Consider the following 57671-nt stretch of genomic DNA (forward strand, 5'->3'; position numbering starts at 1 on the left):
TTGGAAGTTTTGCTGACCATATGAATTTCCAACCATTTCAGGCTTAGATCCTTGACAAAGCAAAACAATCAAAGCAATACTACATGGAAGAGATACTATTCCTGCAATAATATTTAGAACTGGAATAAATGATAGTAAAAAAGGACCAACATACAAGAAAAGAAATGCCCAATGATAACCAGCATCACGTAAACGACGGACAATGATAGCTAAATTAGGTACAAAAGTTGCCAGAGCATAGAGAATTAAGATGAAAATAAAGATTACAGCGAATCCTGCTCCAGCCAAGATTGCTGATGGATCTGATTCATATCCATAAGTTGAGTCTTGAACTGCTGCTGAAAGAATACTTCCAAAAGCAGATGCCCAAAAAATGATAAATAGCGGTGCAGTAACAATAACATGGCATAAAACTACCCACCAATAGTCTGACCGGCTAGACCGGCTTGAAAAATCAGCATAGTGTGTCCAGAATTTTTTATATGCAGCAAACATAAAATTCTCCTCTATAATTTTTTATACCCATTATCTTATCACAAATGCATAAATAAATCAATATGACTTCCTAACTGAAGCTAAGCAGTCTACAAAGTATCAGTTGGCATCTTTAACGCAGCTATCAACGAACCGTTTCAATCCTCCAGGAATTCCAACCAATCAAACGAATGGCCCCCTGCTGGTCAGTTCGATAGATGGCTGTATTAAACTTCTTAAATCTTTGCAAAGTTTCCTGATGCGGATGTCGATAACGATTATTCTGGCCAGCTGATATCAAGGCCAGTTTCGGCTGAATTTGCTCTAAAAACTCTGGACTGGAAGAGCCTTTGGAGCCATGGTGTCCTGCTTTTAAGACATCTGCTTTCAGCTGAGGGAATCGCTGCAGCAGTTCAATTTCTCCCTGCCTTTCCAAATCACCTGTAAACAAAAATTTTGTCTGAAAGAACTCCCCGTAGAGTACAATTGAATCATCATTTCCACCGTCTCCTGTTCCGCTAGGATAGAGAACCTGCAAAACTGAGTCAAACACCGGAATCTCATCTCCTACTTCTACGACATGGACAGAAGTTTCTATCTGCTCCAGTTTTTGAACAAAATCAAGCTGAGTCAGACTTCCTTTAGAAACATAGATTTCCTTGATGGAAAAATGCTTAGCTACCTCCAGCATATCTCCCATGTGATCGGTATCGGTATGAGTCAGGACCAATACATCCAGACTAGCAACGCCACGACTTTTGAGATAGGGAATTAAGGTCTTTTCTGCATTGGATGAAGTCTGTCGCTCCTGCCAAGCCTCTTTCTTTCCTATCTCGACTCGTCCTCCTACATCAATCAAAACCGTCCTGCCTCGCCAGTCCCTGAGAAAAATGCTATCTCCCTGACCAATATCCACTACTGTGATCTCGTTTTGCAGCGGATGCCTTGTTAGAAAAAATAAGAGAAGAGTAAGCAAACTAAAAGATAAAAGCCAGCTTTTCTTTCTCCGAAAGTCATAGATTAAAGCCAAAACCAAAAGCAGAGCAAACAGTAACCAGAGGTTGGGCTTCCCAAAAATCAAAGGACGCGGAGTAAAATCAGCTACCCAACGAATCACATCTTCGAGTAACTCAAAGAAAAAATTGGCCTGAGAAATTTTTACAAGTGGTGACAAAATAAAAATGAGGGTTAACCCCGGTAGCATCAGCAGGTCAAAGAATAGTGAAAATAGAAAAGTTAAAATCACAGACCAAGGCTGAAATTCAGAAAAATAGTAGATTAGTATAGGCAAAATCCCCAATGAAATAGTCAGACTTTCCGCTAAAAGCTTACGAATCGGCGGTAACTTTTCAAAATCCATCATAGAAATCAAAAAGGCATAGGCGCAGGACAAGACACCGCCTGCTGTCAGAAGAAAATTGGGCATGATGATAAAGAGAACCATCAGTGTCAGAGCAAAGTTATCTAATCTGGTCAGTCCTTGCTGGGCCAACAACTTCTGAACTAAGCTTCTGACGACAGAAACAGAAAAGCCTGTCAGTCCAGCGTAGATAAATGAAAAAGGTAGCTGCAAGGCGTTTACTGTCTCCCTCTTCATCCCCAAACGTAGAAGAATCCTGCGAAAACCATCCAAAAAGAAACCTACCTGCATACCAGACAAGGCAAACAAGTGGATGATACCCAAGCTAGAATACAGATTGCTCATTTCCGCAAACTCCGTATCCAAGTCACCAAACAAGAGTCCAGTCATATAATGACTCATCGGGCTGGGAAAATTACTTCGAATATAGACCAGCGCTTTTCTCCGCCAAACAGACAGCCAATCCAGTGGATTTAAGCTGGAAAATGGTCTTAGTGACTGAATCTTATTGATTTTTAAGGTACGGTAAATCCCCTGACTCTTTAAATAAGCCTGATAGTCAAAGCCCGAAAAATTTCGTTGCTGCTGGGCGTGTTCAAACTCTGCTTCAACATCAAGGACGACCAAATCTGTCAGTTGCTGAAAATCTTCCTTTTCACTGGCTGATTTGATCTTGTAGAAGACCTGATAAAGCCGACCGTCCGTTCGCCCTCGAAAGGATAGGGAATCTCCATTGACTTTGATCGTATCCGGCAAAACTTGAACCAAGCTAGCTGAAGGAGGTTCCTGCCTAAAGGCCTGCTCTGCCATTTCCCGACGAAGCAAGAAAAAGAGGACAAAAAGGGACAGGAATGCCAAGGCAGCTAGACTTTTTTTGAGAGGATAGCTGAAAAAGAGACGAAGTAGAAGTACCCCCAACCCAAAATAAGCCAAGGAACTGCCAGAGTAGACTGCAAAATAGGCCCATACAAGGATGAAAGCTAGATAGATAGGGGGGAGGGGTAGCTTTTTAATCCACTGTGACATATTCTTTCAGCTTTTCTAAGGTCTTATCTCCAATACCTGACACCTTTTTCAGATCATCTACTGACTTGAAGCGGCCATTGCTTTCGCGGTAGGCAATGATGTCTGAAGCCCGCTTCTGCCCGATGCCTGAAATAGTCTGCAGTTCAGTCTCTGTCGCCGTATTTAGATTGACCTTGTCCGACTTTCCACCACTGGCACCAGCAGAATCAGAAGCTCCTGCTTGATACTGGCCGGTCTGTGTGACATCGGCTCCTTCTTCACCAATCTTTGCCACATAGATTACTGCTTCATCTGTTAATTTTTGTGCCTGATTAATGGACTTAGCCTCGGCGTCTGCTGTCAATCCGCCAGCTTTTTGGATGGCTTCATGGACTCTCGCTCCCGCTCTCAGCTCATAGACACCAGGATTCTTAACTGCGCCTTTAATATCCACAGTGACTTGCTCACTCTCCTCTTCATCCGCCTTGGCCTTAGAAAGAACTTTTTCACTCTCTTCATCAGCTGAGCTGGATGAGGAAGTTACCTCTTGACTCAAGGCGGCCACCTGATTTCGCGGCTGGTGATTTCCTTTGATGAGGAAAAAGCCACCTAGCACAGTACCAACTACTGCCAGACCGACAAAGAGTTTGTATTCTTTCAGCTTTTCAATGATTTCTTCAAGCATATTTTTCTCCTTTGTCTTTTTATTCGTAAAAGATTGCAAAAAAATAAAACAAGCCGAGAATATTTTCAGCTTGTCATATTTTAAAATCTTTATTTTGCAAGAAGTCGTATAGATAGAAAGGCCATTGACAAAAATAGAAGCTGCAATATCAGTCTGCTTTGCTTATCCTGTATATCCAAGCTTCTATCTTTTGAGCTCTGCTATGCAAAAAAGCCAGATTTGCTAAAAGAAAAGCCATCACAAGCACGCTTAGAATCAGAAGCAGCGGCCAAGAAACTGACTGCTGACATAGATAAAGGATAAAGACTAAGATGAGTATAGGAAAAGTCGTCAAAGCTGTGAAGCCGCCCGGTACCCAGCGACGAAAGCGAAACACTTGCATGATATGGCCCAGCAAATGGAGAGTATGACAGAAGCCAATAGCCAGAGCCAGCTCGGGAATGCGAAATAGAATCGCAAGCAACAAAAGGCTAAAGGCCAGCAGAAATTCCTCCGCAATCATCAGAGCTATACTTTCAGCAGAAAGATAACTTCCTCTTCTGGCAATGAACATCTCCTTTTGATAGTCTTGATGGTCTTGATTCTGAGAAATCCAAGGCCGAACCAGGATAATCTCATCAAACTCGTGCAGCATAAATAGTGATAAGGTTACAAAAGATAAAAAAGTAAGAGACATGGCATCCTCCTTATAAAACATACCAACATTATAACTCACTTGCATACAAAAATCAGCTCCCAAGCAAAATTGCTCAGCAAGCTGATTAGTATCTTATTTTCTATGCTTATCTGGATCCCAGACAAAGCTAGCAAAAAAGCTGAAAATGATGGTCAAAATTCCAATCAAAATAGCAGGAATAAAGACAAAGGCACGTAAAATCCGTAAGAAGATATTGCCTTTCTTTTGTGTCTGGTAAGGGGCTACTTCAGCATCCAGACGGTCAAACTCAGCATGAACACGGCGGGCCACTTCCTCAACTCCCTCATCATTCATCTTCTTAATGTCTGAAATATCAATGGGATTACCAAAATTCATATCCACACGCTCCCCAGCTGCCAAGCCTTTGAGGCTCATAGGACCAGCATAGACCACTGGCATGATACGGACTTTAGCCATCTTAGCAATCACTGCCACTCCTCCCTTGACATCCGTAGAATGGCGGCTGCCGCTTGGGAACATAATCAGAGAACGATTGCTCTTTTTCAGCATATTGACAGGATATTTGATAGCTGACGGACCAGGATTTTCCCGGTCGATAGGAAAAGCACCGCACATGCGAATCCACCAGCCGAACACCCGATTTTCAAAGAGCTGTTTCTTGGCCATGAAAATGAACTGCTTGGGCTTGGTCGCAAAAGCCATGTAAACTGGATCCCACCATGTTCGGTGAGGGGCCACCAAGATATAATTTTCATCTTTTGAAGGAATCTTTTCTTTATTGTGGTAATGTGCATTGCCGTTTAAGGTCCACAGGATAAAAATCACTAAACCTCGCAAATAAGTATAAAACATAAACTCTCCTTATTTCAAACCAAAATTATACTTGAAATTTATTACATCCTTTCCCATTATACCCTATCCCATTATAGTCTGCAATATTTTTCCAAACTTTGGCTGTAACAGCTGATTCTGATAGCCATTTCCATAAAAAAATGGTATCATTAATCTCATGAACAAGAAAGAATTAATTGGTTTAAACCAAACCCAAGTAGATGAAAAGATTTCGCAGGGCCTGACCAACGATTTTATAAGTGACACCAGTACTAGTAACTGGCAAATCGTTAAGCGGAATGTTTTCACCCTTTTTAATGCCCTTAACTTTGTTATTGCTCTAGCCTTGGTCTCTGTCCAAGCCTGGAGCAATCTGGTCTTCTTCGCTGTTATCAGCTTTAACGCCGTCACTGGTATTATTACGGAACTGCGAGCCAAACGCATGATTGACAAGCTAAATCTGGTCAGCCGAGAGCTGGTCACAGTCATCCGCGATGGCCAGGAAGTCAAGATTCAGCCAGAAGAAATTGTACTGGGTGATCTGATCAAGCTGTCAGCCGGCGAGCAAATTCCCAGTGACGCCCGTGTAGTAGAGGGTGTTGCCGAGGCCAATGAAGCCATGCTGACAGGGGAGAGTGACTTGGTTCTCAAGGAAGAAGGCGCTGAGCTGCTGTCTGGTAGCTTTCTGGCTAGTGGGCAGATCTATGCTGAGGTGCACCATGTCGGCGCAGATAACTATGCCAACAAGCTCATGACTGAGGCTAAAACACTCAAGCCTATCAACTCGCGCATTCTTTACAATCTTGGGAAAATTTCCCGCTTTACCGGAAAAATTATCATTCCTTTCGGAATGGCTCTCTTCTTTGAAGCCCTGATGATAAAGGGATTGCCTGTCAAAAACTCTGTCATTACCAGCTCGACAGCCCTTTTGGGTATGCTGCCTAAGGGAATCGCTCTGCTGACAGTCACGTCACTCCTGACAGCTGTCATCAAGCTAGGTATGCGCAAGGTCCTTGTTCAGGAAATGTATTCTGTTGAAACTCTGGCTCGGGTGGATACTCTCTGCCTGGACAAGACTGGGACAATTACTCAAGGTAAGATGACTGTTGAAGCCTTACATAGCCTTTCAGATAAGTTTTCTGATGAGACTGTCGGTCAAATCTTAGCAGCCTACATCCAAACCAGTGAGGATAATAACCCAACAGCCCAGGCTATCCGCAAGGGCTACGGCTACCTGGAGCACACCTATACTAGCGACAATGTCATCCCATTTTCTAGTGACCGAAAATGGGGGGCTATGCATTTATCAAGTGTCGGAACCATCTTTTTGGGGGCACCTGAAATGCTGCTGGACAGCAATCCTGCAGCGGTTGGAGAGGCTCAAAAACGCGGATCTCGGGTTTTGGTACTGGCTCACAGCGACCAAGTGCTAGACAAACACAGCATCCGTCTGCCTGAAGATATGACTGCTCTGGCTGTTCTGGAAATCACCGACCCTATTCGTGAGGGAGCAGCCGAGACACTGGACTACCTGCGCTCTCAGGATGTTGATCTGAAAATCATCTCTGGTGACAATCCAGTGACCGTTTCCCATATTGCGAGCCAGGCTGGATTTGCCAACTACGACAGCTACATCGACTGCTCTAAAATCAGCGATCAAGAACTGGTTGAGCAAGCAGAAGAGACTGCCATCTTTGGCCGTGTCTCTCCCCATCAGAAGAAGCTGCTCATCCAGACTCTTAAAGCCGCTGGTCGGACAACAGCCATGACGGGAGATGGTGTTAATGATATCTTGGCCTTACGTGAAGCAGACTGTTCCATCGTCATGGCCGAGGGAGACCCCGCAACTCGGCAAATTGCCAACTTGGTCCTTCTTAACTCCGACTTTAACGATGTCCCCGAGATTCTTTTTGAAGGTCGCCGGGTCGTTAACAATATCGGCCGGATTGCTCCGATTTTCTTCATCAAGACCATCTATTCCTTTATCCTAGCTATCATCTGTATCGCCAGTATCCTGCTCGGAAAACCTGAATACCTCTTGATTTTCCCATTCATCCCGATTCAGATCACCTTGATTGACCAGTTTGTCGAAGGTTTCCCACCCTTTGTCCTCACCTTTGAGCGCAATATTAAGCCGGTTGAAAAGCACTTCCTCAAACGCTCCCTGCAGCTTGCTCTGCCAAGCTCCCTCATGATTGTCTTCAGCGTGCTATTTGTCCGCATCTGGGGCAGCAGCCATGGCTGGAGCGACATAGAAATGTCCACCCTGACCTACTACTTGCTAGGCAGCATCAGCTTCTTGTCAGTCATTCGGGCCTGCCTGCCACTCAACCTATGGCGCAGCCTGCTTATTATCTTCTCTGTCTTTGGCTTCTATCTATCAGCCTTTGTCCTGCAGCACCTTTTGGAAATTGCAACGCTGACAGCCGCAACTTTACCAGTCTATCTGATTCTCATGGTCGTTTTCGGACTTGTCTTTGTGGCCTGCACCATCAAGCAGAAATACAGATTTGATTAAGAGCTAGCTAAAAAAGAATCAGCATTTAAGCTCATGGAAACATGCGAGGGTTCTCGCATGTTTTTTAATTGTGCAAAAACTTCCCATATCCCTTTGGAATCCTTGCTAAATCATGCTATAATTGACTTATGAACGAAGCAAAACTAAAAGACGGAGAACGCGTCAACCAGCTCTTTTCGACAGATGTCAAGATTATTCAAAATAGTGAGGTCTTCAGCTATTCGGTAGACAGCGTGCTGCTCTCCCGCTTTCCCAAGCTGCCCCAGCGAGGTCTGATTGTCGATCTTTGTGCTGGAAATGGCGCTGTTGGACTTTTTGCCAGCACTCGCACCAAGGCTCAGATTCTCGCAGTCGAGATCCAGGAACGTTTGGCAGACATGGCCGAGCGCTCCATCGAGCTCAATGATTTGACTCAGCAAATGCAGGTCATTCAGGACGATCTGAAAAACCTAGGACGCTATATTACTGGCAGCAGGGTTGATATGATTCTCTGCAATCCTCCATATTTCAAAGTGGACAAGCAATCCAATCTCAATGAAAGCCAGCACTACCTTTTAGCCCGCCATGAAATTTCAACCAATCTGGAAGAGATTTGCAAGATCGCCCAGCGAGTCCTCAAATCCAATGGTCGGTTGGCCATGGTTCATCGACCAGAACGCTTTTTAGATATTTTAGATACCATGCAAGCCCACAACCTGGCTCCCAAGCGCATCCAGTTTGTCTATCCAAAGTTGGGTAAAGAGGCCAATATGTTGCTTATCGAAGCTATTAAAGATGGTTCCCGCGACGGTCTAAAAATCCTGCCCCCTCTCTTTATTCACAATCAGGACGGCAGCTACACTCCGGAGATTCACGAGATTTACTATGGAAAATAAAGCCTATATGTACGTGCTTGAATGCGGGGACGGATCCCTCTACACGGGCTACACAACGGATGTTCAAGCCCGACTCAAAAAACATCAAGCTGGCAAAGGAGCCAAGTACACCCGCGCTCGGCTGCCTGTCGCCTTACTTTACCAAGAAGAACACCCTAATAAACCAGCCGCCATGTCGGCTGAAGCCCTCTTTAAAAAGAAAACTAGACAAGCCAAACTGGCTTACATCAAAGAAAGGACTCAAAATGCCTGAAATCCAGTTTAAAGGCGACTTTCATCATATCGAAATTTCCCCAGACAGCCAGCTTGATATCGGTCAAGATGTCGTCTTCCAATCTTTTACCAGCCTCAGTGTAGCCAGCAGAGCACAACTCAAACTAGGAAACCGGGTTTTCTTTAACGATCACTGCACTGTCCGCTGTCAGCACTCTATCGAAATCGGGAAAGACACTATGTTTGGCGACGGGGTCCGCATTTTTGACCATAATCATCAGTATTCTAATTATCACATTGAGAAGATTGATTTTACTGTTGCGCCGGTTAAGATTGGAGCAAACTGCTGGATTGGGGCCAATACTGTGATCCTCAAGGGTGTGACCATTGGCGATAATGTCATCATTGGAGCCAACAGCTTGATTTTCCAAGATATTCCCAGCAACTCTATCGCCATGAGCAAGGAAGAGCTTATCATTAAGGAGCGTCCACAGGGCAATTTCCACGCCTTTACGCTGACAGCTTCTGATACCTTGGAACAATTGGCCTATTTAGCAGAAAATCTGCCAGACTTGGAATTTCACATTGCTGCCAAAACCAATATTTCTCCTTACTTGGCCAGCTTTAAGGACTATCCCAATATCAACCTCTACACCAATATTCACCAAGATGACTTTATTGAAGATTTGCTCGATAGGGCGGATATTTACTTGGATATCAATCACTGGGGAGAAGTCGACCAAATTGTCCAAAGGGCTATCAGCAAGGGAAAGCCAGTTTTGGCTTTCAGCCAAACTGCCCACCAGCCTGAAGAAAATACTTTACTTTTTGAAGCGAACCAACCCCAGCAAATGGCTGATGAAATACGAAAATTCATGCAAGAAAAGGCTAGGACATAAACGTCCTAGCCTTTCTTTTGCAATCAATATGCATTATATTAACTTTATTCACCAGCAATTCCATTTGGAATGATAACTTCCTTGAGTAACTGCTCTTCTTCCTTGATACGGACATAGAGGGTGATACAGTAGAGCGGGAAGAGGATGAAAAGAGCAAAGTAAGCATGACTGAGCAGGGCCAAACCCACCAATTCTGGTACAACATTCAGAAAATAATTAGGATGTTTGACATTGCGAAAGAGCCAGTGGTCAACAAACTTATGATCCTTAACCAGCATGAGCTTGATGGTCCAAACTGGTCCCAAAAGCTTGGCAACAAGGTAGAGCATAAACATAGAAAAGAGCAACAAGACAGCCCCCAATAGGCTCACAAAGTCAAAAGCCGGCTTTTTCAGGAGCAACTCCAGAAAGCAAACTGCATAAAAAAGCATGTGTAGGTACTTCATGATAGTTGAGTTTTTCACCCCGTACTCCATGCCACCCTTGGCCAGAATATCCTGCTCATTCTGAGAGGATTTCCTCAAAAACACCAAACGAAAAAGCGACACAGCCGCAAAAATCACTATAATGATTGTCATAAGACCTCCTAAAATTTAATAATACATTTTATTATATAAGGAATTCCGCGACTAAGTCAAGACTGTTGTTTACAAAATCGACCAAGATATAAAAAAGCTGCGACTAGAATTTCTAAACAAGATCCCAGTCACAACCTCTATAAAATATTTATTTGAAGCAAGTTTCTCTCATCGGTCAGACATCACAGAATTTCAACATAGGTGCTGTATTTTTCCTTGACTTTCGGAGCGATATTGTCGTCCGTCACAACTGCACTGAGGTTGTCCAGCCGGTAAAAAGAGTAGAAAGAATAGCTGTCAAACTTGCTGTTATCGGCTACAATGTATTTGCTGATGGCATTGTTAAGGATAATCGCGTCGCCGTTGCCTTCCTCTTCATTGCTGGTCGTAACATTATGACCGTCAATGCCATTCGCTCCAATAAAGGCCTTAGAAACCTTGATTTCTTTCAAAAGATTATTGGCAAACTGACCGACAAAGGTTTGAGTCTTAGCCCGATAACGGCCGCCAATCAGAATTAAATCTAAGTTGGCTCTTTCTTTTAACTTTTCAAAAATTGGCAGCGAATTGGTGACAATGCTGATATTTTTGCCATCCAAATAGTCTCCGATAAAATCGGTTGTGGTGCCTGACCCAATAAAGACCGTATCCCCGTCAGCAATCAAATCCGCACATTTACGGGCAATCTGCTTCTTCTCCTCAACATTCAGCATTTGCTTTTCTGAATGGGAAATCTCGTTAAGAGCATTTTTGACCTTCTTATGGGCTCCGCCATGAACTCGGGTCAGCATGCCCTGCTTCTCCAAATCAATCAAATCCCGACGGATGGTCATATCCGTAACGCCCAGCATTTCTTTGAGGTTTTTAACAGCAACCACACCTGTTTGATCCAGTTCTTGCAGAATGATTCTATGTCTACTTTCTTTCATTTTACATTCTCCTTTTGCTCCTGAATTTCTTACAGACTCACCTTCACCTTATTATACAACAGTTCCAGCATATAAACAAAGATTTGTGAATTTTTTTATTTTAATTGACTGATATGTTGAATTTTGATATCGAAATTAGTTGAAATACTTTGAATCCTGTTCTATAGCAAAAACACCAGAAACAGTTCACAGCAGAAATAAGGAGGCTATAATTTACTTTGAAAAACAGGACTGCTTCAATCAGCATGATTAAGGAAACTACATTGGCTCATACTTATATTTCTGCAGAACTGAGAATAAGAAGATTTATTGAACAAACAAAAAGAGAGAACTTGCATTCTCTCTCGACGCTAAAATTGCCGCCAACTCTAATTAACAATCTGCCTTATTTATCACCCTTGTTGCGGATAACAAAGCCGGTTTTCTTCTCGCTAGAAGTATTGCGTGGCTTCTTGTGATCCTTGCGGTAGCGATTTTCTTTGTCAAAACGCTCGTCTTTGCGACCTTTCTTAAATTGATCGCGACGGCCACCTCGGTCACGGCGATTGTCATTACTGCGACGGTTGCTATTTCCGCCCCGACTGCCCTTGCCTTTTCCACCAAAGCCTCCGCCAGACGGTTTAAATGGCAATGGTTTTTCACGGGCAATTTCTACTTCAGGAAGGGCATCTGGATCCTGCACCGTCAAGCTGAGGATATACATAGCCAGCTCTTCTGGGCTGAATTCTGCTGCCAGCTTGCGGGCATCCTTGCCAAATTTCTCAAAGTTAGAACGGATGCTTTCATCAGCAAAATCGCGTTCAATCTTCTTAAGGGCAACTTTTTTCTTAGCTTGGAAAGCTTCTTCTGCAGTGGCAGGCTTGAGGCCTTTCATGCGCTTCTTGGTCAGATTTTCGATAATCTGCAGATAGCCCATTTCATTTGGCGCTACGAAAGTAATAGACTGACCTGACTTACCAGCACGACCGGTCCGACCAATCCGGTGAACATAGCTTTCTGGATCCTGCGGAATGTCGTAGTTGTAGACATGGGTCACACCAGAAATGTCCAATCCACGCGCGGCCACATCTGTCGCCACCAAGACATCCAAATTGCCGTTTTTAAAGTCGCGCAGAACGCGAAGACGCTTGCCTTGATCCAAATCACCATGGATACCCTCTGCTCGGAAACCGCGGATTTTCAGGCCACGAGTCAGCTCATCCACCCGGCGCTTGGTCCGGCCAAAGACGATAGACAGCTCAGGCTGCTCCACATCCATCAGGCGGGTCATGGTATCAAATTTTTCATTTTCTTTGACACGGATATAATACTGGTCTACCAGCTCTGTCGTCAGCTCTTTAGCAGCAATCTTGACATGCTCAGGTTCCTTCATAAACTTGACACCGATACGCTTGATAGCATCCGGCATAGTCGCTGAAAAGAGCAAGGTCTGACGCTCTTCTGGCACACGGGAAATGATAGACTCAATATCTTCCAAAAATCCCATGTTAAGCATTTCATCCGCTTCGTCCAAGATTAAGGTTTCAATCTGATTCAGCTTAAGCGCCTTGCGTTTGATCAAGTCCAAGAGACGGCCAGGTGTTCCTACGACGATATGAGCACCTGATTTGAGGGCCTTGATTTGCTTTTCGATGCTGGAGCCACCGTAGACAGAACGCACCTTGACCCCCTTGCTGCGGCCAAAACGGAAAAGCTCTTCCTGACTCTGCACAGCCAATTCACGGGTCGGAGCAATAATCAAAGCCTGCACAGCAGGATTATCTGTATCAATCTTCTCCAAAGTTGGGAAGCCAAAGGCTGCTGTCTTTCCTGTCCCTGTCTGGGCCTGACCAATAACATCCTTACCTGCCATAGCAAGTGGAATTGTCTGCTCTTGAATAGGGCTTGCTTCTACAAAGCCAGCTTTTTCAATCTCTGCTAGTAATTCAGCAGATAAATGTAATTCATTAAATTTCAATGTTCTTCTTCTTTCTAAAGGCGGTGCGAAGCCACCTTATAAGGCTTTTGATACTCAACTATCGAAACATACCAAGCACTTGTTGCTTGTTAAATCTCGATTTTCTGAGAGTATTCGCTCTTCTCTTCATAAATATGGTCTCTCAAGTCCAGGCACTAAAAAAGCGCCGACTCGGTCGCTAGTTCCCACTGAATAGAAAAACTATATTTCTGCAACTAATCTAGTATACCACAAAAGCACCTAAAAAGATAGGACTTGGCTGTAAAATATTTTATTAGAGATTCTTTTGTAAAAAATGAAAACTTGAAAATCATTTTCAAAAACATTATAATCTACAAAGAAGAAAGGAGACAGGTATGAATAAAATTTTACGAGTGATTTTCATTTTACTAATCTTAGCTATGCTGGGCGCGGCTATAATCCAGATATTCCAGCCCCAGCTATTGGGCAATGAGTCCATCTATGGTCTAGCTCCCTACTGGCAGCGGGAAATTGGTTTCTGGAATCTGGCTATTCTTCCTTTAATCATTGCCGCCAACATGAAGTATGATTGGTTCTATCTGCGTATGACCTTGCTAGCACTGATTCTGGGTGGGCTGGGCTTTGGAACCAACCATCTGCTAGGCTATCTGGAAAAGGCGAATCAAGCCAATCTACTGGGCTGGATTGAAAATTATCTGCTCGTCTTCTGCTGGATCATCGGCTGGGGAATGGAATATCGAAAAAGGCAAAAAAGTGATGAAGAGACCGTCTAGATAGGCAGTTTCCTCATCGCTTTTTTCTTCACTATAAGCACTTTTCTATATTAGCCAGCAGCTCCTCAGCAAATTGTCTAGTGGTCAAAGCTGCTACTCCTTCCAGCTGACTGGCAAAATCCACTGTCACTTTTTGCTCAAAGAGAGCCTTCTCAATAGCCTTAGTCAGGAGATGAGAGACCGCCGGCCAACCAATGTAATCAAAGAGCATGGCCCCCGATAAGAGAAGAGAACAAGGATTAGCCCTGTTTTGACCTGCTATATCTGGCGCCGTCCCGTGAGTAGCTTCAAAAATAGCATGACCAGTCTCGTAATTGATATTGGCCCCTGGCGCAATACCAATCCCGCCCACCTGAGCTGCCAAGGCATCGCTGGCATAGTCACCATTTAGATTGGTCAAGGCGACAACATCAAATTTCTCTGGATTGAGCAGAATCTGTTGCAGAAAATTATCCGCTATGACGTCCTGAATGACTAGTTTTCCAGAAGCCAGCTCGTCCACATACTCTCTTTGAGCTAGTTCATAGCCCCATTTCCGAAAACCGCCCTCTGTAAATTTCTGGATATTGCCCTTGTGAACCAGAGTGACACGCCTTAGTCCTTTGGCTAGTGCATAGTCAATAGCTGCCCGTATCAGCCGCTCACTGCCCTGCTTAGAAATAGGCTTGATCCCAATAGCAGAGCTTTCTGGGAAGCGAATCTTGTCAACCTGCATATCCCCCTGCAGGAAATCGATGACTTTTTGGACTTCAGCCGTTCCACTCTCCCACTCAATCCCTGCATATATGTCTTCTGTATTTTCCCGAAAAATCGTGATATCAGTCTTCTCTGGGTGCTTGAGCGGACTGGGAACTCCCTTGAAATAACGAACTGGTCGCAGACAAGCATAGAGATCCAATTCTTGTCTCAGGGCCACATTCAGCGAACGAATCCCTTCTCCGACTGGGGTTTCTAGTGGGCCCTTAATAGCCACTAGATGGCTCTTAATCGTTGTCAGTGTTTCATCCGGTAGCCAGTCACCCGTCAGGTCCGCCGCTTTTTTCCCAGCCAAAACTTCCTTCCAAACAACCTTTCTCTGCCCACCATAAGCCTTTTCCACTGCCTTATCAAAGACCAGCTGGGCATTTTCCCAGATATCCACTCCAATCCCGTCACCTTGGATGTAAGGAATAATCGGAGCATCCGGCACCTGCAATCGCCCTTTCTCAAACAAAATCTTATCTGCCATTTTATCTCCTTCCAATGGGAAGATACTCCAAACCTTGAGCACCAGTATAGTTAGAACGCGGCCGAATCAGCTTATTATTCTTACGCTGTTCCTGAATATGGGCAATCCAGCCAGCCACCCGACTCATGGCAAAAATCAGGGTATAGATACTGCTGTCAATGCCCAACACATGGTAAACAGTAGCCGAATAAAAATCGACATTCGGTATCAGATGCTTGGTATGCTTCATATAGGCTTCAATTTCCTCTGAAAGCTGATACCAGACCTCATCCTTAGTTCCTTTTGTCAAGTCCTTGGCCATTTGACGCAGGTATTTTTCACGCGGATCTTGGGTCTTGTAAACCCGGTGGCCAAAGCCCATAATCTTCTCGTGAGAGGCCAGCTTTCGGTCCAGGTAGGCTTGGCAATCCCCTTCCTCTCTGATCTCTCTCAGCATGTCAAAGACACATTCATTAGCGCCGCCATGAAGAGAGCCCTTGAGCGCTCCAACGGCTGCTGTCACGCAGGAATAAATATCGGTCAAGGTTGAGGCGCAGACTCGAGCTGCAAAAGTTGAAGCATTGAGCTCATGGTCGGCATGGAGCACCAAGGCACAGTTAAAGGCTTTGACTTCAAGCTCACTAACTTCTTCTCCTTTGAGCATATAAAGGAAATTAGCCGCAAAACCTAAATCCTCCCGCGGCTCTATCGGAGTCTGACCCGACCTCAGTCTGGCAAAAGCCGCAATAATGGTCGGCATCTTTGCCATAAGCTGGATGCTCTGCTCATAGGTTGCTTCTAGAGAAGCTTCCTCAGCATGGACATTATAAACACCCAGAAGACTGACCGTTGAGCGCAAGACACTCATGGGATGAAGATGCTTGCGGGACTGGATAAGAATGCACTGCTCCACCGCATCGCTAATGGCATAATTAGCTCGCAGATCTTCTTCAAAATGCTTGAGTTCAATCTGAGTCGGCAAATGCAAATGCCACAGCAGGTAAATCACCTCTTCAAAACTGGCATGGTGCTCTACCAATTCAGAAATATTGTAGCCTGCATAAGACAAAGAATCATCCACAATCTGGCTAATCCTGGTATCACAAGCAATGGTATCTTTCAAACCGTCCGTCTGACTCATGCTCACACCTCCTCTAATTTCTTTCTAACGACCATTGGCAAAATCCCCCCATTTTCATAGTAACGAATATCCGCCTCTGCATCAAAACGCAGCCGAGCTTGAAAAGCTATTTCTTCAGCGCCTTTCCGCGCTACCACGTCAACTAGCTGGCCAACTTGTGGGTTCTGTGGCAGATTGATGTCGAAAGTCTCCTTGCCTGTTAAGCCCAGACTAGCCGCATTTTGGCCCTCTAGATACTGCAGAGGAAGAATCCCCATCATGACCAGATTGGACCGGTGGATGCGTTCAAAACTCTCTGCCAGCACCACCTTGACGCCCAAAAGATTAGCCCCCTTAGCTGCCCAATCGCGGCTGGACCCCATACCATAGTCTTTGCCAGCTAGGACAATGGTATCAATTTGCTCTTTTTTGTAGCGCATGGCCGCTTCATAAATGGATAGCAACTCCCCTTTATAATCTGTGTAACCACCAATTTTTCCATCTGCCAGTTCATTTTTAATCCGAATATTGGCAAAAGTCCCCCGCATCATGACCTCATGATTGCCCCGACGGCTGCCATAGGAATTAAACTCTTGGTAATCCACTCCGTGTTCTAGCAAATAGGAAGCTGCAGGGCTGTTTCTGGCAATATTTCCTGCTGGGGAGATATGGTCTGTCGTCACCGTATCCCCAAATTTTGCCAGCACTGCAAGATTTTTCAGAGGCTGAATGGCTAAATCATCAGCCAAGCTATCAAAGTAAGGTGGATTTTGAATATAGGTCGAAGCCTGATTCCACTGATAATTTTGAGAAGAGGATGTCGGAATCTGATTCCATTTTTCATTGTCATCAAACACATGGGCATATTCTTTTTCAAAAAGCTGGCGTGTCACATATTTTTGAACATAGTCAGCAATCAAGTCATGCTCCGGCATCAAATCCATCAAATAAACTGGCTGCCCTTTTTGATCATAACCCAACGGCTCACTAGTCAGATCGATATTGGTATTTCCAGCCAGAGCATAGGCAACTACCAAGGGAGGACTAGCTAGGAAATTGGCCTTGACCAGTGGATTGATCCGTCCTTCAAAATTCCGATTTCCTGAAAGAACAGCACTAGCCAGCAAGTCAGTATCCGTAATCGCCTGAGCCACTTCCGGTCGGAGATTTCCTGAATTTCCAATACAAGTAGTGCAGCCATAGCCAACAACATTGAAACCAAGCTGATCCAGATAAGTTTGCAGACCACTCTTCTTGAGATAGCCTGTGACCACCTTGCTGCCCGGAGCCAAAGAAGTCTTGACAGTCTTTGAAACCCGTAAGCCTTTTTCTACTGCTTTCTTGGCCAAAAGCCCTGCCGCCATCAGGACATAGGGATTGGATGTATTGGTACAGCTAGTAATGGCTGCGATAGCCACATGGCCTGTCTTAATCGTCTCCTCATAATCAGAAAATTGAACCACTGCAGACTTTTCCAGCTCGCTCTCATCTAGACCAAAGCCTCGGACCCCCGCTTCTCTGACTAAACTAGCTTGAAACTCCTCTTTAGCAGTTGTTAATTCAATCAAATCCTGGGGTCGCTTGGGTCCTGAGATACTCGGCACAATGCTGGACAAATCAATTTCGACTACCTTGGTATAGTTCGGCTCAACCTTTTCATCATAGAAGAGGTGATTTTTTTGAGCATAGAGACGGGTCAGCTCGATATGATCTTCTGAACGATTGGTCAGACGCATGTAATTGAGCGTTTCCTCATCTATCGGAAAATAACCACAGGTAGCCCCGTATTCCGGCGCCATATTAGCCACTGTTGCCCGGTCAGCCAGACTTAGATTAGACAAACCAGGCCCAAAGAACTCGACAAATTTGCCAACAACATTTTCCTGCCGCAAGATTTGCGTGACCTTTAAAGCCAAATCCGTCGCTGTCGCAATCTTAGGTAGCTTGCCCAAGAGGCGAACACCAATCACCTCAGGAACTGGGAAATATGAAGCCTCACCCAGCATGGCAGCCTCGGCCTCAATCCCACCGACTCCCCAGCCCAGAACACCGATCCCATTAATCATAGTCGTATGACTGTCCGTACCAAACATGCTGTCCGGATAGAGTTGGCCATCCTTTTCAATGATGACATCACTTAGAAATTCGATATTGACCTGATGGATAATCCCAGTAGCAGGGGGAACCGCACGGTAATTATCAAATGATTTTTCTGCCCACTTGAGAAATTCGTAGCGCTCATTATTGCGGACAAACTCCTGAGTCATATTGGCCTCCAGAGCTGTGTCACAGCCATAAAAATCCACCTGAACACTGTGGTCAATAACTAAATCAACCGGAATCTCTGGATTAATCTGATCGGCTTGACCTCCCTGTCCTACAATCGCATCGCGCATACTAGCCAAATCCACCACGACAGGAACACCCGTAAAATCCTGGAGAATAACTCGGCTAGGCTTAAAAGGAACTTCTCCACTTGGTGATTTAGCTTGATAATGCACCAAAGAATTAATGTTATCTTTTTTAACGTCTATACCATCTTCCTTACGAAGAACACTTTCTAATAATATTCGTATAGAATAAGGAAGTCCTTCTATATCCCCTCCTAGTAGAGATGAGGCTTTTTCAAGGTCTACATATTGGTATAATTTGCCTTTGTAATTTAAATCGTTTAGGTATTCTGCCATATTTCTACCCCTCACTTATTTTAAATTGTTTTATATTATACTTTATTATGAAATTTTATGCAATAAAAATTATAATTTTTATGTTATATTTTCTAACACAAAATAACAGTTTTTTAAATATAGACCAACTGTACCAATCATTTTCTTTCCTAAGTAAGAAAAAAAACAAGCACCATTCTCAGTGCTTGTTATAGGGAAAATAATTTCAAATATTTACTTCTTATTGGCTAACCATTTAAGAAGCTTGGTTAGAAGTCCCCAGATGATTAGACTAATGACAACAATATAAATCCAGGCGTTTTTATCATTAGACAAGGGCAGAGGAACATTCATACCAAAGAAACCCGTGATAACTGCGAGTACTGCCAAAAGGACCGAAATAATGGTCAAGACCGTCAAATTGTCATTCAGATTGTTATTCAGGATATTATTGTAGGAGCCAGAGAGCTGGCTGAGAACTTGAGCAATCAGATCAGTCATCGAAACGAGCTGACGAGCCTCAATCATAGCATCCTCAAACTGCTCGGTTTCTAATTCATCAAAACGGCGATAAATGCCATGACTTTTGATATGCTCTAGGAGCATGCGATTCTGCTTAGCTGCAGCAACTAGATAGACCATAGAAGTTTCCAAGTCTGACAGGGCAAATAGGTGTTTTTTGGTAGTGGTCTGACGCAGGAGAGCATTAATCTCATCCTTGCGCTTGTCCATCCGCTCAACGACCGGATAGTAAGAATTGGAGACCAACTCCAGACTAGCAAAGAGAAACTTATAGACCGATACTGGCTCATGACGCTCAGTATAGGCTTTCATCATATCCACAACATAGGCATTGTCTTGGTTGCTGATCGTAATGAGCCGTCTCTGTTGCACCACAAAGGTCATGGGAATCGTCTCATAATGTTCCTTATCTGTCGCTAGATTAAGGACATTGTAGATAAAGACAACCGTTCCATTCTCACGATTGTAGTCCATGTGAGCCCGCTCGTTCTTATCGAGTGCATACTCGATGGTCTCCTGATCAATTTCATAATCCTGATAAATCCGTGCGTTCTTTTTGAAACTATCTGAGTCAATGTTGATCCAGACAGACTGATCTTTTAGTTTTCTTTCCAGAAACATGGAGCTCCTTTCTACAATGTAGAATAATTCTCTAATAAACTAGCGCCCAACTTCATAAACTCTTCCTGCAAGCAAATATGCAATATCGAAGCACAAAACCAATCAAATCAACTGCCTCGCCTGACGAGATTAGTCAAGTGGCTAGCAAGGGGCCAAACTGAACTCGGCCTTAGTAACTTTAGTTTGTTATACAATCATAACAATCCCATTCACTTCGACACGGAGTTTGGCAAATCGATTTTATTTGCCAAACGCAGTTAGTACGGTACTTAGCCATGGTCCCATAGGACATGGCGTAGATTGCTTAGACTACTATGTAGCAAAGCAATCTTAGTACGTTACATCTTCTCTTCCAGTTTAACATCTGGATATTTGTCCGCGAACCAGCGCAAGGCAAAGTCGTTTTCAAAGAGGAAGACTGGCTGATCAAAGCGGTCTTTGGCCAGGATGTTACGGCTAGAAGACATACGCTCGTCCAGATCATCTGGTGAAATCCAACGTACAGTCTTTTTGCCCATAGGATTCATGACTACTTCAGCATTGTATTCATTTTCCATGCGGTGCTTGAAGACTTCAAACTGAAGCTGACCGACAGCGCCTAGCATGTACTCGCCCGTCTGGTAGTTGGTATAAAGCTGGATGGCTCCCTCCTGCACCAGCTGTTCAATCCCCTTGTGGAAGGATTTTTGCTTCATGACATTCTTGGCTGAAACCTTCATAAAGATCTCTGGAGTAAAGGTTGGCAGAGGCTCAAATTCAAACTTATTCTTGCCTACAGTTAGGGTGTCACCAACCTGATAAGTCCCCGTATCATAAACCCCGATAATATCACCGGCTACGGCATTGGTCACATTCTCACGACTCTCAGCCATAAACTGGGTAACATTGGACAACTTGGCGGACTTGCCAGTGCGAGGCAGATTGACACTCATACCGCGTTCAAACTCTCCTGAAACGATACGAACAAAGGCGATACGGTCGCGGTGGCGCGGGTCCATATTGGCCTGAATTTTAAAGACAAAGCCTGAAAAGTCTGGGCTGAGTGGCTCGACTACCTCGCCATCTGTCTTCTTGTGGCCATGCGGTTCCGGAGCAAACTTGAGGAAAGTCTCCAGGAAAGTCTGCACACCAAAGTTGGTCAGGGCTGAGCCAAAGAAAACAGGTGTCAGCTTACCCTCCAAAATCGCTTCTTCTGAAAATTCATTTCCAGCTTCGCTCAAGAGCTCAATGTCTTCCTTAACTTGCTCATAGAAAGGGTTAGAAGCAAACAGTTGGTCACCTTCTGCCAGAGTCGCAAAGCGCTCCTCACCCTTATAAAGCTCCAGCCTCTCATTGTAGAGGTCATAAAGTCCTTCAAAGCTCTTCCCCATGCCAATCGGCCAATTCATCGGATAGCTGCCAATACCCAAAATCTCTTCCAATTCTTCCAACAAGTCCAAGGGCTCGCGACCGTCACGGTCCAGCTTGTTCATAAAGGTAAAGACTGGAATGCCACGGTGTTTCACAACCTCAAACAATTTCTTAGTTTGGGCCTCAATACCCTTGGCCGAATCAATAACCATGACCGCAGCATCCACCGCCATCAAAGTCCGATAAGTATCTTCTGAGAAGTCCTCGTGCCCCGGCGTATCTAGAATATTGACCCGCTTGCCATCGTAGTCAAACTGCATGACAGAGGAAGTCACTGAAATCCCCCGCTGCTTCTCAATATCCATCCAGTCAGACTTGGCAAAATTACCCGTCTTTTTCCCTTTGACCGTCCCAGCTTCACGAATCTCGCCCCCAAAATAGAGCAACTGCTCGGTGATGGTTGTCTTCCCCGCGTCCGGGTGGGAAATAATGGCAAAAGTCCGGCGTTTCTTAATTTCTTCTTGTAAAGTCATCTTCTTCTCTTTCTTTCATTTAGGATAATGGTAAATCTTAGTATTTGTTTTTTTATTTTACATCGGAGTATTTCAATCCTTTCAACCTACCTATTATAGCGGATTTAGCGCTTTTTTTCAATGATCTAAAGAAGATAAAAATCGCCCTTTCGAGCGATTCTATTCTCCTATGTCAATGAAATTTCCTTTAAAATCTGACAATGACACTGCTAAAGAGAAAAATTGCAAAGACGAAGACTAAACCCAGTAAATAGAGCAGGCGCTTTTTCTGGTTTCCAGCTCTTCTTTTTCCTCAGATGTCATGGAAAAAATGGCCTTATTCTGTTTCAAGAGATAGAGGACAAAGTCTCCTCCCCTTTGTCCGTTAGCTTTAAGAAATCCCAAAATTTAGGGTGTTTCATTCTGCGAACAGAAGCGTCTAGTTGAACCAACTTAATGAGTTGATAGACAAACAGTCCATTTGTTACTAGAAGCAAGGCAAGGCATGATAAGGCTTCTTAATTTAAGAAAACTCCTGCCAAATTAACTTGACAGGAGCTATAAATTTAAAGTGAATTAACTGCGGACCAAACTTAACTGCTTTTTCCACCGTTTCTTAAACAATATATCAAAGAGAACCAGAGCCAGAGAAAGGATGACTGACACAAGGAGGTACTTTATCCATAGGGGGGCATCAGGGATGAAAGGCGGACTTTTTAGCAGACCGTAATTTCCTCCGGTCACTTGATTAACGCCGACTAGGAAAAGATTGAGCCCAAAGGTGTAGGCTACAATCATGTATTTCTTGAGCAGGGTCTTGTCATAGTGATTCATCAGATAAATCAAGGAATTAACCAAGAGGGCATAGTGGCCAATTAGGAAAGAAAAGCTGGTAATGTGCGGGAAATCATAGGGGTCAAAAACTGGATAGCCCAAGGCAAAGACCGCTCCGCTAGCTCCTAAAAGAGCAAAATACTGCTTGCTGCGCCATTTGTCTGGCAGAAAGACCACCGCAAACATAGCCAGGCGGCAATGATAAAAGGGTAAGCTGTTGGTAAAGGGAATTCGAAAACCAAAATACCAGCTATAAAGCATCAGCAGTTGAGCAATCTGAATCCACTTAAAAGCTTTGACAAAACGCGGATTATCGTGGTATTTGAGCGAGCTCCAAATAGACAGCAAGACCAGAGCAATCATCACAGCATACCATAAAATCGAGATAGGCGGTGCTACCGTTTTTGTCGTAGTTAAAAAATCTTTCATAAATCCTCCATGTGATAATTAAGTTAGGGTGACTGTCTTGGTCTGCTCCAGGCGCTTAAAAATTTCAGAAACCAAGCAGACTGCTGCACTTAAAACGATTGAGACAAGCAGATAATTGAGCAGGAGTCCGTGATTGCCAACAAGCGGCGGATCTGTGAGAAATCCATAAGAACCCTTTGTCAACATATTGATAACAAGCAAAAAAGCATTCATCAGAAAGGTCATCCACACCACTCGCTGCCAGCTCATAGAGAAAGTATGATAATATCTGAAAAGATAAATCAAACAATTTCCCAAAAGCGCTAGATGGCCGATGATAAAGGACAAAATAGTGATATGGGGAAAAGGGTAAGGATCAAAAATCGGATAAATAAAGGCTACAATAGAGCCAAAAGTCCCCAAAAGTGCAAAATAAAATTTATACACTGAACGATTAGGCAGAAACAGCAAGGCAAACATAGCCATTCTGCAATGATAAAAAGGAAGACTCTCAGACAGCGGAGCAGCAGTCAGCATATACCAAGAATAGAGGCCTATCAGCTGGCAAGATTGCATCCCGACAAATAGCTGCTGGTAAGGCTTCCGATTGTAGTAGCGATAGGAAAGCCAGATAATCGCAAAGACCAGCCCCAAAAGAACAAAATACCAAAGTCCCAGTTGAGGCGGTTCGGTTTTATAGGTTGTAAACATATCTCTTATTCCCATCTCCTAGGTTTCCATTCTAATATAAGGTTTGAACAAGGTTGAGTTTGCCTGTTGTTGCAATAATTTCTAGCTTTTTCAGACAAAAAGCATTCCAGAAACTTACTTAACTAATCCAAATATTGTCCTCTATCTCCTTGATAAATCTCCCAAAGGATTTCCAACTGTTCTTTTGTCGTCCGCTTAGAAGATAATTCTGGTAAAGATTGGATATCAAAGAAAGCTAACTCTTCTATTTCTGTATTAGGCTGAAAATCTCCATCCTCTATCTGACACTCGAAGACCAGTTTAGCATATTGCTTACTCTGAAATTGAAATTTATTAGTATCAAAAATTGCAAGCAGACGCGAAACTGAAACATTAAATCCCGTTTCTTCTTGGACTTCCTTGACGATATTTTCCTTAGGAGATAGTCCGACTTCACAAAAGCCGCCAGGTAAAGCCCAAGATTTCTCATTTTTACCCTTGACTAAACAGACTTTTCCGTCTCGAACCAGTACAGCTCGGACATCAATCAAAGGAGTGGCATAAAAATCCGTTGGGCGCAACAGCTCTGCCAATTCTTTTCCATCCAAATCTGACCAATCAGCCAGGAGGTGTCCCAAAAGCTGACGGAGTTCTAAGTAACGCTCTCGATCAAATTCATCACGACTAAATGCTAGACCTGTCTCTGTAATAGAAAGGAGACGTTGAATGGTTTTTGCAATTTCTTTAGTTTCCATCTTCCAAGTCCTCTACCAGCTTAGCCAGATTCATAGAATTGCTGCCTTTGAGAAGAATTTGGTCGGCAGGAGTCAGCTTCTCTCTGACAGCTTTGGTCAGCTGTTCAAACTGGTCTTTCTCGTCATTTTTGATAAAGTAATGCACCTTTCCTGGCGGGTAAATCTCCTTGGCATAGTCATAGAGGGCTTCCATATCCTGCCCATAGAGGAAAAGGTCGGTCACAATTTCTGGATTGAGGCTGGTAATCATAGAGCCATGCATGGACTTAGAGTCCGCTCCCAGCTCTTTCATATCCGCCAGCACCGCTAATTTTCGTCCGCCTGGATTAGCCGGAATGGTCGAGAAGGTCTCAAGAATCAAGCGCATGGCTGTTGGATTGGCATTGTAGACATCCGATAGGATATCTGCGCCATTACCAGCTTTCTTCCACTCCGTTCGATTGCGGGTCAGCTCTAGCTCAGAAAAGGCTTGAGCAATAGCCACCTCAGATACCCCCTCCTGCAGAGCCGCATAGGCTGCAATCATAGCGTTGGTTGCATTGTACTTGCCGGTCACAGGCAGGTCAATCCTTTTCTCTAAAAAGTTGCAGTCAAAGCTCAAGCTGTCCTTGCGCTCTTCCAGACACGTCAGGAAGATATCCGCATCAGGACCAAAGCGAACCAGTTTGTAGTCTGCTGGCAGAAATTCATTGACAATCTTATCCGCCGGAACGATCAAAAGACCATCTTTTCTCAAGCCGTCCGCAATCTGCATTTTGCCTTGAGCAATCTCAGCTCGGCTGCCGAAAAATTCCAGATGGGCTTCTCCGACTAGAGTTACAATGCCCGTCTTAGGTTTGGCAAGTTCAGACAGGAGATGGATATCGCCCAAGTGGTCCTGCCCCATTTCTAAGACAAGTTTCTCTGTGTCCTCAGGCATGTGAAGAACCGTGTAGGGCAGACCGATTTCGTTGTTGTAATTACCTTGTGTCTTATAGGTCTTGTAAGTGGTTGCTAGTAGCTGAGCCAGCATATCCTTGGTCGTAGTTTTACCATTGGAGCCTGTCACTGCCAGCACATCCACCCGCATCTTTTCCAGATAGTACTGGGCCAAGCGCTGAAAGGCTGTCAGGACATCATCGACCAAGATATAAGTCCCTTCTGTCACTGGACGCTCAGATAGGGTGGCAGCAGCTCCCTGAGCAAAGGCTGTTGGGATAAAATCGTGGCCATCACGCGCTCCCTTAAGCGGCACAAAGAGGTCACCTAAGCCAATCAAACGGCTGTCAAACTCAGCATTTCTTAGCACGACGTTTTCAAACTGAGTCACATCATTTTTCGCAGATAGGACTTCTGCGATTTCATATAAATCTAATCTCATTCTTCTTCCTCATTTTTCGGTTTGCTCGCAAAAAGAAAGGACCGAAAATTTTCAGCCCCTCTATTATATCATATTTTAGAGAAGATGCGCCTCTCTCTTAGCAAATGCCTCTTCAGCTAGGCCAACTAGTTTCTCAATCAAGTCAGGATAGGCCAGCCCCATATTTTCCCAAAGCAATGGATACATAGACCACTGGGTAAAACCTGGCATGGTATTGAGCTCATTAAGGAAGACCTGACCATCTTCTGCATAGAAGAAATCACAGCGGGACAGCCCCAGACCGCCCAGAGCTCGGAAAGCGGCCTCTGCATTTTGACGCATCAGGCTCACCACTTCTTCTGGAATCTTGGCCGGAATATCCATGGTAATTTTATTATCAATGTATTTGGCTTCGTAGTCATAGAAAGCCACGTCCTTGACCACTTCTCCGGGCAGGGTACTCTTGACATCAACATTGCCCAGAAGCCCAACCTCAATCTCGCGAGCCGTCACTCCTTGTTCGACCAGTACCCGGCTGTCATATTTGAAAGCCAGGTCCAGAGAAGCACGCAGTTCTGCTCGGTTCTCCGATTTAGAAATGCCGACACTGGAGCCCATATTGGAAGGTTTGGTGAAGACTGGATAGGTCAATTTCTCCTCGATTTCCTGGATTTTTTGCTCTAGATCCTCTCCATCGACCAGCGCCACATAAGGCACTTGGGCAATGCCTGCCGATTCCAGCACTCGCTTGGTCGTGATTTTATCCATGGCTAGGCTAGAAGACAAAATATTACAGCCGACATAAGGCATTTTGAGTACTTCTAGGAAACCTTGAATAGAACCATCTTCGCCCATAGGACCATGCAAGACTGGAAAGACCACTGCTCCTTCTTCGTAAATGTCGCTAGGCTTAATCTTCCGAGACATGTCCACCGTGGCATTAGTCATCAACTTCTCATCAGCCGCCGGCGTTGCTTCAAATTCCTGAGTTTGGATAAAATCTCCGTCCTTGGTGATGAAGTAAGTCTTCACCGAGAATCTATCATAATTGACAGCCCGCATGACGCTCTCAGCTGATAAAACCGAAACTTCCCGCTCTGCACTGCGTCCGCCATACAATAAAATCAATCTTTGTTTTGCCATGATTTTTCCTATCATTTTCTAAAAATAGTACAATTTACAAAAGCTGCCAGCCCGAGAAGAATCAAGTTCAAAAGCTTGGTTTTGCATCTACCTAGCTAGTCGATTCTTCTAAGCAGGAGCTTCTGTATCAGTCCGTTTTAGTATATCACAATTCCCAGCATTTTTGAACAGAAAAAAGGACTCTTCCAGCCAGCTAGAGCCAGAAAAATCCTTGATGTTTATAATTCCGTCCGATTTTCGATAGCGCGAATCAGCGTAACCTCGTCCGCATATTCAATGTCGGAGCCAACCGCCAAACCACGCGCTAGGCGAGTCACCTTAATCCCAGCGGGCTTCAGAACCCGTGAGATGTACATGGAGGTCGCTTCGCCATCCGCAGTCGCATTGGTTGCGACGATCACCTCCGTCACTTCACTATCCATCAAACGAGTAATCAGACTCTTGAGATTGATGTCGTCCGGTCCAATGCCATTCATAGGTGAAATCAAACCGTGCAGGACATGATAGAGTCCGTGGTATTCCTGGATATTTTCCATGGCTGATACATCTCGGCTGTCCTCAACGATCAAAATAGTTGATTGATCGCGCGACTGGTCTTGACAGATAGCACAAGGGTCTTCATCCGTCAGGTTGCCGCAGACAGAGCAGTAGCTCAGCTCACGCTTAGCAGCCAGCAGATTCTTGGCAAATTCATTGACATCGTCATCACTCATGCCAATGGTGTAAAAAGCCAGTCGAGTGGCTGTTTTGATGCCAATGCCGGGCAGCTTTGAAAAACTGTCAATCAGCTTGGCAATAGGGGTTGGGTAAAGCATAAAATCCTTTCTCTATTCTCAAAAAATCTCCTCAAACCAGATTGCTTCACTTGAGCACTGACAGCTTTAGCTTTCTCCGTTTGCTGATGATTTTCATTGAGCACTAATTCATAGGGTGTTGTTGGTTGTAAAGATTGATAATATCGCGAGTGATACTGTGGCTGACAGTAGAAGATAGGTTTGTATTGTGAGGGAACACCACTGCCACCGCAATCTGCGGCTTCTCACTCGGTGCATAGGACACGACATTGGTATTGATGGCTTCTTTCTTGCCCTTGTCCACGAAGGTCTCGGCCGTACCAGTCTTGGCACTAATTGGCACGCTCTCTCCCTGAGAAATGGTCCGACCAGTCGTAAAGCCACTGCTGCCATGAACCACTTGATAGAAGCCTTGCTTGATAATGCTCATATCCTCGTCAGAGATATTGACCTGGTTCAGCTCTTTGGTGTCAATTTTCTGCACCAAATCACCGAGTCCTCCTTGGTCGCTGTTGCCGTAAATGCCTTCAACGATATGCGGAGCCACACGCTTGCCATTATTAGCTACTGTTGAGGCATACTGGGCCAGCTGAAGCGTCGTATAGTTGTCAAACTGGCCGAACGAATTGGTCAGATAGTTAGCAAAGGTAAACTTGTCTGGAAGATAGCCTGTGGACTCATTTGGCAAATCAATCCCTGTCGAAGTGCCTAGACCATATTCTGCAAAGGTCGACCGCAGCTTTTTCATGGACGGATCCAGCTCATCAAAATCCAGCTTCATATCCGCTGAGTAAGGCGTCCCCATCATCTTCAGCGCTACCTGCACCATATAGGTATTGGAAGAGTATTCCAAGGCCTCTTGGGCTGTGATAGCACGTGAACCATACTGGGTGAACCAAGAAGTGATACTGTCCGTACCGCCAAAGCTAATTGGCTGGTCTGTCAGGACTTGGTTGCCGCTAATGGCGTTATTCTCCCAGCCCGAGGTCAATGTTGCAGCCTTGACCACAGATCCCGGAACAAAGACATTGGTCATGGTTCCCAGAGCATCGACAGAGTTTTCTCCAGTTTCCAGATTGTGACGTATGCCTGCCATAGCCAAGACAGCGCCAGTATTGGGATCCATAGCTACGGCATAGACACCCTCAGAGTAGGTCGCATTGCCACTAGCCAACTCTGCATTAAAGGCATTTTTGAGAATGTCCTCCACTCCCTGCTGGAAGCTTAAGTCCACCGTCAGCTTGAGATTGTCTCCCTTACTGCCGTCAGAGATATTTTCCACACTCTCCATATTACCATTTTTGTCCAGATGAATCTCCTTCTCAGCTCGCTTGCCTTGCAGGACTGACTCATACTGCTTTTCCAGATAGGAGGTCCCCACCCGGTCATTGAGGGAGTAGCCTTTTTTCAGGTAATCATCCACTTCCTCAGCCGGAAGTCCAGTCTTTTCTGTCGAGATATTACCCACGATAGAAGCCAGTGAGGTATCCAAGACCTTGCGGTCCCAGCCCGTTGAGACACTGATACCTGGCAGCTCTTTGCTGCTGGAAGCCAGTACAGCTACCTGCTCTGTTGTTAGCGCATCTGTCTGGATGGTCCCCGTCGCAAAGTTGGAAATCGCATTCATCTGACTAAAGAGAACGATGGCCTTCTTTTCCTCATCCGTATAGCCCAGCTGCTTAGGGTCAATGCTCTCAGCTGCCGCTTTATAGATTTTGGACTCAGGCAGGCGGTTGCCGTCTGTATCAAATTTCTTGTCCTTGGGTAGCTTTTCCACTACTTCTTGATAGACTGCGCTGTCCGCCAAATAATAATCGACTTCTTGGCGGTCTGTCACCTCTGTATCGCTGACACTGACATAGGTCAGGAGCTTTTGAGCAGTCGCCCGAATCTCCCCAGCCGTCAGCCGGTTATCCCGTGTATAGGTCACTACCTGCTTGGTCGTATTTTCCACCAAGGGCTTGCCGGTAGCATCATAAATCTGCCCCCGCACTGAGCTAGTCGTAATCTTGGTCTTGCTGGCCTTGGCTAACTTATCCGTGTAAAAGTCCTGATTGACCACCTGCATATAGCCCAGACGGGCAATCAAGGCTAAAAACAAAAGCATCACGATTCCAAACAGCAGATAAAGTCTTCTGGTGATGGAATGACTGTCAAATTTTCTCTTCTTCCTTGCCATCTTCTCTCTCATTCTAGTAAAAGTTCTGACCTTTATTTTACCATAAATCCAGCTCGATGAATGTTTCAAAACTGATAGAAAATCTGAAAATGTGGACGAGTTAATAGGAGATCCGCTAAACCTCGGAACAGAAAAGACTTGCCAGCTAAGCTTCTAGTAATCCTTGTCCTTCCTCTCTGTAAAAGCAAAGAACCTGAGAATAATCTCAGATTCCTTTAAGCTTATTTTCCAAGGTAGTATTCTTTTACTACGTTCAATTTCTCGTCAAATTCGAATACCAATGGTGGGAAGTTTGGAATTTCCACATCCATGATTTCATCGTCAGACAATTGTTTGATGTGCTTCACAAGGGCACGGATTGAGTTACCGTGTGCACCTACAAAGACATTTTTGCCATCTTTCAAAGCTGGAGCAATCTTGTCTTCCCAGAATGGAAGGGCACGTTCCAAAGTAACTTTCAAGTTTTCAGCATCTGGAATAACTGAGTCGTCAAGTGAAGCATAACGACGGTCAGTGTGTGCTGAGTGCTCATCATCGCGATCCATGTTTGGAGGCAATACATCGTATGAACGACGCCAGATATGCACTTGCTCATCACCAAATTGCTCAGCTGCTTCTGCCTTGTTTTTACCAGTCAGACCGCCATAATGACGCTCGTTCAAACGCCATGATTTTTCAACTGGTACCCAAAGCTGATCAGCTGCTTCCAAAGCAAGGTTAGTTGTCTTAATCGCACGCTTCAATACTGAAGTGTAAGCTTGGTCAAACTCGATACCAGCTTCTTTAATCAGTTTACCAGCGTCGATTGCTTGCTGTGTACCTTTTTCAGACAAATCAACATCGGCCCAACCAGTGAACAGGTTAGCTTTGTTCCATTCAGACTCACCGTGGCGAGCAAAAACTAATTTTACCATTAGATGGATTCTCCTTTTATTTTCCGAGGCAGTCCCCGTTTATCTATTCTATTTTACAAAATTTTCGCCTAAAAAGCTAGCCTATTTCGTCAAATCAGACCTTTTTCAACAAGAAAGCGCTTTTGTATTTCCGAGCAGAAACCTTTGCCCTAACACCCACCAGATAGATAAACCTCGTTGGCTTCCTTAAGCCACCAAGTCCGCCGCCTGTCTATCAACTGATAAATAAGCAGTAAGCCAGACACAATCCAGATAGAGAGCATATTGACAAAAATGAAAAGTTCTACACCTTTAGCATGCTGGGCCGGAGTTAGCTGGCTATGTTTACCTATAAAGACATCTCCTTCAACCCCATAAATCTTTGGCATAATAATATTAATAAAGTAAATAACAGCGATAAAAGTAACAAGCCGAACAGGACAAGAATAAAGGATTTTATGAAAACGCTCAAATCCTAAAGAAAAAGTAGAGAAACGTTTAAAGCGTTCTTTGCCCATAAAAAAGATGAATAAAGGAATGTAGCCTTCATAAGTGAAGCTAATCATTGTAGGCGTATGACGGCTAGCAATGAAAAAGCTAGAAAAGCCGTAATCTCCAGTGGTTAAAATCCAACGGCTTAAAAATTCTGGAAGAAAAATAGCTGGTATCACAAACAAAGCTGCTGAAAATTCCCTTCCAAATCTTACACTCCATACTCGCTGCATCTTCTCCCATATCAGGTGCAGACGTGCTTTGTCCGCGCCTTTCTTAGGAAAATTCTCTTTTATGAGTCCACCGCAAGAGGGGCAAATGGGATAGCCAGCTTCCTCTTCAAAGAGAAGATGACGACATTCCAAAAGAGGCGATTCATCACTGTCTGACAACTCATCCAGCCATTTCTTTCTCCACCAGAACATAAGACCTCCTAAAAATCTAACCTACCCACAAAGTAATACCCCTTAAAGATTTCGATACTACAGACTTATGACGAATTTACCTATATTGTAAATCCTTCAGAACTCTTTGAATCTCTTTGTACAAGGCTTTATTCTGCTTTCATTATATCAAAAGAGAATTGGCCTGTAAAATAATAGCATAAGTATATAAGGGGTTGTACTTAAAATATCTGATCTTGCTAAGTGCTGTACTTGACTAGGTACCAACGTCTCTAAGCTCAGATGATATCCTGCGAACATGCCTTGCTAAAACACATAGAAAAAGGCTAAGAGACATAAGTTCTAGCCTTGCTTTTTATTAGAAATAGAATCTTGACACAATAGCCGATTGTCAAATTGCTGCTTTGAAGTTGCAGATAGAATTTGCGAAGCAAGTCACAACTTTGTTCGTCTTTGAGACTCCAAAAACTCCTAATCATTCTCGCAGTCACACCGCCTCTTACTGGCATTGGGGGCATAGGCCATAGACAGTCGTCTGGCTTTGGGTGATGTGATAGCCAGTCTGCACTTCAGCCTCATGCTTCACATCAGGAAGTTCCAGCTCCATATCAGCGATACGGCCACATTTTTCACAGATAACATTGAGGTGCTGATGGCCCATAAAGTCAAAGTAGGTCGTCGTATCATTGCGAACCTTGAGCTCAGCGACAAACCCCTCATCAATCAGAACCTTGAGATTATTATAAACTGTTGCCAGACTCATATTAGGAAAATTGGGCTTCAAGTCCTGATATATCATTTCAGCGCTAGGATGGTCGTGACTTTGGATAATATAGTCAATTACCGCCTTCCGCGTTTCTGTAATGCGCACACCCTTGGCGCGCAAATGGCCAATTACTTGGTCAAAGTCATGCTGATGTTCTTGTTTCATTATTTACTCCGTTATAGCCTCTCATCTAAGTCATTACCATTATACCATGACTAGGCTTACTTGGCTATTAAGAATGATTGTAAATAAGACCTAAAATTTTAAATTCTATCAGTGCCTTGATTTTCCTGCCAAAAATAAAAAGCCTGCTATTCCCAACAAAAGTTGAGATAACAGACTTTTCATATATTCTAGATTTTCAAAGCTTTTTACTAACGCTTAATCTTAGTCACGCTGGCGTTTGATCAAGCCAACTGCTCCTCCAAGAGTCAAGAATCCAAGAATCAGCATCCAGATAGATGTATCTTGGCCAGTCTTAGGCAGAATTCGTTTCTTGCCAATCTCTTTAACTTGAGCATCTACAAGCAAGCGATTGGTTACATTCATGCCTTCAGCTTGATTGCTGTAGCCTTCCACTTCGTCCTCGCGGACACTATAGACGATTTCTTTCCCATCCTTGAAGCGAGGCAGGTTTTCAAAGCTATATTTCCAGCCCATCGCCTCATTAACAGTTACGCTGATGCCTGTATCCTGTCCATCTGCAAGTAAGTGAACAAGGACACTCTGTGGTCGGCGATCTGCAGCGTTATCATTGTCAATCCAGATCACACTGCCAGTAAGCGTAGTTGAGTCAGCTGCAAAAGTCCAAGTACCGACAAAGTGAACATCTGCACCATTAATAGTTGCTTCGTTCTTGTCATATGACTGGAAGCTCCATGTGCCATCTGCTGTCTTCACTTCCGTCTTGACCGGCTGGGTTGGAATGGCCTTAGTGCCATCTGCCAAATCAGGCTTGTCGGCTGGAAGCAAGGATTTCACTTCCTGAGGCAATTCCTTACTTGCTGAGCCACTAACGAATTCGTGGGTCACCTTGTAAGTTGGTGCCGGACTAGGCTTTGCCACAAAAGTCCAAGTTCCAACAAATTTAGCGTCTGCACCATTAATAGTTGCTTCGTTCTTGTCATATGACTGGAAGCTCCAGCTGCCATCAAATGTTTCAACTTCTGTCTTCACCGGCTGTGTTGGAGTGGTCTTGCTACCGTCGGCTAAATCAGATTTATCAGTCGGAAGTAAGGATTTCACTTCTTGTGGCAATTCCTTACCTGCTGTACCGCTGACAAATTCATGGGTTGACTTGTAAGTTGGTGCCGGGCTAGGCTTCGCCACAAACGTCCAAGTTCCAACAAATTTAGCATCTGCACCATTAATGGTTGCTTCGTTCTTGTTATATGACTGGAAGCTCCAGCTGCCATCAGATGTTTCAACTTCTGTCTTCACCGGCTGGGTCGGAGTGGTCTTAGTGCCGTCTGCCAAATCAGATTTATCGCTTGGAAGCAAAGCTTTCACTTCTTGTGGCAATTCCTTACCTGCTGTATCGCTGACAAATTCATGTGTAGCCTTGTAGGTTGGTGCCGGACTAGGCTTCGCCACAAACGTCCAAGTTCCAACAAATTTAGCATCTGCACCATTAATAGTTGCTTCGTTCTTGTCATATGACTGGAAGCTCCAAGTGCCATCAGATGTTTCAACTTCTGTCTTGACTGGTTGTGTTGGAGTGGCTTTCGTACCGTCGGCTAAATCAGATTTATCGCTTGGAAGCAAGGATTTCACTTCTTGTGGCAGTTCTTTACCTGCTGTACCGCTAACGAACTCATGCACTGCTTTATAAGTTGATGATGGAGTTGCTGTGAATTCCCATGTACCAACAAAGTGAGCGTCCGCTCCATTGATAGTTTCTTCAGCCTTATCGTAAGACTTGAAGATCCAAGTGCCATCAGCGGTCTTCACTTCCGTCTTGACTGGTTGTGTTGGAGTAGCCTTGGTGCCATCTGCCAAATCAGATTTATCGCTTGGAAGCAAATCTTTCACTGCTTGTGGCAATTCCTTACCTGCTGTACCACTGACGAACTCATGGGTCACCTTATAGGTTGGCGCTGGTGTAAAGTCCCATGTTCCAACAAAGTGTGCATCCGCTCCATTAATCGTCTCTTCTGCCTTGTCGTAAGACTTGAAGGTCCAAGTACCATCAGCGGTCTTCACTTCTGTCTTCATCGGCTGGGTTGGAGTGGCCTTAGTGCCATCTGCTAAATCAGGCTTGTCGGATGGAAGCAAGGATTTCACTTCTTGTGGCAATTCCTTACCTGCTGTACCACTAACGAACTCGTGTGTCGTCTTATAAGTTGGATTTGGGGTGAATTCCCAGGTACCAACAAAGTGCGCATCTGCTCCGTTAATCGTCTCTTCTGCCTTGTCGTAAGACTTAAAGGTCCATGTGCCATCTGCCGTATGCACTTCCGTCTTAGCCGGTTGTGTCGGAGTGGCCTTAGTGCCATTCTCCAGATTCTTTTCTGTTTCTGGTGTTAGGTCTTTGATTTCCTGCGGGAGTTCCTTACCAGCAGTGCCACTGATAAATTCATGTTTCTTTTCATAGAGCAAGTCAGTAGTAACTTGATTAGATGGTGCTGAAAGATTATCTACTTTTAAAATCACTGTATTTGTAATCGTTGCAGCACCCTTTTCTGCTACCTTTTGATTGGTTGCAGTCTTGTAGGTAATGACTATATCCTGAGAAGAATTTGCTTTAACATACTCCGGTGTCATCTTGACCGTAACGGTCTGGCCTTTCTTTTCAATCGTGTAATCACGACCTTCCTGCAAGGCATTGCCGCCAGCCTCAACCTTGAGCTCCTTGTAATCCAGACGCTCGTCAAAGGTTTCAGTCATCTCAATAGTAGTCGGTGTAGCCAAAATATCCTTACCAGGAACTGGAATCTTGAAGGTTCCCTTATAAGTCATCTCTTGACCTTCCTTAGCTGGAATCTTAACTGGATCCACTTCTAAGACTGGCTTGGGATCAACTTTTTCAATATAAAGACCAAAGACTGCCGAGCAAGCTTCTGTTGATAAATAACCGAAATTCAATGTGTTATCTGCAGAACGAACGGCCAAACCAGAGATGTTGTTTTCATTAGCAGCACCGCTAGTTGAAGTCGTTGCTTCCCAAATTGTCCGACCGCTCTGATCTGTTTGATTCAAAGCATTGGCATTGTTCATCAAGCGCTTATCAACAGCATTTTTATAATCATTAATATAGAAAGACTCTTTTAGACCAAAGCCGTCAACTACATCAATGTCAGTCGGTTTCATAACCAACTTCAAATCTGTATCCGAACCATCCGCATAGCGTAGCTCTGCTGTAACATCAGCCTCCACCCAGAAAGCTTTGTTCATAATGTTATTATGGGCCGCATCCACATATGGGATATTCCCAATCTCAAAAGCGCTTCTCTCCCACAACTCTGAAATAGAGAAAAATTCAACTGCATTTTTTTGAGCATCATTCATCTGAGCTTCTGCTGTAGATGAGTTCAGATAGTGGAGTGTTACCTTATTAAAAGTCAGATAGGCATCTACTTGTTTTCCATAAGCCGTTCCAACATTAGAGAACTTAAGAGAAAGCGGCTTATTAAAGACCTGATCTGCTTTTTGAGACTTGTCTACTTTGATGGTGAAATTTTCCATTTCTCCAGGATAAACTGCTCCCAGATACTCATAATTTGGATTAGTCAAATGAACTTGTTCAATCGCCTCTGACTTAGAAAGAACACTGACATTGTTAACATTCAAGTCAAACTTATGAATATTCAACTTGGACAAATCCGTTCCATCCTTCAGCTCCTCCAAGGCAGACAATGTCTGCATGGGGAGTAGAAAGATTGAAAAAAGCACGACAAACAATCCCATCAGCAGGCGAAATTTGCTGCCATAAGGATTAACAGGGCGCAGTGAGCCCTGAAGTGGTTTCCATTTCATTTCTTACCTCCTAAACTTTTTCAATGATCTCGCAATCATTACACAAAAAGAAATGCTCCCTTCATTTTATCATAAACACCTATGATTTAAAAGCACTTTTGCTAAAATTTTAAACTTTTTATTTTAAGTCTTTAAAAATGTTTATCTCTTATCATTTTCTTTTGTTTAGAGACAAATTCTTTCACTTTACTGCAAAGTAAAAACTCCAAGAAAGTTCATAAATCAACTTTCTCGAAGCACCTAAATCTTTTATTAAGCTCAAGAATTGAGAGCAAAAAGAAAAACCTGACATACTCGCCAGAGGCAAGTGTATCAGGCTTTATTAACCAAAATTATTTTACAGCGTCTTTAAGAGCTTTACCTGCTTTGAAAGCTGGTACTTTAGAAGCTGCGATTTTGATTTCTTTACCAGTTTGTGGGTTGCGACCTTTACGTGCTGCACGCTCACGAACTTCAAAGTTACCAAAACCGATAAGTTGAACTTTTTCACCTTTTGAAAGGTACTCAGTTACAGCTGCGAATACAGCGTCAACTGCTGCTGCTGAATCTTTTTTAGTCAATTCTGTAGCTTCTGCTACTTTTGCGATCAAATCTTGTTTGTTAGCCATTTAACAAATCCTCCAAATTTTTTCTGGGTTAATAACCCTAACAAATATTATCATATCTAAAAAAAGCATTCAGGTCAAGTACTAAGCCGCTATTTTCTAAATTATTATGGTTTTATTCGTAACGAATCAGCACAGCCCAAGCATTTTCCCCTGTATGTGTCTGAATAATGGACCCTGTTTCCAGCACTGAAATAGGTTTCTTGACATATGGCTGTAAACTTTCCTTCATTTCTAGTGCCAATTCTGGACTGCCTGCATAGGAAATTCCAATTTCAGCCACTTGTTTGTTTTGCAGACTTACTGTCAAATCATCCAGCCATTTCTTAAAGGTCTTAGCGCCCCTTCCCTTGACAATGGGCTCCAGCTGATGGTCCTTCATTTGCATGATAACTCGGATATTGAGCAGGGAGCTAATCAAACCAGAAACTCGGCCTATACGGCCTCCTTTAACCAGATTTTCTAAGGTAGAGAGACCAATATAGAGTTCTGTATTTTCCTTCACTTCCTCGATTTTAGTCAGAATCTCCTCTAGACTAGCTCCTTCTTTGGCCATTTTAGCTGCTTCAGTGACCTGGAACTTCATAGCCTGATCAGTGAAAGAGCTGTCAACAACCGTCACATCAGCATTAGCCAAAGTCGCTCCTTGACGGGCTGCTTCGACAGTTCCTGACAAGGCATGAGACATGTGAATGGAGATAATCTGTGCTCCATCCTCTGCCAAGCGCTCAAAAACATCAGCAAAGACTCCGACAGGCGGCTGGCTGGTTTTAGGAAGATTGCGACTAGACTGCATAAGACGAAGGAACTCACCTTCCTCTAGGTCTGCATCCGAATAGACCACCCCGTCCACCATAACAGAGAGAGGCACAATTGTAATGTCTAATTCCTTAGCAACCTCCGGTTCAATGGTTACGGATGAGTCAGTTACGATTTTTATTTTTGTCATAGATTTCCTACTCTGTATCTAAATTTTAACTTGTTATTACACTACATTATACCAAATTTTTATGGTTTTGTGGGGGAATATTCGCTAAAATCACAGCTCAGGCCAAGCGTTTCCTAAATTTAATCTGCTTGTTTTAGTTTTTTAATCTTTTTGCGCTTCTTTAAAATTAGATGAAAAAGTGTTTACATGCCGCTTTTTTTAGCTTTATTGGGGAAAATTTTAGGAAAATGCTGATCTTAAAAGAGAGTCTCAGCAAAAAAAGATTGGGAAAATCCAATCTTTTTCAGTCTTCGGCTACCAAACCATCATTTTTTATGGCATACCGCTCTATGATGCCATTATGACCAAAGAGAACTCCGTGGAGGACTCCTCCATAGACAGCTCCGCCATCCATACCAATCTTGCCATCCTCAGTCATCCATAGCTGATCAGTTCCCAGTGCCTTATGCAAGAGGTAAAATGTAGGTGTATGGCCAAAGACAATCGATTTGCCAGTCTGATTGCTGCCTTCGTGAAAAGGCGCGCGAATCCAAACCTTTTGATAATCACTGGTCTCTCGCCAGTCTTTCAGCTCCAAGTCTAGGCCAGCATGGACAAAAACGTACTGCTCTGTCTCCAATAGGAAAGGCATCTGACGAATAAAGTCGACTAAATCTGCCGCCTCCGTCTTGACACGTTCCGCGTCTGCTACTCCATCTACAGGAGCATTGAGAGGCCGGCCTAAAAGCGAATTAATCGTCGTATCTCCGCCATTGCGTCGGTAGTGGTCATAAGACTTTTCAGGATTGTCCAGCCAGGTCAGAAACATATACTCATGATTGCCAGAAAGACAAACAGCTCCTTCTTGGTCCACTAGATCCTTGACCCGCTCCAAAACTGCTCGGCTGTCCTCACCGCGATCTATTAAATCCCCTAGAAAGACTAGTTGGCTGCGACCATCCCAGTGCTGGAGCAGCTCATCTAACATGCCTGCCTTGCCATGGATATCACCGATTACAAAATATTCTGTCATATGCGCCCCTTCCTAAAGAAGACCGAAACACTAATGTCTCAGTCTCGCTTGTTTATTTTTTTAATAACTCTCTGGCTTGAGTCAAAGCAGCCTCCGTCACATCTTCACCAGCCAGCATCTTAGCGACTTCCTGAACACGCTCATCAGCCGTCAACAGGCGAACCGTTGAGACGGTCGAATTCTCATCCGAAATCTTCTCAATAAAGAACTGATAATCGGCAATCGCAATGACCTGCGGAAGATGGGAAATGGCCAAGACTTGGCCATTGGAGCCAATCTTGTGAATCTTCTGAGCAATAGCTTGGGCCACTCGGCCAGAAACGCCCGTATCCACTTCATCAAAGACAATGCTGGTCTTGCCTTCCTTACGAGAAAAGGCCGACTTGATAGCCAACATGAGACGGGAGAGCTCGCCACCAGACGCAACCTTCACCAGAGGTTTGAAATCCTCGCCCGGATTGGCTGAGATGTAGAACTCTACTTGCTCATTGCCTTCACGGTTGAACTTGCCCTTACTGAACTGCACTTTAAAGCGCGCCTTTTCCATGTAGAGGTCCTGCAACTCTTGCTTGATTTCTGCTTCCAGCTGGGCTGCTAGGCCATGACGAGCCTGACTCAGCTCCTGGGCCAGCTCTACCAGCTCTCTCTCCAAGGCCTTCAGCTCTCGGTCCATATCCTCTGAGGACAAGTTACTTCCAGTTAAAAGGCTGTATTCTTTAGAAATCTGAGCAAAGTAATCTAGCACATCATCTACTTGGCCGCCGTATTTACGTGTGATGCTGTTAATCAAGTCTAGGCGACTCTCCACCTGCAGCAGCCGATCTCCGTCAAAGTCCAGTCCATCTAAAATATCCTCTAAGCGCTTGCTGACATCTTCCAAGACATAATAAGTCTCCGACAAACTGCCGGAAAGCTCCTTGTAGGCTGGATCGTAATCTTCAATAGACTCAAGATCATTCATAGCTGAGCGGACATTGGTCAGACTGGAAAAGTCTTCATTATCCAGCATGGTATAGGCGTTCGTCAGCGTATCGGCAATAAGCTTGTGGTTGAGCAGACGATCTCGTTCCTGATGTAGGGCAGTATCTTCACCACTTTTGAGGGCTGCGCTCTCAATCTCCGCCATCTGAAACTCCAGCATCTCAATTCTGGCCTTATGCTCCTGCTGATTTTTCTGCAAAGTCAGGACTTGCTTGCGTAGGCTTCGATAGCGGTCAAAGGTTTCCTGATAGCGGCCTTTGAGATGCAAAAAGTCTGCTGTTCCGAACTCATCTAGCATGGCAATATGAAGCTGGGGTCTCATCAGTTCTTCCTGATCATGCTGACCATGGATATCCACCAAGTGCTGGCCAACAGCCTTTAGAACAGACAAATTAACCATCTGGCCATTGATACGGCTGACACTGCGGCCGTTTTGCAGAATTTCTCGACGGATAATCAGCTCGTCGGTCAACTCCCAGCCCTGCTCCTCAAAAATCTCTCGCAAAGCTCTGCTATTTTCCAGCGAAAAAAGTCCCTCTATCTCGGCTTTGGGTGCCCCATGACGAATAACATCCGTCGTAGCACGGCTGCCCAGCATCATGTTCATCGCATCAATAATAATAGACTTGCCAGCTCCGGTTTCCCCGGTCAACACGGTCATACCTTGCTCAAAATTAAGGGAAATCTCCTCAATAATGGCAAAATTTTTAATCGAAATTTCTAATAACATAGGCTTTCCTACCAATGGTGAATGATGGTTGCAACCCTTGCAGCTGCTTCCTCTGTCATCATAACCATCAAAATACTGTCGTTGTCTGCCAAGATACTGAAAATATCTTCAGCAAATTCATTTCTAAGATGGCGCTTGACCAGTGCTGTGCTCCCCGGCACCAGACTGAGATTGATCATATTTCCCAAGACCTGACAGGACAGGACGTTATTTTCAGCCAAGCCCAGACTGCTGGTCATGGTCTTAGGCAGCTCGTAGATATAGGTGTTATCCTTGAGCGGTATCTTAACAATCCCCAGCTCCTTGATATCCCTAGAGACCGTAGCCTGCGTCGCTGTAATCCCAGATTCCCTGAGATATTCTACAATTTCCTCCTGTGTGCCAATGTCATAGTCACTGACAAAGCGTCTAATCTTTTCTAATCTATCCTTCTTATTCATCCTTAAATTCCTTGTGTGCTGCCTCTACGACAGCTATCATCATAGCTGAATCAAGAGACTGCGGCTCTGTGCTCTTTTCTAAATAGGCCAGAAATTCCACATTGCCCTGACCTCCCTGAATAGGCGAAAAATCCAGTCCCCTAACAGAAAATCCAGCTTCCATCATAAATGCTATGACCTTTTCCAGAACTGCCAGATGGACCTTTTTATCCTTGACAATTCCTTTTTTCCCAATCTGCTCGCGGCCCGCTTCGAACTGGGGCTTGATCAATGCAACCACTTGGCCATCCCGAGCCAAAATCTCATGCAGAGCCGGCAAAATCAAACTCAGCGATATAAAGCTGACGTCAATACTGGCAAAGCTCGGCTCCTGCTCAAAGTCAGTCCTTTGGGCATAGCGAAAATTATACTGCTCCATGCTGACAACCCGCTCATCCTGTCTGAGCTTCCAAGCCAGTTGATTGGTTCCTACATCTACCGCATAGACCAGCTTAGCTCCGTATTGCAGCATGACATCTGTAAAACCGCCGGTTGAAGCTCCGATATCCAAGGTCACTCGGTCCGCTACCGAAATATCAAACACTTGCAAAGCCTTTTCTAGCTTGAGGCCGCCTCGGCTGACATATCTGAGTTTCTCACCTTTTAAGCGCAGCTCTATGGCTGCGTCAATCTTTTCACCAGGCTTGTCAAAGCGCTGGCCATTGGCCGCAGCAATAACCAGTCCAGCCATTACACCACGCTTAGCCTGCTCTCTGGTCTCAAAGAGCCCTTGTCTGTAGGCCAGCACATCTACTCTTTCCTTAGCCATTCAATCTCAAACTTTCTATTATCTTTTGAATTTCTTCGCCTGAAAACTCTGTCTTCTCTTCCAAGTCTTTCAGAATGTCTACAGCTTCATCAAGGGTCTGATTGAAAAAGTTCTTAGCTCCATCCAGTCCCAGAAAGGCTGGATAAGTCGACTTGGCCGCAGCTAAATCTTTCTGCGGGGTTTTACCCAGCTCTTCAAAGCTAGCTGTCACATCCAAAATATCATCCCGCACTTGAAAGGCCAGCCCTAAGAGCTCTCCAATCCTACGAAGCTTGTCTTGAACAGACTGCTCGACCCCAGCAATCAAACCAGCTGCGACAAAAGGATAGGTCAGAAGTTTTCCAGTCTTATTGGCATGGATGGTCTTTAAATCTTCTAAACTAATTGCTTGGCCTTCACCTTGCATGTCCAGCACTTGTCCTGCGACCATACCGAAGCTCCCTGCCGCCAGAGACAACTCAGAAATCAAGTCCACCTTGACCTGACTAGGCAGCTCGGCCCTTGCCAATAGTCCATAGGGGTCCAAAAAGAGAGAATCGCCCGCTAAAATAGCCATATCCTCTCCAAACTTCTTATGGCTAGTCAGGCGGCCGCGACGATAGTCGTCATCATCCATAGCCGGCAAATCATCATGGATAAGGCTGCCAGTGTGAATCATCTCAAGAGCAGAGGCAACCTGATAGTGAGCCTCAGCTAGTTCTAGGCCAAAGGCTTGAATCAACTCCAATAGCAATAGAGGACGAATCCGCTTGCCGCCAGCCTGCACCGAGTACAAAATAACTTCTGATAAATCCGACGACACTTGCTGAGACCTATAAAAATCTTCAATCGTCAGACCAATTTTTTCCAGTTTCTCGTTTCTTGTCATTCCATTTCCGTTTCTGTGCCGTCTGCCTGCATGACCTTAACCAAGGTCTTTTCAGCCTTGTCCAGACTAGCCTGAAGTTCTTTTGAAAGCTTCATTCCCTTTTGAAATTCCGCAATCGCCTCTTCCAGCGCTACGTCACCATTTTCCAGCTTTTGAACAATGACTTCCAAGTCTGCTAAATTTTCTTCAAATTTCTTTTCTTTGGACATGTTTTACCTCTACTTCCAGCTGCCCATCCCGCATAAGCAGGGTCAGCTCATCTTTTTCTTCAATGCCTGCACTTGACTCGACAACCTTTTGATTCTTTTGGACAATAGCATAGCCACGCGCCACGATTCGACTTGTATCCAGCATAAGCAAGGCCTCGGACAATCTCCTGACTTGAGCCACCTTGTTATCATAAATGACCGCCATGTTGCTGCGCAGCAAGCGCTCCAACTGGGCAGTCTGCTCTTGAAGACGCTGAACGCGACTGAGTGGATTCAATGCTTCCAAACGATGCTGCAAGATTTTGACCCGCTGTTGCTCTTCACTATAATATTCGCGAATTTTTTGCTTGAGTCGCAGGTTGAGCTGGTCTAACTTCTGCAGATGACCATCGTAAAGCCGCTCTGGCTGTCGAAAGATAACCGACTGAGTCAGTTTATTCAGGCGCTCGCGATAATAGCTCAGGCGATTGGAAATCGCTCGTGACATGCGGTTTTCCTGCTGCTGCAAATGTCCCAGCAGGTCCAGTTTGGTGACCGGTGTTGCTAGTTCAGCTGCAGCCGTCGGAGTCGCAGCCCTGCGATCTGCTACAAAGTCCGCCAATGTCGTATCTGTCTCATGGCCGACACTAGAAATAACAGGAATCCGAGACTCAAAAATAGCCCGAACTGTTTCCTCTTCGTTGAAAGCCCAGAGATCTTCGATAGAACCGCCGCCTCGACCAATAATCAGCACATCCAAATCGGACCGCTCATTGGCCAGTCTAATGTGGTCAGCAACCTGAGCTGCAGCCCCAACTCCCTGCACTTTTGTCGGATAAAGGACAATCTCCACTCCCGGAAAGCGACGGCTGACCGTCGTGATAATATCCCGAATGACCGCTCCGCTGGGACTGGTTACAACACCGATTTTCTTAGGAAATTGGGGCAAGGCTTGCTTGAATTTATCTTGAAAAAGCCCTTCTTCTCCCAGTTTTTTCTTGAGCTGTTCAAACTGGATAGCCAAGGCTCCGATACCATCCGGTTCTGCCTTTTCAATGATGATAGAATAGGAACCGCTCGGCTCATAGAGCTGTACCCTGCCAATGACATTTATTTTCATGCCTTCTTCCAGCTCAAAGCCCAACTTCTGGTAAACACCAGACCAAATCGTGACCTGAATGACAGCCTTCTCATCCTTCAATGAGAAATACTGATGATTGGGACGCCGGCGGAAATTGGACACCTGGCCAGTCAGATAGACCCGCTCCAAATAAGGATCCCGTTCAAACTTCATCTTCAGATACTTGGTCAAGGTCGAAACCGACAAATACTCTGGCATGTCCTTTTCCTTTCTAGTTTTTCCGTAACTTTTATTATAACAAAAAACTGCATAAAAAACCGATTACAAAGTCTAAAAATCCCCTAAAAAGCAAGAAAAAAACTGGGCTTCCACAAAAGAAACCCAGCTGACTTAAAACCCAAGAAAATGTCTACTGACTCATCTCCTTCATCCACCTTGGAATGGCTCTGCTGATTGCCGTTGGCAGGACGACATAAGCTTCCTGACCCAATTTATCTGCGATGAGGGAATGAAGAAAGGTTGCAGCCGCCACTCGCTCAAAGAGACTGCTTATCTTGAACTGACCCGCAAAAGCAGCAATCATACCAGCCAGCGTATCCCCCATGCCGCCAGTTGCCTGGTAAGGTCCGCCTACTTTCAGCTCAAAGACCTGCTCTTGTCCACTTTGATAGATGGTCGTTCCATGCTTTTTCTGCACGACAATATTGCCCAAAGGCAGCTGATTGACCGCTGCCTGATTGGCTGCCGCTGTCTGATCTGACAAGCTCAAACCCGATAAACCTTCCCACTCCTTCTGGTGAGGGGTAAAAATTGTCTGTGCTTTTGGAAATGGCAAAGCTGCCTTGCTATAGAGTGAAATGGCTCCGCCATCCATGATGAGTATCTGCTGTTCTGCCACAGTCTGGATTACCTTTTGTAGGATATCTAGGCCTAGTTGATTCTCCGCCAAGCCAGGACCAATCAAGACTAGATCTGATTTAACCAGCTGCTCTGTCAATCGGTCTTGCTCCTCTAGGTCAAAGGCCATGGCCTCCGGTAAATGACTGTGCAGAGGGGCGATATTTTCTCTGTCTGTAGCAACAGTCACCAGACCGGCCCCACTATTGACTGCTGCTAAAGCTGCCATGATAATGGCGCCCCCATAAGGATAGGTCCCCCCAATCAATAAGAGACGGCCGTAGTCGCCCTTGTGGCTATCCAAAGGGCGTTCCCTAATGACTCTTTTTAAAATATTTTCAGCGTTTTTTGACATGATATTCTCCTAGACTAACTTCATCCTGCACTTGTCTCAAGATGACCAAACCTATCTTTATTATACACCAAAAGGCACCTAAACAGGTGCCTCGTATCGCAAGAAAGCTATTTTTCTCGGAAATCTGAAAATTTTTGTAAGATTCTTGCTGCGACTGCCTTGGGTAAATTTTCCTGAAAAGCAACCTGCTCATCCGCATAATCGCTCAAGTCCGAAAAATCCCCAACCTGCACAGCGTAGAGAGAATTCTTAAAGAGCTGGATATCATTTTGATCATTACCAAAAGCCACATAATCCGAACCGCAGAGTTCCTTTACAGTTGAAGCTTTATTGGTTTCAGCCGGATTGATATAAAAACATTTCTCATGTTCATGATAGTCTAGACTCAGATTGAGCAAGTTTGCAAAACGAGCCTGTACATCATCTAAGAGCTGCTCATGATTCCCCATGTAAATAACAAGCTTAATAGGATGCTGGAGTTCAGTCAGTTCCAGCCGTCTTGCCCGCTTGAGAGGATCTACACTGGCAATAAAAGGGATTTTTTCTAAAATCTGGCCGCTGTAGTCAAAAGTATTATCAACGAAAAAAGGCAAATTATAGGTCAAACAAGTATCTAGAATGGCTTGATAACTCGACTGATGCAGCTGGCGCTCAAACATCAGCTGTCCCTTCTGATAAGCTACTCCGCCGTTCAGGCCAATCACTATCTGCTGACTCAATTCCGGACCTAATAGTCCCAGACAATCTCGATAGGAACGCGCCGAAGCAAACAGAACTTCATGCCCAAACTGAGGAGCCGTCAGCAGAACCTGCTTAATCTCCTCATCAATCGTCATATAATCAAAGGACAAGGTCCCATCCAAATCAAAAACAAATTTCATGATTCAAGACTCCGTTTAAAGGCTTGGTAGGTCTGCTCCATCAGCATGGTAATGGTCATAGGCCCAACACCTCCAGGTACAGGGGTAATCAGACTGGCAAGTTCAGACACTTCATCAAACTTAACGTCGCCAATCAGCTTGCCATTTTCATCTCGGTTCATACCGACATCAATGACAACAGACCCTTCCTTGACAAAGTCCTTGGTCACAAAATGTCCACGACCGATAGCCACCACCAAAATATCCGCCCGCTTAGCAGTCTTGGCTAGATTGTGGGTCCGCGAATGCGTTAGGGTCACTGTTGAATTCTTAGCTAAAAGGAGCTGAGCCATGGGCTTACCGACAATATTACTCCTCCCGATGACGACCGCTCGCTTGCCTTCTAGTTCAACACCATATTCATGGAACATAGCCATAATGCCTGCAGGAGTAGCCGGAATCATAACAGGATGACCGCTCCATAGCTTGCCCATATTAAGCGGATGAAAGCCATCAACATCCTTGTCTGGATCAATGGCTAGAAGCACAGCTTCATCATCAATATGTTCAGGCAAGGGCAGCTGGACCAAAATGCCATGCCAGTCAGGATTTTGATTATAAGTTTCAATCAAGCTCAAGAGCTCTTCCTGGCTGGTTTCTTCTGGCAGACGTTCTACCTTACTCCGAAAGCCAGCAGCCAAGGCTGAGCGCTCTTTATTACGCACGTAGATTTGACTGGCCGGATTATTTCCCACCACAATCACTACCAAGCCCGGCACCTGACCTGTCTTTTCTTTGAGGCGAGCCGTTTTTTCGGCTAATTTTTTCTGAAGCTTCTCTGCCAAACCTCTACCATCAATAATCTGCGCCATGTCATTCTCATTTCTTTTTCATTATCTTTTTCATTATACCAAAAAAATCTGTGCCCAGCCTATAACTTTTTCTTATACAAGGTTATAAAGCGGGGTTTCATTGGCACCTAGTGGTACAATTTTCAGACCTACTAAATCTTTTTCAAAATAAGATAAAAAGGGTAAAAATAAAAAGCAGCTAAGTGCTTTTTAGTAGAGTAATTCATAAATTTCCATTGCAATCAAATCGATGCTGTCGAAAGTATAGGTCTCACGCGCTGCAACGTCACGCAAGGTGAAGACAGAGCCGTTTTCTTCGTCGTAACTGTAAGCTACTTCTGCTACAACCACTCCTTCACGCTCAAAATTACGTTTTAAATTTCCGCCATCCTTAGCCATAGCTTCTAAGCGGTTGATAATTCTAACTAAATGTGATTCCATTTTGTTTCTCCTATTTACTTAGTTCCCTCTTATTTTACCATAAATAGCGACTGAAATACCACTAAAAGCCAATTTTTTGTAATTTTTCAAGAATTTGTTTTCATTCTGCTCGGTCTAAGAGAGGATTTTGTAGTAAATTCTTGCAAAGTTCGAGAATACTGATATAATGAAACTATAAAACTTTGACTATTTTTGACCTTTAATTATTTCTATAAATAGCTTGCACACTAAAAGAAAAGAGGTATCTGCATGCTTTGCCAAAATTGTAAAATAAATGAATCTACGATTCACCTTTATACCAATGTAAATGGACATAAACAGCAGGTGGATTTGTGCCAAAACTGCTACCAAATCATGAAAACAGACCCTGAACATTCCTTGTTCGGCGGAATTGCTAATGCCAACAATCACGGAACAGATCCTATCGATGACTTCTTCAACAGCCTCAGCAATTTCCAACAGCCTCAGGAACCAACTACTCCTCCTACCCAATCTGGCGGAGCCTATGGAGGCGGTGGCGGCTACGGTTCCAATCCTAGCAAGGGTGGTCAGCCTCAGCCAAGTCCGCAAAAGCCAAAAGGTCTGCTGGAAGAGTTTGGTATCAACGTGACAGAGTTGGCTCGCCGCGGCGAGATTGATCCTGTTATTGGCCGTGATGAAGAAATCGTCCGTGTCATTGAAATTCTCAACCGCCGCACCAAAAACAATCCTGTTCTCATAGGAGAGCCAGGAGTCGGAAAAACAGCCGTGGTGGAAGGTCTGGCCCAGAAAATTGTTGATGGTGATGTGCCTCATAAACTCCAAGGCAAAGAAGTTATCCGCCTAGACGTTGTCAGTTTAGTACAGGGAACTGGTATCCGTGGCCAATTTGAAGAACGGATGCAGAAGCTCATTGATGAGATTCGTTCTCGTCAGGATGTCATTCTCTTCATTGATGAAATCCATGAAATTGTTGGAGCAGGCTCAGCTGGCGATGGCAATATGGACGCTGGGAACATCCTCAAACCAGCTCTGGCTCGTGGTGAGCTCCAGATGGTCGGAGCAACCACCCTCAATGAATACCGTATCATTGAGAAGGATGCTGCACTGGAGCGCCGTATGCAGCCAGTTAAGGTAGACGAACCGACGGTAGAGGAAACGATTACCATCCTCAAAGGGATTCAGAAAAAATACGAAGACTACCATCACGTCAAGTACACAGATGCGGCTATTGAAGCGGCTGCCCTTCTCTCCAACCGCTACATCCAAGACCGCTTCCTGCCAGACAAGGCTATTGATCTCTTGGATGAGGCTGGTTCTAAGATGAATCTGACCCTCAACTTCGTTGATCCCAAGGTCATTGACCATCGTCTGATTGAGGCCGAAAATCTCAAGGCTCAGGCAACCCGCGACGAAGACTTCGAGAAGGCGGCTTACTTCCGCGACCAGATAGCCAAGTACAAGGAACTCCAGCAGACAAGTGTGCTAGACAAGGATACTCCAATTATCAGCGAGAAAACGATTGAGCACATTGTAGAGCAAAAGACCAATATCCCAGTTGGTGACCTCAAAGAAAAGGAACAGTCTCAACTAGTCAATCTTGCCAGCGACTTAAAGGCTCATGTCATCGGTCAAGACGATGCTGTAGATAAGATTGCCAAGGCCATCCGCCGCAACAGGGTCGGATTAGGAAGTCCTAATCGCCCAATTGGCAGCTTCCTCTTTGTCGGACCTACTGGTGTTGGTAAGACTGAGTTGTCTAAGCAACTAGCCATTGAGCTGTTTGGCTCGGCTGACAGCATGATTCGCTTTGATATGAGTGAATATATGGAAAAACACAGCGTAGCCAAGCTTGTCGGTGCACCTCCGGGCTATGTTGGCTATGATGAAGCTGGTCAATTGACTGAGCGCGTCCGCCGCAATCCATACTCACTCATTCTACTGGATGAGGTGGAAAAGGCCCATCCCGATGTTATGCACATGTTCCTGCAGGTTCTAGATGATGGCCGCCTGACCGATGGTCAAGGCCGGACTGTCAGCTTCAAGGACACCATTATCATCATGACATCCAATGCAGGAACTGGCAAATCTGAAGCCAACGTTGGCTTTGGGGCAGCGCGTGAAGGCCGCACCAACTCCGTCTTAGGTGAGCTGGGCAACTTCTTCAGTCCTGAGTTTATGAATCGCTTTGACGGCATTATCGAATTCCAGGCGCTCAGCAAGGACAACCTGCTGCAAATCGTCAACCTTATGCTGGACGATGTTAATCAACGTTTGGCAACCAATGACATTCATCTGGATGTTACGGAGAAGGTCAAGGAAAAATTGGTTGACCTGGGCTACGATCCAAAAATGGGCGCTCGCCCACTGCGCCGTACCATTCAGGACCATATCGAAGATGCTATTACTGACTTTTATCTGGAAAATCCAAGCGAAAAAGAGCTCAAAGCTATCATGACCAGCAATGGCAAGATTCTCATCAAGTCAGCAAAGAAAACTGAAAGCACAGAGTCCGTTAATTCATCACAATAAGAAAAATGAATTTCGACAAAATAGAGCAGAAAACTAACTGTTTTCTGCTCTATTTCTTTATTTATCCTTCTGAACCTTGTAGCGCAGAATTGTTTTCAGCTTGCTAGGGTTTGTCCGATTCAGATTATTGAGGTAGATTTCTCTATGAGTGTGTGAAATCCGTGTCAGCTGGTGATTCTGGCAAAAGGCATCCATTTTAGCGAAGGATTGAGGTTCTTCGTCAAAAGGACCCAGATGCAGCATGGCGACACACTCTCCTTCCGTCATTTCTTCAAAACGAATCTCGTCATAGAGAGGATTAGGCTTTTTGACACGGATCTGCTCCAGAGCCTTTTTCACCATCTCTCCAGTGATAAAGTCCGGCTGGCCAATCATAATAGTATAAATCAATTCTTCTTTAATGAGTTCTCCTGCTTGCTCTTGCTGCCAAAGCCCTTCCAAGGGATAGACTGTAAAATCAGTAAATTCTTGCTCGGCCGCTGTCTTTTTGTAGTTCATCTTGATAGCATAGGCTAAACTGTACAGAGCACCAACTCGTTCCGAAAAGTCAGCAGCATTAGGATTGCCCTTGCCGTCAATCATGATAAAAGTCTGGGCAGGAACATCTATAAGACAGGGTTTAGACTTAATTTGATATAATTCACGATTGGCTTTTCTCCATTCATATTTCATGAGAGAGCCCTCCTTTCTTTACTACAAACAGTATAGCAAAGAAAAGCTGACAACCTCTGTCAGCTTTTATAAATATCGGCAATAGCTTTTAACTTTTCTTTGAATTCTTCCCGTAACCGAGACGGCTCCAAGATTTCAACTCCATCCAAAAAGGATAGCAAGTAGGTATAAAGACTATCGTGACTCGGCAAATGCGTCTCGACATAAATGCTCCCATCAGTCTCCTCTATCTCTGCTTCTGAAAACTCCTCGTACACCCGAAAGGCATGCTTCCGGTCAAATTTCAAGAGGACTTTTACAGTATTTCCTAGCCGTCCCTCAGGGCTAAATTTCTCATCCAAGACTCTCTGCTTAAATCTTTCCTCTAACATCTGACAGTCTCTCATTCTGCTGAGTTTAAAAAAGCGCGGAGCTTGTCTTAAACGACAAAAGCCAGCAACATACCAGTTTTGGCTTTTAAATACTAACTTCAGCGCCTCTAGCTTGCGCTGCTCTCTTTCTCCACGCCCATTCAAATAAGAAAAAGACAAGACTCTTCTTTGCAAGATTGCCTGCTTAATAGTATCAAACAGTTCTTTCTGATCTACTTTTTTGCGCCAGTCAGTGAAATCCACCTCTAGCCAGGATGTTGCCTGAACTTGAAACAAGGACTGCAGCTTAGCCAAGGTCTCTACCTGCTCGCCATCTGTTAAAATCTGGAAGCCTTGAAGAGCAGCTAATAGCTCATCCCTCTCAGACTCTGAAAACAAGGCCTTGTCTAAGACAAAATCCTTCATCAGAAAAATACCCCCGCCCTTGCCTGGGCTGCAATAGATAGGGATTCCTGCCAAACTCAGCTTGTCTACGTCTCGATAGATGGTCCGAATAGATACTTCAAATAGTGAGGCCAATTCGGGAGCTGTTGTGCGACCTTGCTCTAAAAGAAGATATAAGATTTTAAAAAGTCTGCTTTCTGTCATAAAACCACCTCGCTCCTATTATAACAATTTCTCCTATAAATGTTTTACTATTCCCATAAAGAAGAGTTTTTTTAAACGGTCGGAGGAAGGAATTTATTATTTTAAGGAGATTTCTTTCAAGGACTATCATTCTTTTTCTGTCCAATAAACCGAGTAAATTCTTGACAGCTGGCCCTTAGTCCATTATGATAGATAGTAAACTGACTAGAGATTGAGGATATTAGAATGACAAATCCAACCTTTGGTGAAAAGGAAGCAAATGTAGAATATGTGACCCGTTACGGAGTCTATGCCGTTATCCCAGACGAGAAGAAAGAAAAGATTATTTTGGTTCAGGCGCCTAATGGGGCTTGGTTTCTGCCCGGTGGAGAGATTGAAGAAGGGGAAAACCATCAGACTGCGCTTGAACGCGAGCTGATGGAAGAACTTGGATTCACGGCCCAGCTTGGACGCTATCTTGGACAAGCTGATGAATATTTTTACTCCCGCCATCGCGACACCCATTTCTACAACCCAGCCTACCTGTATGAGGTCACCTCTTTCCAAGAAGTCCAAAAACCGTTGGAAGATTTCAATCAGCTGGCCTGGTTCCCAGTCGAAGAAGCTATTGAAACACTCAAACGCGGCAGCCATAAATGGGGTATCCAGGCTTGGAAAAATGCACTTAAAGCTTAAAGAAATCATTCACAATTTATAGCAAATATGTTATAATAATAGCAGGTATAAAGCAGGAGGAAATCGTATGAAGCTTATTAATACAACAAACAGTCATGCTGACCTTGTCAAAAGCCAATTGGAAAGCACCGATGCGATACTAGTCGAAGTTTATTCTGCTGGAAACAGCGATGTTGTTTTTACACAAGCTCCTCTTCACTATGAAATCTTGATTTCAAACATGCACCGTGCTGTACGCGAACAGGAAATCGAAAAAATCAGAGAGTTTTTCTTGAAGAGAAAAATTGATGCAAATACTATTGATAGAGCTGCTATCCGCACGATTTACGCTAATAATCTAATCGAAATTTCCATTCCTGTGAAACAGTAAAAACTAAGGCCATCGCCTTAGTTTTTTTATTGTTTATAGATCATGGTAATGTGAGGTGTCGATTCAAAAATAAAGGGTTGGCCAACTGATTTGAAGCCATACTTTTCATAGAGAGCAGCCACCTGAACCTGAGCCTCTATTTCAATTTCCTTTCCTGGCCATTTTTCAGCACATAATTGCAAGATTTCTCTGATAAGCTGTCCTCCTAAGCCCTGTCCTCGTGCAGACTGGGCTGTAACCACTCTACCAAAGACCAAATGCCCTCCCTCTTTAAAGACCCGAGCATAAGCATCAATTTCCCCTGTTCATTAGCATGGTAAACATGCACTGCTTCTAGGTCCTTCTCATCCAGCTCAGGATAAATGCGCTCCTGCTCCACCACAAAGGTGTCGATGCGCAGTTTTATGATTTGATAAAATTCTATCGGGTTCAGCTCTGTTAATTTTTTCCTAGACCACATACTTGTTTCCTCTATCTTTTTAATGTATAATAAGTGCAAATGCAACTATAAAGGAGTTCCTATGGATTACCGTCAACTTTTCCGGAAAATGGGCTATATTTCTAGACAAGCCATGATGAAAATGAATCAGAAAGCCAGTAACTATGGCCTAGACAATAATTTGTTTCTACTGCTCATTCGCATCGTTGAAAATGAAGGTCTCAGCCAGTCACAACTGGCTGAGCTGGTGCAGATTGACAAGACTACTCTCAGCCGTTCTCTAGGAAAGCTGGAAGATAGAGGTTTGATTATCAAAAAGACCAAAGCTCAAAATAAGAAGTTCAAAGAGCTCTATCCTAGCAGTCAGGCTCTCAAACTCTACGACCAGCTGATTGGTTTTGAAAATACCTACGCCAGTCAGGCTCTGCAGCAACTGACTTCCTCTGAGCTCTTTCAGCTCCAAAACATTTTGGCTAAAATAAGCACTCCTAAGTTATAAGTAGTATAACAGAAAACAGTTGCGTTTGCAACTGTTTGTTTCTTCTAATCCGCCTACAAATCAAAACATCCTCAAATCTATCTAAAAAATGGCTTGCCACTAAAGGGCAAAGCCATTTTTTATTTTGGAAACTTACTTGCTCTCAAAGCCTTCTGAGACAGCTTGAGCGAAATTTTCTTCTAAAATTTCTGCACAGTGGTCACAGACAAGAGCTTGATAACTGCGCTCTTTAACTGTTGTGTCAATGCGACGGCAGCGATCACAGACTTGCCCCTGCGCATGCTCTACAACAAAAGCTACATCTTCAAAGAGTAGAGCGCCTTCTGGAGCAGGTCCTTCAGCAATCGTTAATTGAGAAACGATGAGGAGCTGGGCCACATCGCTGTTAACTGCTTCCAGCAAGGTCTTGATGACTTCATTCGGATAGACAGTCAGGTGCGCTTCCAGCGATTTTCCGATAATCTTTTCATTGCGGGCTTCTTCCAAGGCTTTCTGAGCCTGACTGCGGAAGTCCATAAAGGCAGACCAAGTGTCCAAGATTTCTTCTTGATTTGGGAAAGTCTGAGCTTCTGGCAATTCAGATAACTGAACAAATTCTTCCTCTTCGTGCTCTAGGTAAGACCAAATTTCTTCTGCTGTATGCGGCAGGATTGGTGTCAACAGCTTGGTAATCTTGACTAAAATATCATAGAAAACAGTCTGCATCTGACGACGTTCCAATGATTTTGCTGCTTCGATATAGACTACATCTTTGGCAAAGTCCAGATAGAAAGCAGACAAGTCAACGGTCACAAAGTTGACAATCGCTTTGTAAATAGTCAGAAACTCAAAGTCTGCGTAAGCCTTGCGAATAGTCTCTACTAATTGATTGAAGCGGATAGTCATGTACTTATCAACGGAGCGAAGCTCTTCGTAAGCTACAGCATCCTCAACTGGATTAAAGTCAGAGGTATTAGCAATCAAGAAACGCAAGGTATTCCGAATCTTACGGTAGGTTTCAGAAACTTGGCTCAAGATATCCATAGAGATGCGAACGTCGTTGCTAGAATCAACACTGGTTACCCAGAGACGCAAGATTTCCGCACCAAATTGTTTTTCTACATCGCTTGGAGCAATGGTATTTCCAAGTGATTTAGACATCTTTTCACCCTTACCATCTAAGGCAAATCCTTGTGACAAGATTTGTTTGTAAGGAGCTACGCCATGGTTGGCAACTGAAGTGATGAGGGATGAGTTGAACCAACCACGGTATTGGTCTGAACCTTCTAGATAAAGATCAGCTGGGTAAGTCAATTCCGGACGGTTGACCACTACACCATTCCATGATGAGCCTGAGTCAAACCAAACGTCCATGATGTCCGTTTCCTTGGTAAATTCGCCGTTTGGAGAACCTGGATGAGTAAATCCTTCTGGCAAGAGGTCCTTGGCTTCACGCTTCCACCAGACGATAGAGCCATGCTCCTCAAAGAGTTGAGCTACGTGTTCGATGGTTTCGGCCGTCATGATTGGTGTTCCGTCTTCGGCATAGAAGATTGGCAACGGCACACCCCAAGCCCGCTGACGAGAGATAACCCAGTCACCACGGTCACGAATCATGTTATAGAGACGTACTTTACCCCATTCAGAATGGAATTTAACCTTTTCAATTTCATCTAAAATTTCTTGACGGAATTTAGAAACAGATGCAAACCACTGTGGTACTGCCCGCCAGATAATTGGCTTCTTAGTACGCCAGTCAAATGGGTAGGAATGAGAGATTTCTTCCTGAGCAAGGAGCAAGTCCCCAAGCTTTTCAATAACTGTTGGCGCAACTTTGTCATAGAACTGGCCTGCAAAGTCAGGACCAGCATTTTCCATCATGATACCGCGCTCATTAACAGTGACAAATACTTCCAAGCCATTAGCTACACCGACATGGTAGTCGTCCTCACCAAAACCAGGCGCTGTATGGACAATACCAGTACCAGAGTCAGTCGTAACGTGGTCACCCAGGATAACAAGTTCATCTACAGCAGTATCCCATGGGTGAACTGTCACGATGTGATTTAATTCTTGACCACGGTAGGTAGCCAAAACTTGAACATCAGCCCATCCAAATTTCTCAGACAGACTATTCAACAATTCTGAAGCAACCACAAACTTACGAGATTCACCAGCTGGCTGAACGACTACGTAATCAATATCTGCTCCAACAGTCAAACCACGAGAAGCTGTAATAGTAAACGGAGTTGTTGTCCATACGACGATGTAAGTATCTGTGTCCAGTACCCCTTTTCCGTCTTTAACGCGGTTAGCATAGTAGAGAGAGGTGGAAACCAAGTCATGGTATTCAATTTCTGCTTCAGCCAAAGCTGACTCAGAAGACCAAGACCAGTAAACGGGCTTAGCACCACGGTAAATGTAGCCTTTCTTAGCCATTTCGCCAAAGACACGGATTTGAGCCGCTTCATAGTCAGGAGTCAAAGTCACATAAGGATTATCCCAGTCACCAGAAACACCCAAACGCTTGAAGTCTTCTTTTTGCTTTTCGACTTGGCTCAGGGCATAGTCCCGACACATGTTGAGGTACTCAACCAAGTCCAGTTCTTTACGCTTAACGCCTTGCTTTGCCAATACTTGCTCAATCGGAAGACCATGCGTATCCCAACCTGGAATGTAAGGTGCATAATAGCCAGCCATAGACTTCGAGCGAACAATGATATCTTTGGAAATCTTGTTCATAGCATGGCCGACATGAATATTCCCGTTAGCATAAGGAGGGCCATCATGCAGGATAAAGTGCGGCTTGCCTTCATTCAGTTCCTGACGGCGTTGATACAGCTTAGCTTGATCCCATTCCTTTTGCCAGAGAGGCTCCTTATTTGGAAGACCAGCACGCATAGGAAAAGCAGTTTTTCCAAGATTGAGTGTTTCTTTCAGTTTCATTGTATTCCTCTTTATTTTTTAAATTACAAATTAAAAACCGCAAACTTCTCCAAAAAGGACGAAAATTCGCGGTACCACCTTTGTTTAGGCAAGACAATAGCATGATGCTCCTCTTGCCCCTCTTTGTCCGTAACGTGGACTGCCGTTTCATCCTACTGATTTCAGACGAAAGTTCTGTAAAATGATAGCCCAAGCAAGATGGACTGCAGATCTTTCACCATCATCTGCTCGCTGAAAGTATTTTGCTTGGTCTGTGTTTTTACAATCTTATCTTCTTTAAAAGTTATAAAATATTTACTGGAACTTTTTGTTCCCCATTTGTATCATCATCGTGATGGTCAGCTTCTGAGTTTTCCTCAGCTGCGTGAGCTTCTATATCTTCATCGCTGAGCGGAGAAAAAGCTTGTGTCGCAGCTAATTCACGGTTTGCAGCTTCAATGCGCTCTTGCAGCTCAGCCATTTCCTCTGGAGAAAATTGGCGTGTCACATCCACTTCTTCCTCGCGGACAACTGCTTCTTCTCCCAGAACCTCCGATACAACTTCCTTGAAGGCCTCATCGCTGGTCTGCAGGTAAGTAGCTGTCGGACGCAGGATTTCTTCCCATTCAGATGAATTTACAATACTGAGTTGGCTCTCAATGGTTGATTTCAAGCGTTGGTGGAAGACACGTGTTTTATTTTTCAGTTCTTCTGTTTCAATGGCTACTTTCTTAGCATTGTCAGCTGCCTGACGTAAAATCTCATCAGCCTTGTACTTAGCTCCATCCAACAAATGCTGCGCATCCTGCTCTGCCTGACGGACAATATTCGTAGACCGCTCGTTGGCAGCAACTTTAACGCGCTCAGCCGTATCTTGAGCAATCAAAACAGACTGGCTGAGAGAGTCTTTCATCTCATCAAAATATGTCAGACGCTCTTCAAGATTGCGAATTTTTGCTTCTTTTTCATGGTTTTCGCGAACCAAGTCCTCGTAATCACGGACAACGATGTCAAGGAATTCATCTACCTCTTCAACATCATAGCCTCTAAACTTGGTTCCAAAGGATTTATCTTTAATTTCTAATGCTGTAAGTGTCATAGTTCCTCCTCATTTACTAGCTAATAATTCAACGGTTAACTTATGTTTTCCATTCTTGGAAAGGCCATTT

51 protein-coding genes and 2 pseudogenes (2 of these 53 cut by a window edge) are annotated in these 57671 nt (G+C 44.4%); 9 read left to right on the plus strand and 44 right to left on the minus strand.

Annotated features, from left to right (window positions below):
• From O3627_RS03880 to O3627_RS03900, 5 genes are all read right to left on the minus strand, one after another.
• Positions 1–495 carry the beginning of a DUF805 domain-containing protein gene (locus tag O3627_RS03880; RefSeq protein WP_048771585.1) on the minus strand. It extends 633 nt beyond the left edge of the window, so the window shows 495 of its 1128 coding nt (coding positions 1–495); it begins with the start codon at positions 493–495; the stop codon falls past the left edge of the window.
• A 124-nt stretch (positions 496–619) separates the two neighbouring features.
• Complete coding sequence (locus O3627_RS03885; protein ID WP_002906998.1) at positions 620–2860, minus strand: DNA internalization-related competence protein ComEC/Rec2; 2241 nt, start codon at positions 2858–2860, stop codon at positions 620–622.
• Positions 2844–3524 carry a helix-hairpin-helix domain-containing protein gene (locus tag O3627_RS03890; RefSeq protein WP_032916008.1) on the minus strand — a complete coding sequence of 227 codons (681 nt, stop codon included), beginning with the start codon at positions 3522–3524 and terminating at the stop codon, positions 2844–2846. The genes O3627_RS03885 and O3627_RS03890 overlap by 17 nt, the downstream gene beginning before the upstream one ends.
• 148 nt (positions 3525–3672) lie before the next feature.
• Positions 3673–4221: an HXXEE domain-containing protein gene (locus O3627_RS03895; protein WP_185756104.1), complete on the minus strand. Its 549-nt coding sequence runs from the start codon at positions 4219–4221 to the stop codon at positions 3673–3675.
• Positions 4222–4293: 72 nt separating this feature from the next.
• Positions 4294–5034, minus strand: coding sequence for a 1-acyl-sn-glycerol-3-phosphate acyltransferase (locus tag O3627_RS03900; protein WP_002900842.1), 741 nt, complete (start codon positions 5032–5034; stop codon positions 4294–4296).
• A gap of 157 nt (positions 5035–5191) precedes the next feature.
• Here O3627_RS03900 and O3627_RS03905 point away from each other — a divergent pair, with 157 nt between their 5' ends.
• From O3627_RS03905 to O3627_RS03920, 4 genes are all read left to right on the plus strand, one after another.
• Positions 5192–7531, plus strand: a complete 2340-nt coding sequence (locus O3627_RS03905; RefSeq protein WP_343091970.1) for a cation-translocating P-type ATPase — start codon at positions 5192–5194, stop codon at positions 7529–7531.
• Between the two features lie 128 nt (positions 7532–7659).
• Positions 7660–8406, plus strand: a complete 747-nt coding sequence (locus O3627_RS03910; protein ID WP_343091969.1) for a tRNA1(Val) (adenine(37)-N6)-methyltransferase — start codon at positions 7660–7662, stop codon at positions 8404–8406.
• The gene (locus tag O3627_RS03915; protein WP_315687445.1) at positions 8396–8659 is read left to right on the plus strand and encodes a GIY-YIG nuclease family protein; all 264 of its coding nucleotides are present in this window, start codon (positions 8396–8398) and stop codon (positions 8657–8659) included. The genes O3627_RS03910 and O3627_RS03915 overlap by 11 nt, the downstream gene beginning before the upstream one ends.
• On the plus strand, positions 8652–9518 hold the full coding sequence (locus O3627_RS03920; RefSeq protein WP_343091968.1) for a DapH/DapD/GlmU-related protein: 867 nt from the start codon (positions 8652–8654) through the stop codon (positions 9516–9518). The genes O3627_RS03915 and O3627_RS03920 overlap by 8 nt, the downstream gene beginning before the upstream one ends.
• Before the next feature lie 44 nt (positions 9519–9562).
• On the opposite strand, the gene O3627_RS03925 is transcribed toward O3627_RS03920, so the two are convergent.
• The 3 genes from O3627_RS03925 to O3627_RS03935 all read right to left on the minus strand — a co-directional run bounded on the left by O3627_RS03925 (position 9563) and on the right by O3627_RS03935 (position 12982).
• Positions 9563–10096 carry an isoprenylcysteine carboxyl methyltransferase family protein gene (locus O3627_RS03925; protein WP_111676113.1) on the minus strand — a complete coding sequence of 178 codons (534 nt, stop codon included), beginning with the start codon at positions 10094–10096 and terminating at the stop codon, positions 9563–9565.
• A 182-nt stretch (positions 10097–10278) separates the two neighbouring features.
• Positions 10279–11025 carry a DeoR/GlpR family DNA-binding transcription regulator gene (locus tag O3627_RS03930; protein ID WP_002897983.1) on the minus strand — a complete coding sequence of 249 codons (747 nt, stop codon included), beginning with the start codon at positions 11023–11025 and terminating at the stop codon, positions 10279–10281.
• Positions 11026–11410: 385 nt separating this feature from the next.
• Positions 11411–12982, minus strand: a complete 1572-nt coding sequence (locus O3627_RS03935; RefSeq protein ID WP_002912002.1) for a DEAD/DEAH box helicase — start codon at positions 12980–12982, stop codon at positions 11411–11413.
• A gap of 356 nt (positions 12983–13338) precedes the next feature.
• Between O3627_RS03935 and O3627_RS03940 the strand changes: the two genes are divergently transcribed.
• Complete coding sequence (locus O3627_RS03940; RefSeq protein ID WP_125381842.1) at positions 13339–13737, plus strand: hypothetical protein; 399 nt, start codon at positions 13339–13341, stop codon at positions 13735–13737.
• 31 nt (positions 13738–13768) lie between these two features.
• Here O3627_RS03940 and icd read toward each other — a convergent pair whose 3' ends face one another.
• The 30 genes and pseudogenes from icd to O3627_RS04090 all read right to left on the minus strand — a co-directional run bounded on the left by icd (position 13769) and on the right by O3627_RS04090 (position 47473).
• Positions 13769–14980 (minus strand): NADP-dependent isocitrate dehydrogenase, encoded by a 1212-nt coding sequence (gene icd, locus O3627_RS03945; protein WP_185756083.1) that lies wholly within the window; start codon positions 14978–14980, stop codon positions 13769–13771.
• Positions 14967–16085: a citrate synthase gene (locus O3627_RS03950; RefSeq protein WP_125381844.1), complete on the minus strand. Its 1119-nt coding sequence runs from the start codon at positions 16083–16085 to the stop codon at positions 14967–14969. Before O3627_RS03950 ends, icd begins: the two co-directional genes overlap by 14 nt.
• A gap of 2 nt (positions 16086–16087) precedes the next feature.
• Positions 16088–18751, minus strand: a complete 2664-nt coding sequence (gene acnA / locus O3627_RS03955; RefSeq protein ID WP_125381846.1) for an aconitate hydratase AcnA — start codon at positions 18749–18751, stop codon at positions 16088–16090.
• Between the two features lie 213 nt (positions 18752–18964).
• Positions 18965–19873, minus strand: a complete 909-nt coding sequence (locus O3627_RS03960) for a magnesium transporter CorA family protein (protein WP_125381847.1) — start codon at positions 19871–19873, stop codon at positions 18965–18967.
• A 338-nt stretch (positions 19874–20211) separates the two neighbouring features.
• A complete protein-coding gene (locus tag O3627_RS03965) occupies positions 20212–21756 on the minus strand; it encodes a peptide chain release factor 3 (protein WP_002917524.1) in 1545 nt (514 codons plus the stop codon).
• Between the two features lie 555 nt (positions 21757–22311).
• Positions 22312–22998, minus strand: a complete 687-nt coding sequence (locus O3627_RS03970; RefSeq protein WP_002900863.1) for a TIGR02206 family membrane protein — start codon at positions 22996–22998, stop codon at positions 22312–22314.
• 18 nt (positions 22999–23016) lie between these two features.
• Positions 23017–23703: a TIGR02206 family membrane protein gene (locus tag O3627_RS03975; RefSeq protein WP_002900864.1), complete on the minus strand. Its 687-nt coding sequence runs from the start codon at positions 23701–23703 to the stop codon at positions 23017–23019.
• Positions 23704–23810: 107 nt separating this feature from the next.
• A complete protein-coding gene (locus tag O3627_RS03980) occupies positions 23811–24422 on the minus strand; it encodes an NUDIX hydrolase N-terminal domain-containing protein (protein WP_002900866.1) in 612 nt (203 codons plus the stop codon).
• Positions 24412–25782, minus strand: a complete 1371-nt coding sequence (gene murF, locus O3627_RS03985) for a UDP-N-acetylmuramoyl-tripeptide--D-alanyl-D-alanine ligase (RefSeq protein WP_125381849.1) — start codon at positions 25780–25782, stop codon at positions 24412–24414. Before murF ends, O3627_RS03980 begins: the two co-directional genes overlap by 11 nt.
• A gap of 75 nt (positions 25783–25857) precedes the next feature.
• On the minus strand, positions 25858–26904 hold the full coding sequence (locus O3627_RS03990) for a D-alanine--D-alanine ligase (protein ID WP_185756084.1): 1047 nt from the start codon (positions 26902–26904) through the stop codon (positions 25858–25860).
• A gap of 218 nt (positions 26905–27122) precedes the next feature.
• Positions 27123–27719 carry a recombination mediator RecR gene (gene recR, locus O3627_RS03995; RefSeq protein WP_002910290.1) on the minus strand — a complete coding sequence of 199 codons (597 nt, stop codon included), beginning with the start codon at positions 27717–27719 and terminating at the stop codon, positions 27123–27125.
• Positions 27720–27822: 103 nt separating this feature from the next.
• Positions 27823–29889, minus strand: coding sequence for a penicillin-binding protein PBP2B (pbp2b, locus tag O3627_RS04000; protein WP_080979536.1), 2067 nt, complete (start codon positions 29887–29889; stop codon positions 27823–27825).
• A gap of 209 nt (positions 29890–30098) precedes the next feature.
• The gene (locus O3627_RS04005; protein ID WP_002898001.1) at positions 30099–30791 is read right to left on the minus strand and encodes a phosphoglycerate mutase; all 693 of its coding nucleotides are present in this window, start codon (positions 30789–30791) and stop codon (positions 30099–30101) included.
• 149 nt (positions 30792–30940) lie between these two features.
• Entirely contained in the window at positions 30941–31687 is a 747-nt protein-coding gene (locus O3627_RS04010; protein ID WP_371621295.1) for a hypothetical protein, read from the minus strand.
• Between the two features lie 478 nt (positions 31688–32165).
• Complete coding sequence (locus tag O3627_RS04015) at positions 32166–32597, minus strand: Fur family transcriptional regulator (protein WP_125381854.1); 432 nt, start codon at positions 32595–32597, stop codon at positions 32166–32168.
• 222 nt (positions 32598–32819) lie between these two features.
• Positions 32820–36407, minus strand: a complete 3588-nt coding sequence (locus tag O3627_RS04020) for an LPXTG-anchored SHIRT domain periscope protein (protein WP_125381856.1) — start codon at positions 36405–36407, stop codon at positions 32820–32822.
• A gap of 332 nt (positions 36408–36739) precedes the next feature.
• Complete coding sequence (locus O3627_RS04025; RefSeq protein ID WP_002896125.1) at positions 36740–37015, minus strand: HU family DNA-binding protein; 276 nt, start codon at positions 37013–37015, stop codon at positions 36740–36742.
• Between the two features lie 112 nt (positions 37016–37127).
• The gene (locus O3627_RS04030) at positions 37128–37961 is read right to left on the minus strand and encodes a DegV family protein (protein ID WP_125381858.1); all 834 of its coding nucleotides are present in this window, start codon (positions 37959–37961) and stop codon (positions 37128–37130) included.
• Positions 37962–38244: 283 nt separating this feature from the next.
• Positions 38245–38973: a metallophosphoesterase gene (locus tag O3627_RS04035; RefSeq protein WP_002900882.1), complete on the minus strand. Its 729-nt coding sequence runs from the start codon at positions 38971–38973 to the stop codon at positions 38245–38247.
• A 52-nt stretch (positions 38974–39025) separates the two neighbouring features.
• Positions 39026–40684, minus strand: a complete 1659-nt coding sequence (recN, locus tag O3627_RS04040) for a DNA repair protein RecN (RefSeq protein ID WP_002900883.1) — start codon at positions 40682–40684, stop codon at positions 39026–39028.
• Positions 40685–40692: 8 nt separating this feature from the next.
• Positions 40693–41124: an arginine repressor gene (locus O3627_RS04045; RefSeq protein WP_002902614.1), complete on the minus strand. Its 432-nt coding sequence runs from the start codon at positions 41122–41124 to the stop codon at positions 40693–40695.
• Positions 41117–41932, minus strand: coding sequence for a TlyA family RNA methyltransferase (locus O3627_RS04050; RefSeq protein ID WP_002902611.1), 816 nt, complete (start codon positions 41930–41932; stop codon positions 41117–41119). The genes O3627_RS04045 and O3627_RS04050 overlap by 8 nt, the downstream gene beginning before the upstream one ends.
• Positions 41925–42800, minus strand: coding sequence for a polyprenyl synthetase family protein (locus tag O3627_RS04055; RefSeq protein WP_002902610.1), 876 nt, complete (start codon positions 42798–42800; stop codon positions 41925–41927). Before O3627_RS04055 ends, O3627_RS04050 begins: the two co-directional genes overlap by 8 nt.
• Complete coding sequence (locus O3627_RS04060) at positions 42797–43009, minus strand: exodeoxyribonuclease VII small subunit (RefSeq protein ID WP_002896137.1); 213 nt, start codon at positions 43007–43009, stop codon at positions 42797–42799. Before O3627_RS04060 ends, O3627_RS04055 begins: the two co-directional genes overlap by 4 nt.
• Entirely contained in the window at positions 42987–44327 is a 1341-nt protein-coding gene (gene xseA / locus O3627_RS04065) for an exodeoxyribonuclease VII large subunit (protein WP_002921922.1), read from the minus strand. The genes O3627_RS04060 and xseA overlap by 23 nt, the downstream gene beginning before the upstream one ends.
• A pseudogene (locus tag O3627_RS04070) lies at positions 44272–44503 on the minus strand (initiator RepB protein). Before O3627_RS04070 ends, xseA begins: the two are co-directional and overlap by 56 nt.
• Positions 44479–45321, minus strand: coding sequence for an NAD(P)H-hydrate dehydratase (locus O3627_RS04075; protein ID WP_125381860.1), 843 nt, complete (start codon positions 45319–45321; stop codon positions 44479–44481). The pseudogene O3627_RS04070 and the gene O3627_RS04075 overlap by 25 nt, the downstream one beginning before the upstream one ends.
• 107 nt (positions 45322–45428) lie before the next feature.
• Positions 45429–46202 (minus strand): HAD hydrolase family protein, encoded by a 774-nt coding sequence (locus tag O3627_RS04080; protein ID WP_125381862.1) that lies wholly within the window; start codon positions 46200–46202, stop codon positions 45429–45431.
• Positions 46199–47053, minus strand: coding sequence for a bifunctional methylenetetrahydrofolate dehydrogenase/methenyltetrahydrofolate cyclohydrolase (locus O3627_RS04085; RefSeq protein WP_125381864.1), 855 nt, complete (start codon positions 47051–47053; stop codon positions 46199–46201). Before O3627_RS04085 ends, O3627_RS04080 begins: the two co-directional genes overlap by 4 nt.
• A 189-nt stretch (positions 47054–47242) precedes the next feature.
• Positions 47243–47473: a DUF1797 family protein gene (locus tag O3627_RS04090; protein ID WP_002896146.1), complete on the minus strand. Its 231-nt coding sequence runs from the start codon at positions 47471–47473 to the stop codon at positions 47243–47245.
• A gap of 249 nt (positions 47474–47722) precedes the next feature.
• Here O3627_RS04090 and O3627_RS04095 point away from each other — a divergent pair, with 249 nt between their 5' ends.
• Positions 47723–49984, plus strand: coding sequence for an ATP-dependent Clp protease ATP-binding subunit (locus O3627_RS04095; protein WP_268686102.1), 2262 nt, complete (start codon positions 47723–47725; stop codon positions 49982–49984).
• 57 nt (positions 49985–50041) lie between these two features.
• On the opposite strand, the gene O3627_RS04100 is transcribed toward O3627_RS04095, so the two are convergent.
• Both O3627_RS04100 and O3627_RS04105 read right to left on the minus strand, forming a co-directional pair.
• On the minus strand, positions 50042–50656 hold the full coding sequence (locus O3627_RS04100) for a GyrI-like domain-containing protein (RefSeq protein WP_002917537.1): 615 nt from the start codon (positions 50654–50656) through the stop codon (positions 50042–50044).
• 59 nt (positions 50657–50715) lie between these two features.
• Positions 50716–51615, minus strand: a complete 900-nt coding sequence (locus tag O3627_RS04105) for a YafY family protein (RefSeq protein WP_002917539.1) — start codon at positions 51613–51615, stop codon at positions 50716–50718.
• Positions 51616–51840: 225 nt separating this feature from the next.
• Between O3627_RS04105 and O3627_RS04110 the strand changes: the two genes are divergently transcribed.
• On the plus strand, positions 51841–52290 hold the full coding sequence (locus O3627_RS04110) for an NUDIX hydrolase (protein WP_002910314.1): 450 nt from the start codon (positions 51841–51843) through the stop codon (positions 52288–52290).
• Positions 52291–52357: 67 nt separating this feature from the next.
• Complete coding sequence (locus O3627_RS04115) at positions 52358–52660, plus strand: DUF1827 family protein (protein WP_002898025.1); 303 nt, start codon at positions 52358–52360, stop codon at positions 52658–52660.
• 26 nt (positions 52661–52686) lie between these two features.
• Here O3627_RS04115 and O3627_RS04120 read toward each other — a convergent pair.
• Positions 52687–53120 (minus strand): annotated as a pseudogene (locus O3627_RS04120) (GNAT family N-acetyltransferase).
• 22 nt (positions 53121–53142) lie between these two features.
• On the opposite strand from O3627_RS04120, the gene O3627_RS04125 reads away from it, so the two are divergent.
• Positions 53143–53598 carry a MarR family winged helix-turn-helix transcriptional regulator gene (locus O3627_RS04125; protein ID WP_125381870.1) on the plus strand — a complete coding sequence of 152 codons (456 nt, stop codon included), beginning with the start codon at positions 53143–53145 and terminating at the stop codon, positions 53596–53598.
• A 132-nt stretch (positions 53599–53730) separates the two neighbouring features.
• On the opposite strand, the gene ileS is transcribed toward O3627_RS04125, so the two are convergent.
• From ileS to O3627_RS04140, 3 genes are all read right to left on the minus strand, one after another.
• A complete protein-coding gene (ileS, locus tag O3627_RS04130; protein ID WP_125381872.1) occupies positions 53731–56523 on the minus strand; it encodes an isoleucine--tRNA ligase in 2793 nt (930 codons plus the stop codon).
• 283 nt (positions 56524–56806) lie between these two features.
• A complete protein-coding gene (locus O3627_RS04135) occupies positions 56807–57601 on the minus strand; it encodes a DivIVA domain-containing protein (RefSeq protein WP_002898030.1) in 795 nt (264 codons plus the stop codon).
• Between the two features lie 9 nt (positions 57602–57610).
• A protein-coding gene (locus O3627_RS04140) for an RNA-binding protein (RefSeq protein ID WP_125381873.1) crosses the window boundary here: on the minus strand, positions 57611–57671 show its final stretch. The gene runs 725 nt beyond the window's last position; the window shows 61 of its 786 coding nt (coding positions 726–786); its start codon lies off the right edge, out of view; it ends in the stop codon at positions 57611–57613.

The organism is Streptococcus sp. 27098_8_82, from assembly GCF_041431615.1.
GTDB classification, from domain to species: Bacteria; Bacillota; Bacilli; order Lactobacillales; family Streptococcaceae; genus Streptococcus; species Streptococcus sanguinis_K.

What these genes read in the sequence shown, in the direction of transcription:
- O3627_RS03885 (WP_002906998.1), bottom strand. Translation starts at nt 2,860, where the DNA reads ATGTCACAGTGGATTAAAAAGCTACCCCTCCCCCCTATCTATCTAGCT.
- O3627_RS03890 (WP_032916008.1), bottom strand. Translation starts at nt 3,524, where the DNA reads ATGCTTGAAGAAATCATTGAAAAGCTGAAAGAATACAAACTCTTTGTC.
- O3627_RS03895 (WP_185756104.1), bottom strand. Translation starts at nt 4,221, where the DNA reads ATGTTTTATAAGGAGGATGCCATGTCTCTTACTTTTTTATCTTTTGTA.
- O3627_RS03900 (WP_002900842.1), bottom strand. Translation starts at nt 5,034, where the DNA reads ATGTTTTATACTTATTTGCGAGGTTTAGTGATTTTTATCCTGTGGACC.
- O3627_RS03905 (WP_343091970.1), top strand. Translation starts at nt 5,192, where the DNA reads ATGAACAAGAAAGAATTAATTGGTTTAAACCAAACCCAAGTAGATGAA.
- O3627_RS03910 (WP_343091969.1), top strand. Translation starts at nt 7,660, where the DNA reads ATGAACGAAGCAAAACTAAAAGACGGAGAACGCGTCAACCAGCTCTTT.
- O3627_RS03915 (WP_315687445.1), top strand. Translation starts at nt 8,396, where the DNA reads ATGGAAAATAAAGCCTATATGTACGTGCTTGAATGCGGGGACGGATCC.
- O3627_RS03920 (WP_343091968.1), top strand. Translation starts at nt 8,652, where the DNA reads ATGCCTGAAATCCAGTTTAAAGGCGACTTTCATCATATCGAAATTTCC.
- O3627_RS03925 (WP_111676113.1), bottom strand. Translation starts at nt 10,096, where the DNA reads ATGACAATCATTATAGTGATTTTTGCGGCTGTGTCGCTTTTTCGTTTG.
- O3627_RS03930 (WP_002897983.1), bottom strand. Translation starts at nt 11,025, where the DNA reads ATGAAAGAAAGTAGACATAGAATCATTCTGCAAGAACTGGATCAAACA.
- O3627_RS03940 (WP_125381842.1), top strand. Translation starts at nt 13,339, where the DNA reads ATGAATAAAATTTTACGAGTGATTTTCATTTTACTAATCTTAGCTATG.
- O3627_RS03950 (WP_125381844.1), bottom strand. Translation starts at nt 16,085, where the DNA reads ATGAGTCAGACGGACGGTTTGAAAGATACCATTGCTTGTGATACCAGG.
- acnA (WP_125381846.1), bottom strand. Translation starts at nt 18,751, where the DNA reads ATGGCAGAATACCTAAACGATTTAAATTACAAAGGCAAATTATACCAA.
- O3627_RS03960 (WP_125381847.1), bottom strand. Translation starts at nt 19,873, where the DNA reads ATGTTTCTGGAAAGAAAACTAAAAGATCAGTCTGTCTGGATCAACATT.
- O3627_RS03965 (WP_002917524.1), bottom strand. Translation starts at nt 21,756, where the DNA reads ATGACTTTACAAGAAGAAATTAAGAAACGCCGGACTTTTGCCATTATT.
- O3627_RS03970 (WP_002900863.1), bottom strand. Translation starts at nt 22,998, where the DNA reads ATGAAAGATTTTTTAACTACGACAAAAACGGTAGCACCGCCTATCTCG.
- O3627_RS03975 (WP_002900864.1), bottom strand. Translation starts at nt 23,703, where the DNA reads ATGGGAATAAGAGATATGTTTACAACCTATAAAACCGAACCGCCTCAA.
- O3627_RS03980 (WP_002900866.1), bottom strand. Translation starts at nt 24,422, where the DNA reads ATGGAAACTAAAGAAATTGCAAAAACCATTCAACGTCTCCTTTCTATT.
- murF (WP_125381849.1), bottom strand. Translation starts at nt 25,782, where the DNA reads ATGAGATTAGATTTATATGAAATCGCAGAAGTCCTATCTGCGAAAAAT.
- O3627_RS03990 (WP_185756084.1), bottom strand. Translation starts at nt 26,904, where the DNA reads ATGGCAAAACAAAGATTGATTTTATTGTATGGCGGACGCAGTGCAGAG.
- recR (WP_002910290.1), bottom strand. Translation starts at nt 27,719, where the DNA reads ATGCTTTACCCAACCCCTATTGCCAAGCTGATTGACAGTTTTTCAAAG.
- pbp2b (WP_080979536.1), bottom strand. Translation starts at nt 29,889, where the DNA reads ATGAGAGAGAAGATGGCAAGGAAGAAGAGAAAATTTGACAGTCATTCC.
- O3627_RS04005 (WP_002898001.1), bottom strand. Translation starts at nt 30,791, where the DNA reads ATGGTAAAATTAGTTTTTGCTCGCCACGGTGAGTCTGAATGGAACAAA.
- O3627_RS04010 (WP_371621295.1), bottom strand. Translation starts at nt 31,687, where the DNA reads ATGTTCTGGTGGAGAAAGAAATGGCTGGATGAGTTGTCAGACAGTGAT.
- O3627_RS04015 (WP_125381854.1), bottom strand. Translation starts at nt 32,597, where the DNA reads ATGAAACAAGAACATCAGCATGACTTTGACCAAGTAATTGGCCATTTG.
- O3627_RS04020 (WP_125381856.1), bottom strand. Translation starts at nt 36,407, where the DNA reads ATGAAATGGAAACCACTTCAGGGCTCACTGCGCCCTGTTAATCCTTAT.
- O3627_RS04025 (WP_002896125.1), bottom strand. Translation starts at nt 37,015, where the DNA reads ATGGCTAACAAACAAGATTTGATCGCAAAAGTAGCAGAAGCTACAGAA.
- O3627_RS04030 (WP_125381858.1), bottom strand. Translation starts at nt 37,961, where the DNA reads ATGACAAAAATAAAAATCGTAACTGACTCATCCGTAACCATTGAACCG.
- O3627_RS04035 (WP_002900882.1), bottom strand. Translation starts at nt 38,973, where the DNA reads ATGACAGAATATTTTGTAATCGGTGATATCCATGGCAAGGCAGGCATG.
- recN (WP_002900883.1), bottom strand. Translation starts at nt 40,684, where the DNA reads ATGTTATTAGAAATTTCGATTAAAAATTTTGCCATTATTGAGGAGATT.
- O3627_RS04045 (WP_002902614.1), bottom strand. Translation starts at nt 41,124, where the DNA reads ATGAATAAGAAGGATAGATTAGAAAAGATTAGACGCTTTGTCAGTGAC.
- O3627_RS04050 (WP_002902611.1), bottom strand. Translation starts at nt 41,932, where the DNA reads ATGGCTAAGGAAAGAGTAGATGTGCTGGCCTACAGACAAGGGCTCTTT.
- O3627_RS04055 (WP_002902610.1), bottom strand. Translation starts at nt 42,800, where the DNA reads ATGACAAGAAACGAGAAACTGGAAAAAATTGGTCTGACGATTGAAGAT.
- O3627_RS04060 (WP_002896137.1), bottom strand. Translation starts at nt 43,009, where the DNA reads ATGTCCAAAGAAAAGAAATTTGAAGAAAATTTAGCAGACTTGGAAGTC.
- xseA (WP_002921922.1), bottom strand. Translation starts at nt 44,327, where the DNA reads ATGCCAGAGTATTTGTCGGTTTCGACCTTGACCAAGTATCTGAAGATG.
- O3627_RS04075 (WP_125381860.1), bottom strand. Translation starts at nt 45,321, where the DNA reads ATGTCAAAAAACGCTGAAAATATTTTAAAAAGAGTCATTAGGGAACGC.
- O3627_RS04080 (WP_125381862.1), bottom strand. Translation starts at nt 46,202, where the DNA reads ATGAAATTTGTTTTTGATTTGGATGGGACCTTGTCCTTTGATTATATG.
- O3627_RS04085 (WP_125381864.1), bottom strand. Translation starts at nt 47,053, where the DNA reads ATGGCGCAGATTATTGATGGTAGAGGTTTGGCAGAGAAGCTTCAGAAA.
- O3627_RS04090 (WP_002896146.1), bottom strand. Translation starts at nt 47,473, where the DNA reads ATGGAATCACATTTAGTTAGAATTATCAACCGCTTAGAAGCTATGGCT.
- O3627_RS04095 (WP_268686102.1), top strand. Translation starts at nt 47,723, where the DNA reads ATGCTTTGCCAAAATTGTAAAATAAATGAATCTACGATTCACCTTTAT.
- O3627_RS04100 (WP_002917537.1), bottom strand. Translation starts at nt 50,656, where the DNA reads ATGAAATATGAATGGAGAAAAGCCAATCGTGAATTATATCAAATTAAG.
- O3627_RS04105 (WP_002917539.1), bottom strand. Translation starts at nt 51,615, where the DNA reads ATGACAGAAAGCAGACTTTTTAAAATCTTATATCTTCTTTTAGAGCAA.
- O3627_RS04110 (WP_002910314.1), top strand. Translation starts at nt 51,841, where the DNA reads ATGACAAATCCAACCTTTGGTGAAAAGGAAGCAAATGTAGAATATGTG.
- O3627_RS04115 (WP_002898025.1), top strand. Translation starts at nt 52,358, where the DNA reads ATGAAGCTTATTAATACAACAAACAGTCATGCTGACCTTGTCAAAAGC.
- O3627_RS04125 (WP_125381870.1), top strand. Translation starts at nt 53,143, where the DNA reads ATGTATAATAAGTGCAAATGCAACTATAAAGGAGTTCCTATGGATTAC.
- ileS (WP_125381872.1), bottom strand. Translation starts at nt 56,523, where the DNA reads ATGAAACTGAAAGAAACACTCAATCTTGGAAAAACTGCTTTTCCTATG.
- O3627_RS04135 (WP_002898030.1), bottom strand. Translation starts at nt 57,601, where the DNA reads ATGACACTTACAGCATTAGAAATTAAAGATAAATCCTTTGGAACCAAG.